General features: G+C 39.5%; 57 protein-coding genes (1 of these 57 running past the window's edge). 11 read left to right on the top strand and 46 right to left on the bottom strand.

Annotated features, from left to right (window positions below; translation table 11 throughout):
* Together JYB65_RS13725 and JYB65_RS13720 are read right to left on the bottom strand one after the other, a co-directional pair.
* On the bottom strand, positions 1-507 hold the start of the coding sequence (locus tag JYB65_RS13725; RefSeq protein ID WP_206583262.1) for a PIN/TRAM domain-containing protein. Its footprint begins 597 nt before the window's first position; 507 of the gene's 1,104 nt are visible here — the first part of the coding sequence; the start codon lies at positions 505-507; the stop codon falls past the left edge of the window.
* A 92-nt stretch (positions 508-599) separates the two neighbouring features.
* A complete protein-coding gene (locus tag JYB65_RS13720; protein ID WP_206583261.1) occupies positions 600-1,073 on the bottom strand; it encodes a CarD family transcriptional regulator in 474 nt (157 codons plus the stop codon).
* A 301-nt stretch (positions 1,074-1,374) separates the two neighbouring features.
* Here JYB65_RS13720 and JYB65_RS13715 point away from each other — a divergent pair, with 301 nt between their 5' ends.
* The 3 genes from JYB65_RS13715 to JYB65_RS13705 all read left to right on the top strand — a co-directional run bounded on the left by JYB65_RS13715 (position 1,375) and on the right by JYB65_RS13705 (position 4,210).
* A complete protein-coding gene (locus JYB65_RS13715; protein ID WP_206583260.1) occupies positions 1,375-2,046 on the top strand; it encodes a response regulator transcription factor in 672 nt (223 codons plus the stop codon).
* A 41-nt stretch (positions 2,047-2,087) separates the two neighbouring features.
* The gene (locus JYB65_RS13710) at positions 2,088-3,545 is read left to right on the top strand and encodes a sensor histidine kinase (protein WP_206583259.1); all 1,458 of its coding nucleotides are present in this window, start codon (positions 2,088-2,090) and stop codon (positions 3,543-3,545) included.
* 431 nt (positions 3,546-3,976) lie between these two features.
* Positions 3,977-4,210: a DUF6485 family protein gene (locus tag JYB65_RS13705; RefSeq protein WP_206583258.1), complete on the top strand. Its 234-nt coding sequence runs from the start codon at positions 3,977-3,979 to the stop codon at positions 4,208-4,210.
* 70 nt (positions 4,211-4,280) lie between these two features.
* On the opposite strand, the gene radA is transcribed toward JYB65_RS13705, so the two are convergent.
* From radA to JYB65_RS13640, 13 genes are all read right to left on the bottom strand, one after another.
* A complete protein-coding gene (gene radA, locus JYB65_RS13700; RefSeq protein WP_425331131.1) occupies positions 4,281-5,693 on the bottom strand; it encodes a DNA repair protein RadA in 1,413 nt (470 codons plus the stop codon).
* Positions 5,694-5,761: 68 nt separating this feature from the next.
* Positions 5,762-7,726, bottom strand: coding sequence for an elongation factor G (locus tag JYB65_RS13695; protein WP_206583257.1), 1,965 nt, complete (start codon positions 7,724-7,726; stop codon positions 5,762-5,764).
* A 196-nt stretch (positions 7,727-7,922) separates the two neighbouring features.
* Positions 7,923-8,405 (bottom strand): nucleoside recognition domain-containing protein, encoded by a 483-nt coding sequence (locus JYB65_RS13690; RefSeq protein ID WP_206583256.1) that lies wholly within the window; start codon positions 8,403-8,405, stop codon positions 7,923-7,925.
* On the bottom strand, positions 8,402-8,836 hold the full coding sequence (locus tag JYB65_RS13685) for a nucleoside recognition domain-containing protein (RefSeq protein ID WP_206583255.1): 435 nt from the start codon (positions 8,834-8,836) through the stop codon (positions 8,402-8,404). Before JYB65_RS13685 ends, JYB65_RS13690 begins: the two co-directional genes overlap by 4 nt.
* 66 nt (positions 8,837-8,902) lie before the next feature.
* A complete protein-coding gene (gene asnS / locus JYB65_RS13680; RefSeq protein ID WP_206583254.1) occupies positions 8,903-10,297 on the bottom strand; it encodes an asparagine--tRNA ligase in 1,395 nt (464 codons plus the stop codon).
* A gap of 420 nt (positions 10,298-10,717) precedes the next feature.
* Positions 10,718-11,002, bottom strand: a complete 285-nt coding sequence (locus tag JYB65_RS13675; RefSeq protein WP_206583253.1) for a hypothetical protein — start codon at positions 11,000-11,002, stop codon at positions 10,718-10,720.
* A gap of 189 nt (positions 11,003-11,191) precedes the next feature.
* Positions 11,192-11,527 (bottom strand): hypothetical protein, encoded by a 336-nt coding sequence (locus JYB65_RS13670; RefSeq protein WP_206583252.1) that lies wholly within the window; start codon positions 11,525-11,527, stop codon positions 11,192-11,194.
* A gap of 78 nt (positions 11,528-11,605) precedes the next feature.
* A complete protein-coding gene (locus tag JYB65_RS13665; protein ID WP_206583251.1) occupies positions 11,606-12,874 on the bottom strand; it encodes a site-specific integrase in 1,269 nt (422 codons plus the stop codon).
* 98 nt (positions 12,875-12,972) lie between these two features.
* On the bottom strand, positions 12,973-13,170 hold the full coding sequence (locus tag JYB65_RS13660; RefSeq protein ID WP_206583250.1) for an excisionase: 198 nt from the start codon (positions 13,168-13,170) through the stop codon (positions 12,973-12,975).
* Positions 13,171-13,203: 33 nt separating this feature from the next.
* A complete protein-coding gene (locus JYB65_RS13655) occupies positions 13,204-14,055 on the bottom strand; it encodes a hypothetical protein (protein ID WP_206583249.1) in 852 nt (283 codons plus the stop codon).
* A 107-nt stretch (positions 14,056-14,162) separates the two neighbouring features.
* A complete protein-coding gene (locus JYB65_RS13650; protein ID WP_206583248.1) occupies positions 14,163-14,774 on the bottom strand; it encodes a P-loop NTPase family protein in 612 nt (203 codons plus the stop codon).
* Positions 14,775-14,787: 13 nt separating this feature from the next.
* The gene (locus JYB65_RS13645; protein ID WP_206583247.1) at positions 14,788-15,360 is read right to left on the bottom strand and encodes a hypothetical protein; all 573 of its coding nucleotides are present in this window, start codon (positions 15,358-15,360) and stop codon (positions 14,788-14,790) included.
* A gap of 64 nt (positions 15,361-15,424) precedes the next feature.
* Positions 15,425-15,691 (bottom strand): hypothetical protein, encoded by a 267-nt coding sequence (locus JYB65_RS13640; protein ID WP_206583246.1) that lies wholly within the window; start codon positions 15,689-15,691, stop codon positions 15,425-15,427.
* A gap of 238 nt (positions 15,692-15,929) precedes the next feature.
* Here JYB65_RS13640 and JYB65_RS13635 point away from each other — a divergent pair, with 238 nt between their 5' ends.
* The 3 genes from JYB65_RS13635 to JYB65_RS13625 all read left to right on the top strand — a co-directional run bounded on the left by JYB65_RS13635 (position 15,930) and on the right by JYB65_RS13625 (position 18,103).
* Positions 15,930-16,520 carry a hypothetical protein gene (locus JYB65_RS13635; RefSeq protein WP_206583245.1) on the top strand — a complete coding sequence of 197 codons (591 nt, stop codon included), beginning with the start codon at positions 15,930-15,932 and terminating at the stop codon, positions 16,518-16,520.
* A 478-nt stretch (positions 16,521-16,998) separates the two neighbouring features.
* Positions 16,999-17,226: a helix-turn-helix domain-containing protein gene (locus JYB65_RS13630; RefSeq protein WP_206583244.1), complete on the top strand. Its 228-nt coding sequence runs from the start codon at positions 16,999-17,001 to the stop codon at positions 17,224-17,226.
* A complete protein-coding gene (locus JYB65_RS13625) occupies positions 17,216-18,103 on the top strand; it encodes a BglI family type II restriction endonuclease (protein ID WP_206583243.1) in 888 nt (295 codons plus the stop codon). Before JYB65_RS13630 ends, JYB65_RS13625 begins: the two co-directional genes overlap by 11 nt.
* Before the next feature lie 6 nt (positions 18,104-18,109).
* Here JYB65_RS13625 and JYB65_RS13620 read toward each other — a convergent pair whose 3' ends face one another.
* From JYB65_RS13620 to JYB65_RS13545, 16 genes are all read right to left on the bottom strand, one after another.
* Positions 18,110-19,084, bottom strand: a complete 975-nt coding sequence (locus JYB65_RS13620) for a DNA-methyltransferase (RefSeq protein ID WP_206583242.1) — start codon at positions 19,082-19,084, stop codon at positions 18,110-18,112.
* A 15-nt stretch (positions 19,085-19,099) separates the two neighbouring features.
* Positions 19,100-19,285: a plasmid mobilization protein gene (locus JYB65_RS13615; RefSeq protein WP_206583241.1), complete on the bottom strand. Its 186-nt coding sequence runs from the start codon at positions 19,283-19,285 to the stop codon at positions 19,100-19,102.
* A 190-nt stretch (positions 19,286-19,475) separates the two neighbouring features.
* Positions 19,476-21,017, bottom strand: a complete 1,542-nt coding sequence (gene lysS, locus JYB65_RS13610; protein ID WP_206583240.1) for a lysine--tRNA ligase — start codon at positions 21,015-21,017, stop codon at positions 19,476-19,478.
* A 24-nt stretch (positions 21,018-21,041) separates the two neighbouring features.
* The gene (gene greA, locus JYB65_RS13605) at positions 21,042-21,515 is read right to left on the bottom strand and encodes a transcription elongation factor GreA (protein WP_206583239.1); all 474 of its coding nucleotides are present in this window, start codon (positions 21,513-21,515) and stop codon (positions 21,042-21,044) included.
* A gap of 133 nt (positions 21,516-21,648) precedes the next feature.
* Complete coding sequence (dusB, locus tag JYB65_RS13600; protein ID WP_206583238.1) at positions 21,649-22,614, bottom strand: tRNA dihydrouridine synthase DusB; 966 nt, start codon at positions 22,612-22,614, stop codon at positions 21,649-21,651.
* Between the two features lie 35 nt (positions 22,615-22,649).
* Positions 22,650-23,447: a type III pantothenate kinase gene (locus JYB65_RS13595; RefSeq protein ID WP_206583237.1), complete on the bottom strand. Its 798-nt coding sequence runs from the start codon at positions 23,445-23,447 to the stop codon at positions 22,650-22,652.
* A gap of 223 nt (positions 23,448-23,670) precedes the next feature.
* Positions 23,671-24,168: a BTB/POZ domain-containing protein gene (locus tag JYB65_RS13590; protein WP_206583236.1), complete on the bottom strand. Its 498-nt coding sequence runs from the start codon at positions 24,166-24,168 to the stop codon at positions 23,671-23,673.
* Positions 24,155-25,747: a sodium/proline symporter gene (locus tag JYB65_RS13585; protein ID WP_206583235.1), complete on the bottom strand. Its 1,593-nt coding sequence runs from the start codon at positions 25,745-25,747 to the stop codon at positions 24,155-24,157. Before JYB65_RS13585 ends, JYB65_RS13590 begins: the two co-directional genes overlap by 14 nt.
* Complete coding sequence (locus JYB65_RS13580) at positions 25,744-25,917, bottom strand: hypothetical protein (protein WP_206583234.1); 174 nt, start codon at positions 25,915-25,917, stop codon at positions 25,744-25,746. The genes JYB65_RS13585 and JYB65_RS13580 overlap by 4 nt, the downstream gene beginning before the upstream one ends.
* Before the next feature lie 296 nt (positions 25,918-26,213).
* Complete coding sequence (locus JYB65_RS13575) at positions 26,214-26,636, bottom strand: biotin/lipoyl-containing protein (RefSeq protein ID WP_206583233.1); 423 nt, start codon at positions 26,634-26,636, stop codon at positions 26,214-26,216.
* 81 nt (positions 26,637-26,717) lie between these two features.
* Positions 26,718-27,140, bottom strand: a complete 423-nt coding sequence (locus JYB65_RS13570; protein WP_206583232.1) for an OadG family protein — start codon at positions 27,138-27,140, stop codon at positions 26,718-26,720.
* An 11-nt stretch (positions 27,141-27,151) separates the two neighbouring features.
* Positions 27,152-28,693 (bottom strand): acyl-CoA carboxylase subunit beta, encoded by a 1,542-nt coding sequence (locus JYB65_RS13565; RefSeq protein ID WP_206583231.1) that lies wholly within the window; start codon positions 28,691-28,693, stop codon positions 27,152-27,154.
* A gap of 405 nt (positions 28,694-29,098) precedes the next feature.
* Entirely contained in the window at positions 29,099-30,676 is a 1,578-nt protein-coding gene (locus JYB65_RS13560; protein WP_206583230.1) for a PucR family transcriptional regulator, read from the bottom strand.
* 85 nt (positions 30,677-30,761) lie between these two features.
* Positions 30,762-32,876 carry an ATP-dependent zinc metalloprotease FtsH gene (ftsH, locus tag JYB65_RS13555; RefSeq protein WP_280634505.1) on the bottom strand — a complete coding sequence of 705 codons (2,115 nt, stop codon included), beginning with the start codon at positions 32,874-32,876 and terminating at the stop codon, positions 30,762-30,764.
* Positions 32,877-33,037: 161 nt separating this feature from the next.
* Complete coding sequence (gene tilS / locus JYB65_RS13550) at positions 33,038-34,636, bottom strand: tRNA lysidine(34) synthetase TilS (RefSeq protein WP_206583229.1); 1,599 nt, start codon at positions 34,634-34,636, stop codon at positions 33,038-33,040.
* Between the two features lie 21 nt (positions 34,637-34,657).
* Entirely contained in the window at positions 34,658-36,490 is a 1,833-nt protein-coding gene (locus tag JYB65_RS13545) for an ABC-F family ATP-binding cassette domain-containing protein (protein WP_206583228.1), read from the bottom strand.
* Between the two features lie 283 nt (positions 36,491-36,773).
* On the opposite strand from JYB65_RS13545, the gene JYB65_RS13540 reads away from it, so the two are divergent.
* The gene (locus JYB65_RS13540; RefSeq protein WP_206583227.1) at positions 36,774-36,953 is read left to right on the top strand and encodes a hypothetical protein; all 180 of its coding nucleotides are present in this window, start codon (positions 36,774-36,776) and stop codon (positions 36,951-36,953) included.
* A complete protein-coding gene (locus tag JYB65_RS13535; protein ID WP_206583226.1) occupies positions 36,940-37,518 on the top strand; it encodes a 5-formyltetrahydrofolate cyclo-ligase in 579 nt (192 codons plus the stop codon). Before JYB65_RS13540 ends, JYB65_RS13535 begins: the two co-directional genes overlap by 14 nt.
* A 147-nt stretch (positions 37,519-37,665) precedes the next feature.
* Here the strand turns inward: JYB65_RS13535 and JYB65_RS13530 are convergent, their stop codons facing one another.
* The 3 genes from JYB65_RS13530 to JYB65_RS13520 form a co-directional block, all read right to left on the bottom strand.
* A complete protein-coding gene (locus tag JYB65_RS13530) occupies positions 37,666-39,486 on the bottom strand; it encodes a SpoIIE family protein phosphatase (RefSeq protein ID WP_206583225.1) in 1,821 nt (606 codons plus the stop codon).
* Positions 39,487-39,729: 243 nt separating this feature from the next.
* Positions 39,730-41,781, bottom strand: coding sequence for a YcdB/YcdC domain-containing protein (locus tag JYB65_RS13525; protein ID WP_206583224.1), 2,052 nt, complete (start codon positions 41,779-41,781; stop codon positions 39,730-39,732).
* A gap of 90 nt (positions 41,782-41,871) precedes the next feature.
* Positions 41,872-42,705, bottom strand: a complete 834-nt coding sequence (locus JYB65_RS13520) for a TatD family hydrolase (RefSeq protein WP_206583223.1) — start codon at positions 42,703-42,705, stop codon at positions 41,872-41,874.
* 251 nt (positions 42,706-42,956) lie between these two features.
* On the opposite strand from JYB65_RS13520, the gene JYB65_RS13515 reads away from it, so the two are divergent.
* Positions 42,957-43,436, top strand: coding sequence for a flavodoxin family protein (locus JYB65_RS13515; protein WP_206583222.1), 480 nt, complete (start codon positions 42,957-42,959; stop codon positions 43,434-43,436).
* A gap of 90 nt (positions 43,437-43,526) precedes the next feature.
* Here the strand turns inward: JYB65_RS13515 and JYB65_RS13510 are convergent, their stop codons facing one another.
* The gene (locus JYB65_RS13510; protein ID WP_206583221.1) at positions 43,527-43,760 is read right to left on the bottom strand and encodes an AbrB/MazE/SpoVT family DNA-binding domain-containing protein; all 234 of its coding nucleotides are present in this window, start codon (positions 43,758-43,760) and stop codon (positions 43,527-43,529) included.
* Positions 43,761-44,104: 344 nt separating this feature from the next.
* Between JYB65_RS13510 and JYB65_RS13505 the strand changes: the two genes are divergently transcribed.
* Both JYB65_RS13505 and JYB65_RS13500 read left to right on the top strand, forming a co-directional pair.
* Positions 44,105-44,881 carry a LytR/AlgR family response regulator transcription factor gene (locus JYB65_RS13505; protein WP_206583220.1) on the top strand — a complete coding sequence of 259 codons (777 nt, stop codon included), beginning with the start codon at positions 44,105-44,107 and terminating at the stop codon, positions 44,879-44,881.
* A 449-nt stretch (positions 44,882-45,330) separates the two neighbouring features.
* Positions 45,331-46,140, top strand: a complete 810-nt coding sequence (locus JYB65_RS13500; protein ID WP_206583219.1) for a sensor histidine kinase — start codon at positions 45,331-45,333, stop codon at positions 46,138-46,140.
* On the opposite strand, the gene JYB65_RS13495 is transcribed toward JYB65_RS13500, so the two are convergent.
* The 11 genes from JYB65_RS13495 to JYB65_RS13445 form a co-directional block, all read right to left on the bottom strand.
* Entirely contained in the window at positions 46,129-46,260 is a 132-nt protein-coding gene (locus tag JYB65_RS13495; protein ID WP_206583218.1) for an AgrD family cyclic lactone autoinducer peptide, read from the bottom strand. The two genes, JYB65_RS13500 and JYB65_RS13495, sit on opposite strands and share 12 nt — an antisense overlap.
* On the bottom strand, positions 46,247-46,816 hold the full coding sequence (locus tag JYB65_RS13490) for an accessory gene regulator B family protein (RefSeq protein ID WP_206583217.1): 570 nt from the start codon (positions 46,814-46,816) through the stop codon (positions 46,247-46,249). Before JYB65_RS13490 ends, JYB65_RS13495 begins: the two co-directional genes overlap by 14 nt.
* Positions 46,817-47,419: 603 nt before the next feature.
* Positions 47,420-49,405 carry a methionine--tRNA ligase gene (gene metG / locus JYB65_RS13485; protein ID WP_206583216.1) on the bottom strand — a complete coding sequence of 662 codons (1,986 nt, stop codon included), beginning with the start codon at positions 49,403-49,405 and terminating at the stop codon, positions 47,420-47,422.
* 105 nt (positions 49,406-49,510) lie between these two features.
* Complete coding sequence (locus tag JYB65_RS13480) at positions 49,511-50,125, bottom strand: cytidylate kinase-like family protein (protein WP_206583215.1); 615 nt, start codon at positions 50,123-50,125, stop codon at positions 49,511-49,513.
* Between the two features lie 171 nt (positions 50,126-50,296).
* Positions 50,297-51,259, bottom strand: coding sequence for a biotin--[acetyl-CoA-carboxylase] ligase (locus tag JYB65_RS13475; RefSeq protein WP_206583214.1), 963 nt, complete (start codon positions 51,257-51,259; stop codon positions 50,297-50,299).
* Positions 51,260-51,300: 41 nt separating this feature from the next.
* Positions 51,301-53,103 carry an ABC transporter ATP-binding protein gene (locus JYB65_RS13470; protein WP_245156689.1) on the bottom strand — a complete coding sequence of 601 codons (1,803 nt, stop codon included), beginning with the start codon at positions 53,101-53,103 and terminating at the stop codon, positions 51,301-51,303.
* 81 nt (positions 53,104-53,184) lie between these two features.
* Complete coding sequence (locus tag JYB65_RS13465) at positions 53,185-54,906, bottom strand: ABC transporter ATP-binding protein (RefSeq protein WP_206583212.1); 1,722 nt, start codon at positions 54,904-54,906, stop codon at positions 53,185-53,187.
* A 47-nt stretch (positions 54,907-54,953) separates the two neighbouring features.
* Positions 54,954-55,574 carry a histidine phosphatase family protein gene (locus JYB65_RS13460; RefSeq protein ID WP_206583211.1) on the bottom strand — a complete coding sequence of 207 codons (621 nt, stop codon included), beginning with the start codon at positions 55,572-55,574 and terminating at the stop codon, positions 54,954-54,956.
* Positions 55,575-55,584: 10 nt separating this feature from the next.
* Positions 55,585-55,971, bottom strand: a complete 387-nt coding sequence (locus tag JYB65_RS13455; protein WP_206583210.1) for a P-loop NTPase family protein — start codon at positions 55,969-55,971, stop codon at positions 55,585-55,587.
* 71 nt (positions 55,972-56,042) lie between these two features.
* The gene (locus JYB65_RS13450; protein WP_206583209.1) at positions 56,043-56,852 is read right to left on the bottom strand and encodes an adenosylcobinamide-GDP ribazoletransferase; all 810 of its coding nucleotides are present in this window, start codon (positions 56,850-56,852) and stop codon (positions 56,043-56,045) included.
* A 76-nt stretch (positions 56,853-56,928) separates the two neighbouring features.
* A complete protein-coding gene (locus JYB65_RS13445) occupies positions 56,929-57,498 on the bottom strand; it encodes a bifunctional adenosylcobinamide kinase/adenosylcobinamide-phosphate guanylyltransferase (protein WP_206583208.1) in 570 nt (189 codons plus the stop codon).
* Between the last annotated feature and the right edge of the window lie 173 nt (positions 57,499-57,671).

The raw sequence follows: 57,671 nt of genomic DNA, 5'->3' as shown, positions 1-57,671 counted from the left end.
CGCATCCAATTGCTTGTTTTTCGATTTGGATAAGGGCCCGCCCTTTTTGGCCGACAGTAAGGCCACCGACACATCCTTAAATCTCTTTGTTGCAATGATAACCCCTAAATAGCCTAAAATAACGTAAGTGACTACGGTCAAAATGGTTCCCACATAAAGAAATTGAATTGTTGCATAGATCTGACTCACCAAAAACGCGATGATAAGTCCTACAATCAATCCAAATGTACCTGATAATATATCATTTGTCGGAACACCCTGCAAGTCACTTTCGATTCCTTTTGCCACTTTCGCGCCATGTTTTCCTAGGAGTGGTGTCGCTCTGAAAAAAATAATTCCAAATATAATTGCAAAACACAAAGCTGTTACAAGCATTTGTGTTTCTGTAAGTTTCTCACTTAATGCAGTACCCGACAGCCCAAAAATAAACTCACAGAGTAAGAACACACCATAGCCTAAAATAGCACCTACCGCAGTAAATACAAGCTGTAATAGTTTTTTGATCATTTCGTTTCCCCCCTTTCCTCTTTAATCTCTATATCTTTGCACCCTTTTCAAGGTGCAAAGATTTGCTCAGCAACATTTTTGATAAGCGAAAATTAAATTGCTTGATCAACCATGTCGTTAGCCTCAATTTGTCCCATGCCTCTTACGAGAATAATTTCACTCAATAAAATTTGTTTGGCATTGGATAGCATCTTTTTTTCTCCTGTTGAGAGTTTCTTTTCCCTATCCATACGAACCAAATTTCGAACTACTTCCGCTACTTCTACAGCATTACCCGTCTTTAGTTTCTCCATATTCTCACGATACCTGCGATTCCAGTTCGCTGACATCTCGCTTGTAACATCCTCTAACGTCGACATTACATCGATCAATGCAGCTTCCGAAATAATCCTTCTTACGCCAATATCATCACTAGTATCTACCGGAATCATTATCTTCATATCGCCGCAAGGAACTTTTAAAATATAATATCTTCTTGTTTCACCAAGGATTTTCTTTTCCTCTATACCTTCGACAATCCCGGCTCCGTGCATTGGATACACGATTTTATCTCCTATGATAAACATATTATTCCCCTCCGCTTCATGTATCTAGTATATCTTACTATTTTGTCCCATGTCAAGGTAGTAAATTTTACAGTTTATCATAATGCATTTTTGATGTCAACCTAAATTTATCAATATCGCTTTCCCTGCCATAATTGTAGCATAACATTCCCGTTGAATTTATGATACAATATCATTGTGAGCGAATCATGGTGTAATATGAACCTATTTTTCCTCTAGCCATCACCTCACCTTCACAAACGGAAGTTATTATTATTTCAAGGGACTAACAGTATTTAATAAAATATAGGAGTAAAGAAATATGTATAAGATTTTAATCGTTGATGATGAGATAAAAATAAGAGAAGTAATTCGCGAATATGCCGAATTTAATGGATATTCAGTAGAAGAAGCGGCGGACGGAATGGAAGCCATCGGTCTGTGCAAGTTGAATGATTACGATTTAATCATCTTAGATGTGATGATGCCGAAGCTAGATGGATTTTCCACCTGCAAAGAGCTTCGTAAATTTAAGGATACCCCTGTCATTATGCTTTCCGCCAGAGGGGAAGAATACGATAAATTATTTGGCTTTGAACTGGGTATTGATGATTATGTCGTAAAACCTTTCAGTCCAAAAGAATTAATGGCAAGAATAAACGCCGTTCTTTCCAGAAAAACAATCATTCAACCCACCACGCAAGATGTAATGGTTTTTGAAGGTCTTACGATTAATATTCCTGCAAGAACGGTTACCGTCGACGGGGAAAAAATTGAACTGACTCCGAAAGAGTACGATCTTTTGTTCTACCTTGCTCAGAATTGCAATATTGCCCTTTCGCGTGATAAATTGTTATCGGACATTTGGGGGTATGATTTTTTTGGGGATGACCGGACCATTGACACACACATTAAAAATTTAAGAAATAACCTTGGCCCCTATCGAGACTTTATTGTTACGCTTAGAGGCGTCGGCTATAAATTTGAAATTTAAAAACCTATCCCATCCTTTTTTAATTGAGGTAACAAGGATACATGATGAAACAACAAGCATTCAAACTAAATATTGATAGGAAAAGTATCACCTTTAAACTATGGGCTTACTTTATCCTTTTTTCATTATTGCTTCTTGGCATACTTTGGGCGTTGCAAATATTTTTCTTAAACAACTATTATCAGCAGATGAAAATAGCGGAAACGACCAGAATTGCAAACGTAATCAGCTCACAGTACGGCAAAGAAGACTTCTTGGATACGATACGATCGTTATCCGTATCCAATGATATGTACATTCAAATTGAAACAGAGGACACCATCCTATTTTCACCTTCTAAGGATTCCAATCGAACGCCTTCCTACATGTATCTGCCGGAAATGGGCATGGTTCGAAAACAATTATTGGAAGGAAACCGTCCGAGTGCATCGATTATCATTTCCAGTGTAGAATCGAACATGGCACCAAGACATAGGGACGGAGACAAAAAAATTCTAGCTTATGCCGGTTATTTAGAAAACTCTAACGAAAATACGGTAATTCTTTATATTTTTTCACCATTATTTCCTGTGGATTCTACAGTCGGCATTTTACGAAGTCAGTTAATTTATGTGACCATCATTTCCCTATCCCTTGCCTTTTTCCTATCGTTTTATTTATCCAACAGGATATCCAAACCGATTCGAAGAATAAACAAAACTGCAGAAAAACTGGCAGCAGGCGAATATGGCATCCAGTTTGAGGGAGGACACTATTCAGAAATTATTCAGCTTGCGAACACGTTAACGTTGGCCTCTAACGAACTGAAAAAGACGGATTCTCTCCGTAAGGACCTGATTGCAAACGTTTCACATGACTTAAGGACACCCCTTACAATGGTTAAATCCTATGCTGAAATGATTCGTGATTTATCGGGTAACAACCCTGAAAAACGTGCGGCACATCTGGAAGTTATCATAGAAGAAGCCGATCGGTTAAACTTGTTAGTCAGCGACATGCTGGCTTTATCCAGGCTGCAAACAAGAGTTACACCTTTAGAAAAGACGACCTTTAATTTATGTGAAGCTGCACAGAGCATCGTGAACTCTTATGGTCTTTATACTGAAAAAGAAAATTACAGATTTATTTTGGAATGTCCAAAAGGTTCCGATGTACAGATCAGTGCAGATGAAAACAAAATTAAGCAAGTCATTTCCAATTTATTTTATAATGCGATCAAATACTGCGGTACAGATAAAGAAATTATTGTCCGTATTTTAAGCGATGAGACTCGCTGCCGCTGTGAAGTATCCGATCACGGCATGGGTATTCCTCAAAGCGAAATCGATCAAATATGGGAGCGATACTTTAAAGCCAGCACCAATCATGTCAGAGCGGTAAAAGGCACCGGGCTGGGGTTATCTATTGTAAAGGAAATTATTATTCTTCATGGCGGTAAATACGGAGTAAAAAGCGAAGAAGGAAAAGGAAGTACATTCTGGTTTGAGCTAAAGAAGTAAGATCAAATGAACTAATGAAGAGGGCTGTCTCAAAACTTCATATTGGTCAGATAAAGCCGATGGATATTTTGAGGAATGCACCTCTTTTCAAATTTCATGAGCAATGTATTCAGCGAGCATGAAATGCGAAGAAAAGCACTGTTTGAGCGTAGCGAGTTTGCTTTTCTATCTGAATGCAGCGAATGAAATTTATTAAAAGATTCATTCCGAGAACCAATCCTACAGGCTTTAACTGACCAATATGAACTTTATTGGGATACCCCTCTATTTTTATGTACTTTTTTCATGATTTTTCTTTTTCCAATCTGCAATGACTACCCCACCTTTTAGTTCGCCTTCCTGAATCTGTTCATAGCATTTTTGAATTCTATTTGCTATACTCATGTTACATACAAATCAATTTGCATTGATCAGTAAAGGAGGAACTTAAGATGAGCAATACTGATTTTTGTACATGTAAAAATTACAGTTGTACTTTTCATCCACGTAATCACGACAAAGGCTGCGATCTTTGTATTCGAATCTGTCTGCATGACGGTGCACTCCCCTCGTGCTTTTTTAGAGATGTATCAAAAGAGTTAAGAGATGTAACAGCAATTGATGATTCATCATACGAAGCATTCGCGAAACTGGTTTTGAAGAAAAAAGAAGATGAGTCGCACTAATAACGTCCACAAAAAAAGACTACATTGTAGTCTTTTTATATATCTAGGTCCGTATTGATGACCTTTTCATTTAGCTAAACCGGGCTAGTGCCTCTCTTATATTGGATACCCCTATTAACGTCACATTTTTAGGAATATCCTTGATAGCTGTTACATTTTTTTGAGGTAAAATAATTTGAGAAAAACCCATTCGTCCCGCTTCCTTGATTATCCTTTCGCAGTTCTGAACGGATCGCAGATCTCCAGTCAAACCGATTTCGCCAAGGGCCAGGGTTTTTCCGGAACTTGGTTTTCCCTTATACGAAGAGTAAATGGCAAGAGCAACCGCCAAATCGGTGGACGTCCCTTCCGGCTTCAGGCCTCCTACTACATTGACATAGACATCCTGATTGATTAGGGATACATTCGCTTTCCTCTCTAATACCGCCAAGATCATATTAAGTCTGGATAAATCGATTCCTAACGCCGTTCTTCTGGCAAACCCGATATTGGTAGGTGCGGTCAGTGCTTGAATCTCTAAAAGCAACGGCCTTGTTCCTTCATAGACCGCAGCAGCAACAGCTCCTTCCACCCCATCCTCCAAGCCTTCTAAAAAGCTCTTTGATAAGTTCTCAATTTCCATCAGTCCTTCTTCCCGCATTTCAAACGCACCGATTTCATTAGTGGTGCCGAATCTGTTTTTAAATGACCGTAAAATTCGCAGTTCCTGATTGCGCTCTCCGGTAAAGTTTAAGACACAATCCACCAAATGTTCAATAATTTTAGGCCCTGCCAGTTCGCCTGATTTAGTCACGTGTGCGACGATGAATACCGGGATATTTTTAACCTTGCCGAGCTTCATCAGCTCATTTCCGCAAGCGCGAACCTGTGAAACGCTGCCCGGTGCCGAATCCATTATTTCAGAATACATCGTCTGAATGGAATCAATGATGATGAACTCCGGATTTAGTTCCTCTGCAACAGCAACGATATTTTCCATGTTGGTTTCAGCTAGCAGAAATAAGTTCTCCGATGTGTTTCCGCATACCCGATCTGCTCTCATCTTTATCTGTTCTTCCGATTCTTCACCGGAAACATAAAGGACTTTCCCGTATTTTTGTGCAATATGAGAAGCGGCTTGTATGATAATAGTAGACTTCCCAATACCCGGCTCCCCTGATATCAAGGTCAAGGAGCCTTGCACGAGACCCCCTCCAAGCACGCGGTTGAGTTCACCGATTCCTGTATCCAATCTGGAAAAATTTCCGGATTTCACTTCGATCAATTTGGTTGCTTTCGCTCTTTTTTCGCTTCCGGCTGACACTCTGCTTCGGTTGTCGTTTTCATTGATCGGTATTACTTTTTCTTCTACCATTGAATTCCACGCGCCGCAAATACACTGTCCCAACCATTTTGCGCTTTCAAATCCGCACTCTTGGCATACGAATACAGTCCTTGGTTTTTTTGCCATCACTTCTTTCCCTTCTGCGTCTGTTTTTCTCATTTTATCACACTAAAAAAGGAATTCCAACCGCAAAACACCCCCGGAAGTTTTCCGAGGGTGTCATCTTATTAATTCGACGCTTCCGTCGCTTCTTTATGTTTAGCGATAATCTTTTCAGCCAAATGCATTGGAACTTCTTCATATCTCTCAAATCGAAGAGTAAAGCTTCCTCTCGCCTGTGTCATTGCTCTCAAGGATATCGCATAGTCGAATACTTCCGCTTGCGGAGCTTCTGCCATCAACCGCTGCCCGCCTTCCTGAAGCGGCTCCATTCCAAGAATCTTCCCTCTTCTCTTGTTCATATCGCCCATTACATCGCCCATATACTCTTCCGGAACAACGATATCCAGGTGCATCACCGGCTCAAGCAAGCAAGGTTTTGCTTCCACAATACCCTTCTTAAAAGCAAGGGAAGCGGCAATTTTAAAGGCCATTTCATTGGAGTCTACATCATGGTAAGAACCGTCGTATAGAACAGCCTTGATATTTACTACTTTGCAGCCTGCAAGAGGGCCTTTGTCCATGGATTCACGAAGCCCCTTTTCAACAGCCGGTACATAGTTCTTTGGAATAGATCCGCCGAACAGTGCTTCGGAGAACTCAAATTCTTCCTGTGAAGGGGAGAATCGGATATGAACGTCCCCGTATTGTCCTGCACCGCCGGATTGTTTCTTATGCTTGCCCTGAACATCCGATTGCCCTTTGATGGTTTCTCTGTAAGCAATCTTTTGAGGTACCGTCTTCACATTTACGCCGAATCGATCCTTTAATTTTGCTAGAATAATGCTAAGCTGTATTTCCCCTTGACCGCCAAGCAGTGTCTGCTTGGTTTCTGCGTTTCTGGAAACGATAAAGGATGGGTCTTCTTCTCTCAGCTTGTTGAGTCCCGTGCCCATTTTTTCTTCGTCTGCCTTATCCACTGCTTCTATTGCAATAAAATAAGATGGCTCAGGGAAATCAAGCGGCAAGTAACGAATTGGATCATGCTTGTCGCAGAGAGTATCCCCCGATAACGTATATTGGAGTTTTGCCACTGCTACAATATCGCCCGCTTCCGCATAATTCAATTCCAGCTGAGTTTTTCCCCGGAGGAAAAACAGCTTTCCCAACTTTTCTACTTTTCCGGTTCTCTCATTCAAGATTTCTGTACCGGAATTGATTTTTCCCGTAACCACCTTCATGATGGAAATTTTCCCTACAAATGGGTCCACAATTGTCTTAAAAACAAATGCAGACATTGGCGCGTCTACCACTGACAGCCTTTCTACCGGTTCATTTTGATCATTAAATCCGTAGTAAGAGCCATGTTCATAAGGGGTAGGCACATAGGTAATAAGTAAGTCCATAAGCCCTTCAATGCCATGTCCAAGAGAAAACGCCGAAGAGCACACAGGAACGATCACGCCATCTGAGATACCGTGCACCAGTCCTTTTTTAATTTCTTCGTCGGTAAAATCCTCTCCATTGAAATATTTATCCATTAAAGCATCATCCGTCATCGCAATCGCTTCCTTTAAGCCCTCATCGATTTCAGCTGTAATCGGCCAGCTGAAAGGAATCAGTCTTTCGCCGAATTTTGCCTTTAATTCATCAAATGTTTTATAAAAATCAAATTCGTCCTTGTCTCTTTTATTTATTACGATAAATCTTGGTTTCTTATATCTTTCGCAAGCTTTCCAAGCCTGTTCTGTGCCAACCTGAATACCTGCTCCTGCGTCTACTAAAATAACAGCTGCTTCTGCAACTCGCAACGCCGCATTTACTTCCCCGATAAAATCAAAATAACCCGGCGTATCAATAAAATTAATTTTACTGTCTTTCCATTCAATTGGAACGACAGACGTATTAATTGAATAGCCTTTTTCAATTTCCATTTTGTCGTAGTCAGATACTGTGTTTCCATCTTCCACTTTACCTAGTCTGTTAATTACGCCTGTTGCTAATAAAGCTGCTTCTAAGAATGTAGTTTTACCACATCCGCCGTGTCCAACAAGTGCAACGTTTCTGATAGTGTCGCTCGTATAGCCCTTCATAATAAGACCTCCCAAAATTATTTTTGATTCTGTAAAGCATGAAAAATTCTTGTTGAAATGTCAAAAACTTCACATATTTATTATAGCATTTAAGAACCCATATAGCAAACGAAAATCGTCAGAATGTTCGATTTGTCTGACAATCAAAAAACAAGGTTTTGAATTGTCCCTTTACGATCTTGCTTTCATCATTTCTCTATGCCTCATTTCCGGTCAAATCTTCTGTATCCATCTTCCTGAAATACGGTGTTTTTGATAAGATCACCGTTACAGCAAAGGCGATTAGGAGTCGTACGAACGTCACCACAATAATGCTGGCACCGGCTACACCAAACAGCAGCCCGGTTTCTATTATCCCATGGCAAAGATAGATAAAGACACCCATGAGCATCAAATCTTTCTTGGATATCGGCGTTTTCTTATTCATTTCAATTAATGTGCCTGCACCATAAGTGACCCCCATAATCACGCCTACCAACAAGGGAAAAATCGTTTCTTTCTTCATTCCCATCATCTTGCTTAGGGGCGCCAGCTTCACTGCGACCTTTTCCATGATCTGATAGACCATAAGCAACTCAATAATAATCATAAGCGGTATGAGCACCTTGAGTAAATTCACCATGGTCATCAGACCGCCCTTTAGTATTTCTAACACGATAATATCCCATCCGACACTCACAGAAAAACGCCTCCTAACCATCCTATCAACATACCAACCAGTACAGCCATGCTTAATCGATACGCTGCCACAAGCATGACAGGGAAGCCTATTTTTTTACCCACCGCTGATTCAACCGGTAAGGAGTGTGCCGTTAAGGCAATCATCGCAATGGTAGTAATAGACGCTTTGGAGAAGTCAAAGGAACTCATCGCTGCAACTACCCCGTACTCATCTGTAAAAAATCCGGAAATAATAGGCACGACAGCATCTCCAGGCAAATGAAACAGCTTCATCGCCGGCGCAAAAGTTCTTTCTAAAAGAGGCATAATCGGGGAATATTTTATGACAACAACCACCGCATAAATAGGAAGCATGACCTTCAAGAGCAAAAGGCCTGTTTTTATTCCTTTCAGGATACCCGCTTTAATCGCCATCAACAATTTACTCATCACGTCCGACCTCTTTCTTTTATGTCAAGATATTCTATTTATAGTCTAAACGAGCAAATAAAATGCTTAAAACTCTGCATTTTTCGGAGTCCTAGGGAAAGGCACAACGTCTCTGATATTGCTCATGCCTGTCAAATACATGATAATTCGTTCAAACCCCAGACCATACCCTGCATGTTTCACTCCTCCGTATTTTCGTAAATCCATATACCACCAATAATTTTTTTCTTCCAATCCAAGTTCTTTCATGCGTGCCGATAAAACGTCATACCGTTCTTCTCTCTGGCTTCCTCCGATGATTTCTCCTACGCCCGGAACCAATAAATCGCAGGCCGCTACCGTCTTGTCATCCTCATTTAGTCTCATATAGAAAGCCTTGATTTCTTTTGGATAATCGGTCACAAATATCGGCTTTTTATACACTTCCTCTGTCAGATAACGTTCGTGCTCCGTCTGTAAATCCACTCCCCATTGAACCGGGAACTGGAATTCTCTCCCGGACTTCATCAATAAATCCACCGCTTCTGTATACGTTACGCGTTCAAAATCGCTGCTTACAAGGTTATTCAAGCGTTCAAGCAGTCCCTTATCAATAAAATTGTTGAAAAACTCCATTTCTTCCGGCGCATTTTCAAGCACATAATGGATGATATATTTAATCATAGATTCTGCCAAATTCATGTTATCGTTTAAATCCGCGAAAGCCACTTCCGGTTCAATCATCCAGAACTCAGAAGCATGCCTGGCCGTGTTGGAGTTCTCTGCTCTAAAAGTAGGCCCAAAAGTATACACGTTTCGGAATGCCAATGCAAAGGTCTCGGCTTCCAGCTGACCGCTGACCGTTAAGCTCGTTTCCTTGCCAAAAAAATCTTGTGAATAATCGATGCATCCGTCTTGCATAGGCAACTCTTTAAGATCTAACGTGGTAATCCGAAACATTTCTCCTGCCCCTTCACAATCACTTCCGGTTATGATCGGTGTATGGACATATACAAAGTTATTTTCTTGAAAGAATTGATGAATGGCATAGGCGGCTAAAGACCGTACTCGGAAGACCGCAGCAAACGTATTGCTCCTCGGTCTGAGGTGCGCAATCTCACGAAGAAATTCTAAACTGTGACGCTTCTTTTGAAGCGGATAATCTGGATCAGCTCCTGCCTCTACCGAAACCTCCAGAGCTTTTATTTCGAAAGGCTGCTTTGCCTGTGGAGTGGCGACTAAGATGCCCCGAACCATTACCGCTGCTGAAATAGATGCTTTCGCTATCTGTTCAAAATTTCCGATCGTTTCTTGTTCATAAACTACTTGAACCGATTTAAAAAAGGTGCCGTCATTTATTTCGATAAAACCGAATTTATTGGAGCTCCGATTGGTTCTCACCCACCCTCGAATCGTTACTTCTTGATCCAAATAGCTCTCTATATTTCTAAAAAAATCTTTAATTTGCAATTCTTTTTTCATATTGATTTTCTCCTTACGTTATAAATTTCACACTTTTATTATCTATATTACCATTATTTTCATGCACTCCCATTGTAAATGAAATATTTTTGCTTTACAAGACATAACAGAAAAGAGACAGATTTCTCTGTCTCTTAACATCATTTCCAATTCTATATTCCTCATTCGAGATTGTTGGTATTTATTTCTCGATCGGCTTCATTGTCGGGAAATCCTACCTAACAATTTATAACCCTTTATAGCTGTTTATATCTCTAATTAATGATGTTCTTATTATGTCTTCATTTTATAATTCTGCAAAACTCTTTATAAGTAGTCGTAAAGCTGTCGTAAAATGGTCGTATGCTTCATTTAGCATAATTTGAGCCTCTTTTGTACATTAAAAATAGTAAATTCAAGTTCCTTTAAGAGGGGTAAGACCTAAACATCATTGGCTCTTGTGTTTTGACAATTTAGCATCTCATTTATTTTTTTCCAATCTAATCTTTGGAGCGCTAACCTATCTCCATCTACTACCTTTTTACGTCCATTTCTATTTAATGTTCCATATGTTCCCGGATGTGTAAGGGGAACAATAGAAACCTCACCTGTTTTAAATCGAACGGTAATCGCACCTTCCTCAATAACCATATTATATGTCTTTTTCTTATAGTCATATATCTGACCTGCAGATAAAAGCACCCCATCAAAAAACTGTTTTTCCAAGGCAAAGAATTACTTTAGGTCTAATTATATCTACTAATCTTTCGACTAGCAACGAACTTGGCTGAATCCAGCTATCTTTAAATCCACTGCTTGTATTTGCATTTCTTGCCCGATACCAAGGGACAAAATTAGTAAAAAACAGATTCTCATAAGTGTTATTATCACTCTCTAATTGATATCTTTGATCAATTAAAGTAAAAGCTCGCATATTGTTCTGTTTGTCGGGCTATTATTTCCATCCATGTAACAAAAAGTATTAGGATCATAGGTTCCCGAATCCATATTTTTCACAATGGTCTCACCTTTAAAATTAAGACTTCCCCAGTCTTGACCTACAAGTAAAATTGACGCATCTAAATGATTTCTTCCACCTTCCCAGCAACTCCAGAGATTCACTTCCTTACATGCAGGGTAATTTTCAAGCTGAATGCCTCCGTCTTTATTTATATGAGTCAAATCAAAGGTGTTGATATCGTCAACAAGATTATTATATGCATCTATTTTATTGTCAATAAAACTACCCAATTAAAATCAACCTCTTCTCATAATCATCTCTTATAAAAACCTTCTGCACTTTATGAAGTGAAATTTTCTAAAGATTTCTTAACACCTCTTGTTTCTTTTAACAGTTTGAGCACTTCTTTGATTATTGAAATAATCTTCAAAATTAATCAGTTCTGAACGTTTCAAATCTTTTGTTGCCTCTGCATAAATGTCCATTGTAGTCTCTGCATCGGCGTGTCCGAGAATATCTTGCATTGCTTTGATGTTAACACCTGCTTCACACATTCTAGTTGTAAAAGTATGTCTTAACGAGTGATTGCTGAATTTTGGAAGTAAGGTTACTTCTTTAACTCCCTGATTCTTATCCAACACCTCATAATTGCAATCTCTAATAATTCTTCTTAATGCCTTATTAAGTGTTCCTTGATGCTGAACTCCACCAAAACGATTTATAAAGACAAAGTCTGTATACCCGTCCACAACTACATTGCATTTAATTCCACATTCTTTCTGATATTCCTTCTCTAAAAGAAATGCTTCCTTAACCTTGGGCAACATAGGAACTGTTCTTTTTCCAGCTTCCGTTTTAGGTGTGTTAACAGCAAATGTGCAACCTTCAACTTCCCCTTTGCTGTAGTAAACAAGAGTATGATTTATATCGATTGTCTCATCTTCAAAATCAATATCACTCCAACGTAATCCAGTAATTTCACCTACCCTTAGGCCTGTCCATAAAAGAGTTATAAAAATAGGATACCATCTATGATATTGTCCTTGTTTACTTAGAAACTCTTCAAGAAGTTCCTGCTCAGGAATTGTCAATGCTCTTCGTTTTTCAGAATCATTATTGTGAGCTTTTTTTAGTTCTTTCAATGCATTATCAGAAGGATTAAATCTTAAATATTCATCTTCTACTCCAAGTTCTAATACTTGATGTAAAACTGTATGAACACTATCTATCGTTGATGTTTTAAGCTTCTGCTTATCAGAAAGATGATTATAAAAGGCTCTCACATCTGTTCTTTTTAAATCTGTAATCTTTATATTCCCGAAATCTGGCTCTACAAATTGTGTGTACATATACTTATAGTTCTGAAAGGTATTATCTTTCAATCCCCGTTTAATTCGCACCCACAAATTATATAGGTCATTGATTGTTAAATCTTTTTTATCTGACCTAATACCGTCTAATACATCTCTCAGGACATCAACTTCTTTTTCACGAAGTTCTTCAAGCGTCTTGGCGTAAATGGAATGACGTTTTCCTGTTTTGTCTCTCCATTTATATTCAAACGTTCCGTTTGTTCGCTGATATTCGCCTTCCTTTAATACCCTTTTTTTATTATCTTTGCGTCTCTCTACTGCCATAAGTAAATCTCCTTTCATAACGTAAAGAGAACACGCTCAAACCAATTATAGCTTAACGTTTTCCCATTGTCCATAATCAACATAACATCACTAAGTAATTATATTGAGTACATCTTTTCTATATAATCTTCAAATAACTTACGTTTAATCAATCTCTTGCTACCACACCAGATTACGAAACGGCAATTTTTGTCGTTAGTCAATTCTCTTAATTTGTTAATGCCAATACCAAAATATGCGGATGCTTCTTCTAACGTAAGGTTTGATTTTTCCCATATAGGAACTTCTTTTGCCATAAAATCACTCCTTCACTAACTTAGCACTAATCATTAAAAAGGAACATCTTTCAAATCATCCATTTCAACAAATCCAGCTTTATTTCCTAATGCACGTTGCTTCAAATTATCATAATCTATATATTCGCTTGCAGGTATTGAAAAAGTTTTATAATCAGCATCCTCTTTATAATGATAAACAATAATGTCCAATCTTCTTAATAACTGATCTATCTTATCCCGATTTCTTCTGTCATTTTCAACCATCGAAGAATACACTTCATCTGGGGGAAATATAGATGTAATAATGCAAGTTGTCCATAAATTATATGTATTGGCATATCTACAATGTGTTTGAGTTCTGCTGTATTTATCCAGAATAGTTAATAGCTGTCCATACCTCATATTCCCTTTAAATTCATCAAGAAATATAATTGGCGGTGCACCCTGCTCAATATAGAAATCAAATCCACCATTTTCAAAATCTGTTGTCATATAAACTTTTTCTGTCGAATATTCCTCACATAATTGATAATAATAATATGTCTTTCCACTCCCCGAATTTCCAACATGCCATTCGTTATGTACATCTTTTATCAATGGCGTTTCCTTTAATCGTCTATCGATATATGCAGATTTAATCATTTTCTCATATTTACGATACCGAAATGATGTATTAAATATTTCCTCTGGCGTCAATTTATCATTTAATAATGCTTCAATTTCATCCAGATCATTTCTTTTTCCCTGTTTATCCTGTATTACATCTAATCCCTTTGTACATAAAACTTGTTCTCCCTTTTCTTCATATTTGCCCTCTTTTAACAAATATGATCTCAAAGAATCTTTACCACCCAATTGCGGTTCTATATGCGTCTTAAACAAAATATCTGACACTTTTTTCAATGTCGTTGTATTTCCATAGCAAGCTATATGTGCATGATAGCAACCATCCAAAGAAACACATACAGCAATACCTGCTTTCCTTCCTTTTCCGCTATCTTCCCATAATTCTATAAATTTATCTGCAAGATATTCTGGATTTTCATATTCCTCTTTTTTAAGCCCTGAATACTTTTATCAATATCACAGTTAGGAAACAACATAGTTGCACTTTCTGTTGAAATAGTTGAACCCATAAACATCTTTATTCCAAATTGTTCTCGAATTGCAGTATCTAAAACCTTACTATTAAACTGTTGCGAAACAAAAAATAATCTATAACCAAAACTTCTTCCCATAAATGCAATATGGCTAATCTTTGCCATCAATTCCTTAAATTCTTTATTGTCCTTACTTAATGCATAGCTACTAAATTCATCAAAAATAAGATATTGCTCTGATTTGCTTTTTTGCTCAATCGTTTCTACAAAAGAGTTATAAAAAGTATCTAGTAATTTATCACAATTCTTGTATTCCGCATAGTTGGAACTAATACTATCCCAATCCCCACCTGCTTTGAAATCGCATATACTGATAGACTTATGTTCAGACAAAAGTTGATTTACAATCATTTGTGCTAATATAGTCTTTCCACCGCCAGTTATCCCAGATAACAGTATATGTGGCACCTTATCTGTATCCCAGAAAAATGGTGCTTTTACACCATTTTTCCAGGATTCCATACTGTATCCTAGCTTAAGCAACATGTCGTAACTCTGCTTCTAATTCATCATCACGTAAAATGCCACCAGATTTATCAGTTGTTTTTTGTCGCACTGTCTGACGATACGCATTTTCAAACGGCTGTTTGTCACATTCCCATTCTGCATAACATAGAAATACATGTACATAATCACTACCAACTGAATAGTGTGCAAATGTCTTCCAATTTAGCTCATGATATACCAAATATTCTCTGAATTTTATAATTAGCAACCGCACGAGCTCCTGCAATTCTGCTTCTTCTAATTCATGATCTGGAACAAATTGAATGCCAACAACGGGAACAGTTCTGAACAACTTATTTACTAATTGTATTTCAAATCCTGTTTTAGCATAAGGCTTTGTAACAATCTTCATATCATTAGATAGCGTAAAATCAAATGCATGTCTTTTCTGTGGTTCAACAAAAATCGCTTCAACAAACTTTTTGACATCCTGCTTTAATGCTATAGTAACACCTGCTATATCATAATCAAGATGTATCAGCTTCTCAATTGTCATACCTAGTTCTACTAAGCAGATCAAAAATATAATTAATTCAATCATCTCATTTACCTCATTTCTTTAAGGGGCATGCCAACAATATTTGTTAACATGCTCTAATTATCAGTTACTTAAGAATGTCGATTCTCTTAATAGGCTGGAATGTTCCCTTTGCTGTCGAGATTGCTTTATCGTAAAGAATATCGATATCCATGCCAATCTTTAATCCAGAACAATCAACGTCGCCCACATATATTGAATCGCATTTAACGCCAGCACATGCTCTTCCTGCTTCTGCGTTAGAATAATATGAGTTGTAATTATCTGTGACTTGCAATGTTGTATTCCTAAAACCATTTGCGTTAGTCGTATAATTTAATCCCACTAGATGCATAACATTATTTTCCTTTCTTTGATGGCGTCCCACCTCGTACTCGCTTGCTGTACTTACATTAAAACATACTATTTTTAACTGGTAGAGCATTATTATTCTAAAATAATGTCTTACACTTTTTTATAGATGCTTATTTGGTTATTTTATACGCTCTTTACTTTTTAGTCTATTTCTTGTATAATTCAACTAAAATTTAAAAAGCTTTTTCTTGTGTTATAAAAACGTAAAGGAGTTTTTTATGTACAAACTAAACTTTACACTCTCATTAAATACATTTACTAAGCTTAATCGCTATGCATCATCTTTAAATCTTCCCATTCAAACAATAATTAGATTTTTATTAACTGAACAATTACATTCATTTGAATTTGATAATCAATACTTCAAAGCCAATTATGAGAAATGTAAATTCAAAAAAACTTTTGGCACTTTAGATTCTTATGGTAAAGAAAAGATACCAAAAAGATATTCCATGGAAGTCGCTGAATACATCTATAACGGCATCCATGAAATAAAGAAGATATATGAAACCAAAACTAATATTGTTATAAACAATCTTCTTCATATTGCGATAACAGATAAGCTAGCTTCATTTGATATAGCATGTTCTTCCGAACATAAAAACATATTTCCTAATACGAAACAATACGCTATACCACTTTCCGAACAATTCACATACCGCTTGCAAGATATTTCAAAAATAACTGGCATAAAAACTAATCAACTTATATCATTAATTATTGGTAACTATCTAATTGAGCATTTTTCAGAGTACGATGATAACTTTTATATAAGTAATTCTGGAAAAACTTATACCGGTATTTGGTAATTTATACAATAAAAAAGGAACCGAAATTTTGATCGGTTCCCTTCTCTACCTTTGAAGAAAGGTGTTTTTGGTGTCTTTTTAAATAAAACTTACAGCGAAGCCTCGCCTCGTACATAATCACAAATTCGTAAACCTTTCCACAATCTAAGGGCAAGGTTCCATTTTTTTAGTTGTCTGCAAGGTCAAAGGTATAATATTCTTTTCCCCTTCGCTCATTGGTTCTTTTTTCGTTGCCATATAAATAGCCTCTTATGATAATTTGATTTTACCATAGGAGGCTATTTAACATTCTATTTAAGTAAGTATCTATACACTCTTCTCCCCTAGCTCTATATCTATTGTGTTTTCCAACATATCTCTTTGAAATACACGCTCAAGTTTGCGAATCTCTATCAGCAATCATGTGACGTATTGTCTGTAGATTTATTGTATTCACCGAGGGATAATTTATTTACAAATATCTATGTGAGGTGATTACATGAACTTATTACATATTTTTGCCACAAATGTAACTTTGTATAGGAAAAAAGGGAACTTATCACAGGAGAAACTTGCTGAGCTTGCTGGTTTACACCGTACCTATATCAGCAGCGTTGAAAGAGAAAAGCGCAATATTTCCATTGATAATATTCAAGCTATTGCCGAGGCTCTCGAAGTTGAGCCTTATAAACTATTTATAGAAAGGGATGAAGAAAATGTATTCTGAAATGCGTGAACTTTTATTTGAAAACTATAATAGAGCCCGTTCATACTTTATCGAAAACCCAGACCAATTAATATCAATCGAACAGTATTGCACAGGGCTCGTCAATAATATCATTATTGATAATTACGACGAAATCGAGAAAGACTACAATGAAGCATCTTACTTGAATGCATTCTGGGCAAATTATCCACCTGATGACAGGGGCAGGCAACCCGTAGGCGACCAGATTCCGTGGATAGAAGTTGGAGAGCACGCTGTTGGACATAAATTAGGTCGAATAATCGGCGCTCAATACTGTGTCTCAGAAATCGGATTACCGTCTGGTGCCGACAATAGGTTTGTTTTGTATTCTGATACCATTTCTCAGATAACCCAAGGATTTACTAATTGTGCTTTCTTTTTTTTAGATATTAAATCTGTTGGTCCAAGAGACAATTTTGACCACACTGTTATCTCTCCTTACCAAGTATCAGGTGATGGTATCTGGGCTGAACCAATGGAGAATATGATAAATTCAACTATGATTGCTCAGGGTAGGCGCGCTACACATTCATTTTACCCCGCCATATCTCCAATGTACCCCCTTACCAATGGTAATGTGGCACCAACTATTCATTTATTTGTAAAACCAGTATATAGCATGCCAACTCTGTCCGCTAGTAGTGCGACGGGCCAGCCGCTTGAAAGCATAAAAAATATCTGTGTTCCAAACGGCCTACTTCTTACCGAAAATCCAAACTATTTAGAGGACTATCCAGGATTATTCTTCCCTGGAAAAGATGATAAATCAAAAGACCCTCGAAAAATTCGTGTTCGAGTTTCATTCTCACTCTTAGATAAAATTGCGTCATGGAGAGTAGAAGAATTCAAGCGCTAGTAATTCCTAATCTTCTGATTCTGCAGTTCCATAATTGCATAATTCCTGTGTACCTTGCGAAATAAATTCCTCAATGTTTTTTTTCGCAAGTTGCACATATTTTTTTTCTTTATCAATACCTATATAATGGCGCTTTTCCATCATTGCTGCTATCGCAGAAGTCCCGCTACCCATAAAACAATCAAGCACTGTATCTCCCTTATCGGTCAATAACTTAATTACCCTTCTTGGAAGTTCTATTGGAAATTTTGCTTCATGATCGTCGTTTCGCTGTACAGACCGAATGTTCCATACTGCCCGACTTCCCCATTCACCCCACTCTTCCTTAGCCAGTCTTTTTCTATCTACCTTTGTAATTCCCGGTTTCCAAAAAATATATACATATTCAAACTCATCAACTGCACGATACGAATTTGTTGTCCAGTTACTATTTGCCCATGCAGCATCTTTAACCCAAATCCTTCTATCATATGGATATATTCCTACTTCAAGCGCCATTTTCTCTAGCATTCCACCCACTATTTTCACTCTAGTTTGTGCATTATATTTTCCACCTCGTATATTATTTCCATGGAGCCTTCTATCTACTGTCTGTTCACTACAACCGAGTAATTTTGCTAATTGATATCGATTGTAATCAGGATGCTCCGAAGCTGCTTTTTTTACATCTTCTTCAGTAATTTTACATTTACGCATACTAATATTATTCGCTTGAATACGCGGCATATCCTCATCTGAAAAACATAATATATCACCGATATTTATAGCCAAAAAACCACCCGGTTTTAAAATATTTACATGATTTCTAATTACACACTCTAGCATTTCTGTCCACTCTTCATATGTTTGACCGCTTTCATAGCTCTTTCCGACATGGTAAGGCGGTGACCAAACACTTAATGCTATAGATTCTGGTTCTATCTGAAGCATAAGTTTCTCTGCAGCTCCTAGGTATATTTCATCTATACTCAAGTAATTCATTATATACCCCTCTCATTATTTATTGTTTTCACAGAACTCTTCATTTTTCTCATTTTCTGCAATGACTTTTGATGCTTCTAATAACGCTGTTCTTCTAATAAATTCACTATATGAAGCGTATGCTTCCAGTCTAGCCGCCTGCTTCAATTTATCTAATTCTTCTTCACTAACTCTAATACTCATAGAAATTGTTTTATTCATAATTAAAGCCCTTCTACAAACAAATATACTTTTAATGTGCTACATTTACAATACATTTCTCCACGGAATTTGCCAAAAAAAGAATCTCCTGTTTCCAAGAGATTCTATTTGAACGTGTTCTCTTTATTTTAGTCGTAAATTGGTCGTAATTTTTGGTTTTCAATCTCCAAAACCTTTGAAAATACTAAGTTTATTTATCGATCGGTTTCATCGTCGGGAATAGAATAATATCTCGAATAGAAGGTGCATCTGTAATCAGCATGATGACTCTATCGATGCCTATTCCAAGCCCGCCCGTTGGAGGAAGACCGACTTCAAGCGCATTAACAAAATCTTCATCCATTGGATGCGCTTCTTCATCTTCTCCTGTATCAAGCTGTGATTGCTGTTCTTTAAATCGTTCATACTGATCGATTGGGTCATTTAACTCAGAGAATGCATTGGCGATTTCCCAGCCGTTTACATAAGCCTCAAATCTTCTAGTGATTCTTGGATCTTCAGGGTCTCTTTTAGCAAGTGGTGAAATCTCAACCGGATGTCCAACAATAAATACCGGACCATCAAGATATCCCGGAACATCCTCACAGTAATTTTCAAACATTTCGGCAAGAATCTTTCCTCTTGTCCACTTATTTGCTTCATCCTTATCCATACCATAAGCGATTGCAGCATTTCTTGCCTCTTCATCAGTAACGATGGTAGCAAAGTCAACGCCTGTAATTTCCTTTACCGCGTCAGCCATATTTAATCTTCTCCATGGTGGAGTTAAGTCAAAGGTCTTTCCTTGATAATTGATAACCATACTTCCGGTAGCCGCTAAAGCTGCTTTCGAAACAACCTGTTCCGTCACATCCATTGTGCTTTCCATGTTGCCATATGCCATGTAACATTCCATGGAAGTAAATTCAGGATTATGGTTTCTATCCATTCCTTCGTTTCGGAACATCTTGCCCATTTCATACACTCGATCCAATCCGCCAACGACTAACCTCTTTAAGAATAGCTCATTGGAAATACGCATCTTCATGTCTAGGTCAAGGGTGTTGTGGTGCGTATCAAACGGCCTGGCATTTGCTCCACCGGCAATAGTGGTTAAAATAGGGGTGTCCACTTCTAGGTATCCATAGTCCTCTTCCAATACTCTTTTGATTTCATGGATAATCTTGGAACGCATGATAAAGGTATTCTTTACCTCAGGATTTACGATGAGATCAACATATCTCTGTCGATATCGCTGATCCTGATCCTTTAACCCGTGGAACTTGTTCGGAAGAACCTGCAACGACTTTGAGAGCAGTACCAATTTTACAACCTTGATAGAAATCTCTCCATGTCTTGTTTTGAAAACTTCGCCTTCTATTCCAACGATGTCACCTATGTCATAGGTTAAGAATATCTCGTATTCTTCCGGTGTAATGCCATCCTGTCTGATGTAACACTGGATTCTTCCCTGCTTATCCTGAATATCAATAAAAGAAGCTTTTCCCATATGTCTGTTTGCCATGATTCTTCCGGCACAAGACACCTGTTTGCCTTCCATTTCCTCAAAATTTTCTTTGATGTCCATACTATAAGCATCGACGTCCCAAGTTTCTACTAGAAACGGATTTCTTCCCATTTCTTGTAACTTCTTAAGCTTTTCTCTTCGAATCATCCGCTGCTCATTTAGCTGCACTTCAGAAAGTTCTTCTTCCACCTCTGGATTTACGTTTATATTTTCTTCTATACTCATGTTGTACCTCTTTTTATCTTTTGTCTACTTGTATATATCTAAAATTTCGTAGTGAAGAATTCCGTCCGGAACCTGAATTTCAACAATTTCTCCAAGCTTCTTTCCAAGCAAAGCAGAACCTACTGCTGATTCGTTTGAAATCTTCCCTTCAAATGGATCCGCTTCAGTCGAACCTACAATAATGTATTCCGATTCGTTCCCAGTTTCTTGTACTTTTACTTTTACCTTCAGTCCCACGTTCACGTGGTCTCTAGGCATATCATTTTCATCTATTATCTTAGCCCTACGTATCATTGTTTCAAGCTTGTGGATTCTTTCTTCCAATTCTGCCTGCTCATTTTTAGCAGCATCGTACTCAGAGTTTTCTGAGATGTCTCCATAAGAAATGGCTTCCTTTAATCGTTCTGAAACTTCCTTTCTTTTTACAGAAACTAGGTCCTCATGCTCTGCTACAATTTTGTCATAGCCTTCTTTGGTAAGCAATATTTCTTCTGCCATATTTCCAATCTCCTTTCGACCTATATGTCGTATCGTAATATTATAAACTGCAACCAGCTAAAAGTCAAGAATTCCCATATCTTAGCCGTCTATTTGCAGTTGTTATCAAATGCGTTGTCAGCATCCATTGATGCTATCGTTCTAATGTTTCCAAAAGTGTTTTCATTTCTTCAAAACTTTTTTTCTGATTGATGTCCGCTCGAATATGAGCCGAACCTTTGATTCCTTTCAGATACCAGGCTATATGCTTTCGCATTTCACGTACCGCAATGTATTCTCCTTTTTCTTCTAACACATAATTGCAGTGTTTATAGATGATCTCCAGTCTTTCTTGGATGGTAGGCGGAAGCGGTTTTTCCCTGCCTTCCCAGAGGGCCACAGCTTCTCTGAATATCCATGGATTTCCTTGAGCTCCCCGCGCGATCATCACCATATCACAGCCGGTTTGTTCCATCATATTCAATGCATCTTCCCCACTGAAAATGTCTCCGTTTCCGATGACCGGAATTTGAACAGCTTCTTTAACTTTTCCAATCATGGACCAATCCGCTCTTCCTGTATAATACTGCTCCCGTGTTCTGCCGTGCACCGTTATAGCAGAAGCGCCTGCCGCTTCTGCTGTTTTGGCAACCTCCACCGCATTGATGGAACGCTCATCAAATCCGATTCTGATTTTAACCGTAACCGGTTTTTGGGTTTCCGCCACCGTACGTTCGATAATGTGATAAATCAAATCAGGATTTTTCAACAATGCAGATCCCTCGCCGTTCTTCACGATCTTAGGCACCGGACATCCCATATTGATATCTAAAATGACATTGGGGCGCTCCTCCAACGTTCTTGCAGTATAGGCCATGATATCCGGCTCACTGCCAAAAATCTGATACGCCACCGGCTGTTCATCTTCATACGTTTTCAAAAGACCGTCCGTATTCTTATCCTTATAATAAAGTCCTTTTCCGCTGACCATTTCCGTATAAACAAGAGCGGCACCCATTTCCTTGCAAATTCTTCTGAACGAGGAATCGGTCACACCAGCCAAAGGGGCCAGCAAGAAAGGATTATCAAGCTTTACATTTCCTATTGAACAGACTCTCACTTTTTAATTCTTCGCCTTTCTTTTGCACGAATGTGCTACTTACTCTTATGTCCTTTATTTTTTTCATATATTAATTCAAGTCCTTCCAAGGTCAACATCTTGTCCACATGATCGATACAATCAATACCCTGCTCAATCAGCGTAGCTAAACCGCCGGTCGCTACAACAGTAGCCGCTTTACCGGTTTTTGATGCTGCCTCCACTTCTTTTTTCATCTTTTTAGCAATGTATTCCACCATGCCCATATGCCCATACACTAACCCGGATTGCATGCTCTCAATTGTGTTTTTACAAATCACATGACCCGGTTCTTCCAGTTCTACCTTCGGAAGTTTTGCCGTCTTTTCAAAAAGTGCATCCGAAGCAATTTTAACGCCCGGTGCAATGGTTCCGCCCAAGTATTCTGCATTCTCTGAAATAGCACAAAATGTAGTGGCCGTTCCAAAGTCGATGATCACAAGCGGTCCGCCGTATTTAGCATATGCCGCCACGGCGTTTACTATTCGGTCTGCACCTACTTGTTTTGGATTATCATATTTAATAATCAATCCGGTTTTTATACCAGGCCCTATTACAATGGCCCTTTTATTAAAGTATTTCATCGAGAGATGCTGCAACGTATAGAGTACGGAAGGTACAACCGTCGATATAATAACATCCTTTACTTCCTTGGTATCTAGACCTACATAGGTAAATAGTTGGTTGATTACCATACCGTATTCGTCAGCACTCTTATTGTTATCCGTTTCCAATCGCCAACTTTCAATCAATTTTCCTTCTTTAAATACTCCTAAAACAATGTTGGTATTTCCTACGTCAAATGCAAGTAGCATGCTTTTTCTCCTTCGTTGTTAGTCCGGCTGCAACATTTAAAATTGCTCGCCATGGCTTTCATGATAATTTTCAACTAGAATAGTATACCCGTAAAACTGCTAACTTTCAAGGAAAATGAACAGTAATATCCATGAAAGTTCCTTATTTATCTTATAAATCGCCTCTTCTTTCATAAATCTCAAAGAGGCGATCTATTATAAACCTGCTCTTGTTTTCTAGTGATTACAGTAAAGCAAGGCTTCCATCCAATGCATCCAGTAAAATCTGATACTTATTTTCTGTCTCATCCGCACAATGAACAACATAAAACTTCTTGTAGAACGCTTCTTCCGATTTCTTTGTAATTTGAGGGGTGCGGAGTATTTTAGATTTGTTCAAATAATAATTAAATACAAAGTCATGACCGATTTTATTGAGGGCATCATCCGACAGATTGCATCGCAACATGTTTTCTTCCTCCGTATAGATGTTCTCAAAGAAAGGTGACCCTTGCGCCAGTGCCGGTCTTCCGTATACCATATCGATGCTGCAGTCTACATATCGATTTAATTTACTGAGCCGCCCGAAGCTTGAAGCCAGCTTTAGGTGATATCTCCTTAAGGTATACGGATAGTAGATTTCATCCACCGCTATAATCTTTATATTGGAATCGTATTTTTCGAGAATGTTCTTCGCCGTTTCTGAGGTCAATTCTCCTCTGATTGTTTTAATTTCTACCATAACATTGAAGTTCTTTCATTAAATTTGATTCTTTTAGTTGTAAGAACTGGGACACTGCTCTGCTTTCCGTCGCCAGCTGTTTGGAAGAAGCCATCTGAATCTTTGGAGACACATTTGCCATTTTCTTACCAGGAATCCGATCCATTAAATCTAAAATTTCTTTTGTAGGTTTCTTGCCGAAATGACTGCCGATGTACATGGCAAGAGACGACACGATTACTCCTGCAAAAAACGGATGCATAGCCGTTACTGTCTCCAAATTAGCCGCGGTCCATATAAAAGCAGTTCCTCCGCCCAAAATCATGGATGCACAAGACCCTGTCGCATTTGCTTTCTTCCACCATACTGCACATACATAACTTGGCAGGAAAGCACTTGCCATCACACCAAAAGCAAAAACAACTAGTGCAAATACGCCCGGAGGCTGGACAATAGCAATGGTAATCCCTACAATTCCAACTCCAATAATGGCCGCTCTTGATACGAAAATGACTTGATGATCTGTCGCGGTTGGCTTCAGCCACCTTTTATAAATATCAATAGATACTAAAGTACCCACTAATAACAATAGCGCGGCAACAGTGCTCATGATAGCAGACATGATGGCTGTAAGAACAATCGCAGAAATGATTCCCGGGAACATCATATTTGCCAGTTCAGGAATGACCATCTCCGGGTCAGCAAGCTTAGGCAGCAGAACAATTCCGCAGAGACCTAAGATATAAGGAGAGAAACAGAAAAGCTGCGTCCAAATCGTTGCATAAACGATAGTCCCCTTTGCGGTTTTCGGACTCTCCATCGCCATATGCTTATTGACGCAATGAGGCAATCCCATGTATCCGATCAAGTAAATCAATATGGCTCCCGCTATGACACCGTAGGCCCCTTCATACTGCAAATCTTTGCCCCAGATACTTAGATAGGTCGGATCAATGGCATGAAGCCTTGCATTTAATCCACCAAGGCCGCCTAGTTTTATCAGGGATAAAGCCAGAACGGAAATCATTGCGCCAACCATAATCAAGCCCTGTATTACATCGGTCCATGCAACGGCAAAATATCCGCCGATAAAGGTGTATATCAAGATGACCGTAACACCGATAATAACACCCGGCGCAAACGGAAAATCAAATAAACTAACTAAAGTTTTACCCGCAGAAAGGAATTGGGCAAGGACATAGCCGCTTAATCCGAAGATAGCAATAATGCAAGCGATTACTTTAACCGGGATAGATTGATACCTCTTTTCCAGGTATTCAATCGGAGAAATACAGTCGAGAAGCTGCGAAAGTCTTCTCATTCTTCTTCCCAATACCGTAATATTGACAAGACCTCCACCTGCATCGCCGACTGCATAAAATACGGCGAACCAACCCGCTGCATACGCCATGGCAGGTCCGCCCATAAACATAAAACCGCTCATGGCAGTTGTTTGAAGCGTCAATGCGGTAACAAACGGGCCCATTGCTCTTCCACCAAGCATATAGTCTTCGGATTTCTTTGATCGTTTATTCCAAAAAATGCCCATGCCGATCATGCCGACGAAATAACCTATTAATACAACAACTTCAATCCTCATGAATGTCCCTCCCCCTTTCTGCTTTTTATGCCCTTTTCAAATTCACTATCATCAATCAAAGCGTCCTGCTTTGACATAACGATATATATAACAATCGCACTCGTTATAAAGATAACCGGCCAACTGAGGAATGCCAAAAAAGTCCACATTGGCATACCAAATAACATCATAAAATCACCTTCCTCCACATGAATAGTTTCTCGGCCAATTGATTGATTTTTCAGAAAACTCATCGAACTACGCTTTCATTATATGTCTGTTTTCTTGCTGTTATTTGTGATTTTATGAATTTAGAAACAACTTTGCTCGGCTTTAATAATCCTTTCCCCATTAAAACCTTCATGTATTGCTACATGCTTCACCTTTTTTGTTTGTTAATGCAAAATACAAAAAAAATAAGAGCAGGTTAAACCTGCTCTTCATCATACACAACAGTATTATTGCATGATTGGCTTGCATCATTGAATCATTTAATGGTTACGAGAATATCCCCCGAGTTTACGGAATCGCCTTTAGCAATCTGCACCGTATCAATCGTTCCAGCACTAGGAGCCGGTATTTCATTCTCCATCTTCATTGCTTCTAAGATTAATAAAATGTCTCCGGCCTTTACGACTTGCCCTGCGGTAACTTTAACATCTAAAATGGTTCCGGGCATTGGCGAAGTAACGGTTTGCGCACCCGCCGAAGGGGCCGCTGCCGATGATGATACAGGTTCTGCTGCCTTGGCTGCCGGTGTAGGTACCGGTGCCGCCACTGGTGCCGGAGAAGGTACAGCAGTTTGTATAGAAGCCGGGGCCGGTGCAACTGCCGTTGCCGCTGCGTCTGCGACCTCCTCCACTTCTACCGCATAAATCGTTCCGTTCACATTAATATTATATTTTTTCATACCTTTGTCTCCTCTTTTTAATAGGTTCAGTCAAGCATCAAGGAATCCATCCCATGAGCGACTTCATCACTATAAAATTAATTAAAATTTTCTAGTTTTGATACAGTCTACCGTGCCTGCATTTGCCCATGCAGAGGCCTGACTCTTTACTCTGGTAATTTTGCGTACCACCAGTTTTCCCGTTCCTCTGTCTGCTCCTTCATACGCAGCAATAGCCGCCGTAATCACCGCAACCAGCTGTTCGTCCGCTTGAACGGAATCTGCAGCCTGACCTGTAAGAAATGCTGCCGTTGCATTGACACCATCAGTCGGTGCACCAGTCGTTTCGGTTGCAGTAGCTGCAACCACTTTGTTCATCCATCCAATAGTACCCCAAAGCAACGTCAATACAACAAAAGTAATACCCATGCCCATGAATGTAGTAATCAGGGCGCCTGTTGCTTTTTCACCTGACGTAAGGGTATCAATCAATGCCGGGTCCGCAAATTTTTCCATCAATGACATCTTACCACCTCCTATAATGGAATATTTCCATGTTTCTTAGCCGGTAATGATTGTCGCTTTGAACTCAACATATCAAATCCACTGATAATTCTTTGTCTAGCCGTTGCAGGCTCAATAATATCATCTACATAACCCATTTCAGCTGCTTTATATGGATTATTGAATTTTTCTTCATATTCCGCTATCTTTTCTTCCCGCTTTGCAATAGGATCGGAAGCTTCCTTAATCTCGTTTTTAAATACGATATTTGCGGCTCCCGCTGCACCCATAACGGCAATTTGAGCGCTAGGCCATGCCATGACCAAATCGGAACCCAATTCCTTGTTGCACATGCCGATATAGGCTCCGCCATACGCTTTTCTTAAAATCATGGTGATTTTAGGAACCGTTGCTTCACAATAGGCATAAAGCATCTTGGCTCCATGCCGGATAATTCCGCCTAGCTCCTGGTCTTTCCCAGGTAAGAAACCCGGAACATCTTCTACTGTAAGCAATGGAATATTAAACGCATCACATCTTCGAATAAACCTCGCTGCCTTATCCGATGCATTGATATCCAGACATCCTGCTCCAACCTTCGGCTGGTTGGCAATCACCCCTACGGTATTTCCGTCCAGTCTGATAAAGCAAGTGATGATGTTCTGCGCATAATGAGGCATCACATCATAAATCTTGCCCTCGTCTGCAATTTTCGTAATAATCTCGTACATATCATAGGCTTTATTTGGATTCTCCGGAATGATCTCATTGAACTCCGGAATCAGTCGATTCGGATTGTCTTTTGTTTCATAAGTCGGCGCCTTCTCCAGATTATTGGAAGGCATATAGGAGATCAGTTCCCTCACCTGTAATAGGGTATCTTCATCGTCTTTTCCGATAAAATGTGCTACACCGCTGATGGTGTTATGCGTCATCGCCCCTCCGAGAGCTTCTGCTGAAATATCTTCTCCGGTTACGGTTTTAATAACCTGCGGACCAGTAATAAACATTTGACTTGTTTTGTCAACCATGAAAATAAAATCTGTAATAGCCGGTGAATAAACAGCACCTCCAGCACAAGGCCCCAAAATCACTGAGATCTGAGGAATCACTCCGGAAGAAATCGTATTATTATAGAAAATCTTACCGAATCCCGAAAGGGCATTTACGCCTTCTTGAATTCTGGCCCCACCTGAATCATTCAGGCCAACGATAGGGGCGCCCATCTTAAGTGCCATGCCCTGCACTTTGACAATTTTTTCGGCATGATATTCACCAAGAGACCCTCCTAAAACGGTAAAGTCCTGTGCATAAGCAAAAACAAGCCTACCGTCGACAGTACCGTAACCAGTTACAACACCATCTCCAAGTGCTTTCTTGTCAGCCATGTCAAAGTTGGTGCATCTGTGGGATACAAACACATCCATTTCTACAAAGCTGCCTTTGTCAAACAATATGTCTAATCTTTCTCTCGCAGTAAGCTTTCCGCTCGCATGCTGAGCGTCAATCCTTTTCTGCCCACCCCCTAAAGCAATTTCTGCTTTAAGCTGGCGCAACTGGTCAAGCTTATTCATATATATTCCCTCCTTAAGTAGTTAGAGCCTTTGTTAAATTTTTATCAGTACGGTATTCACCAGAATCAATATATCCCAAAATCTGCATTTTTGCAAGAATTTTTGAAGAGGGTATATTATTCTTTATAGTATATGTAACCAGTACCTTTCTTTATTTCTCTAAGTTTTTAAGACTCTGTTAAAACGTAATCATTCTTCTTGCAGCATGACTGCAATTATCCATGATTTTTTCTCTTCTCTATGATTATTATAATGAAAAATTTCTTCTATCATTCTACCTATCATCTCTTTTGGACACAAAAATGGGGATATTCGTTAAATCAGGATCGCGCCCTGATTTTGTACGTAATTCCCCATACAAGTCTATTTGTATAATGGTCTATTGAGAAATCTATGGCGGTCATCCTAGCGCACAACCCGTTCCAGCCTTTTCAGCGCCAAAGCGATAGTCAACCCCGGTATGACACGGTTGCCTGTAATTTCAACATCCAGAACTTCATTTATTTTCTTTAACCTATACTGTACAGTGTTTGTATGTATTCCCATAAACTCTGATGTCTTCGCACTGTTCATGCCGGCGTCCAATACAAAGGTCTCCAAGGTTTCAAGCAATTGTCTTCCTTTGTTTTCCTTTGCTTCCTTAAACGGTTCAAGAAGTTCCATATAATTCTTTTTCACATATCCGCCCTGAAGCTGAATATTGATGCAATTGCTGACAAGTGCCAGCTCATACTTCGTAAATACACGTTTATACGGAAATACATTCTGCACAAAGGACCATGATTCACTAATTAAGCGATACGCATCTGCCGCCCCTTCAATCCCATCCAAGCCTGTTACATGGAAAATCCGAACGGTTTTTTCTTCTTTCAATTTATTAAAAAGACTGATGCAGCTCGCACGCTTTACTGACAGAAGTTCTTCTCCCTGAGGTCTTGTATTCATAATCATACCGTAGGTTTCTTCCCCTTCAGTAATTTTCATAATCCCCAGGTCATGTTCTTTTTCAAATTTGGATAAAATCTTAAAACCGTCTCCTTGCTCGATACCTCGCGCAAAGAATACGCTTAAAAGTGATTCTCCGTTAATCCCGGCTTCTTCTTTTAAGGTATAGGCCAAGCTTTTATTTCCGCGTCGCAGAGCCTTAATAAATTCTGCTCTTGCATCACGTTCCGGTGTATACTTCCACATGCCCATAGCCAGTTCAATAATCTCTGCCAATTTCGTGATTTCTCCTGCTGAGTACGAATCTTCGTTATCGACAATAAACATAAAATGCTTTTCCCCGTTGATCATAACAGGTCCCCAGTAGGTCAGCACGCCATTGACATCAATCATGGTATAGACGGCCGATTTTTCTACATCCCGTTCTCTTCCAAGACTGATAGCATCTTGAATAGTCGCTTTATGCCGGGTTTCTATGGAAAGAATCGGGTTAAAATCTTCGCTTAAAATGATAAGCTGGAAATCATTATTAATCGCAGCTTCTCTTACAGCTGCCTGGAAATTACTATGTTTTTCAAAGTTCAAAAGATGAAAGATGGTATTGCTTATCAGACGATTTCCGAAGTTGTCCCCATATAGCATATTCTCCATAAACTGCTTAATGACGTCTGCGTATTTTATATCTTTGTTATTCGGCATGACAAGAATAGGCAATCCAACTCGATCTGCAGTCATCAAAAGCTCTTTACTTAAGGCAGGAACCACAGTACCCACATAAAACAATACCAGTGCTGCCGTGCCGCCTTCCGCTAATGTTCTCACAATATCAATTTGTCTGTTTTCATCATCTTTCACATTGAAAAATGCAGAAAGTATCAATTCCCCCTCATGGGTCAGATAACTTCTTATTTCATTTAAGTCTGCTGACTCAAGCACAGAAACAGACTTTACCCTGCCTGAAAGGTTTTTAGTCCCTGCTACTACTTTTGCATCCTTAAAGACTTCTAAGCTTAGGCAATCTTTTACCGTCACTTTCATATATTCATCCCCTTTGCTTGCATTATTTCCACTGCATACCGCAGTGGAAATACGGCCTCGCAATATCCTTTTATCTTATAGTATGTTACTTCATATCCTTGTCATCCTCTGCGGAATTACGGTCAGCTTCCTCGTGACGATTTTGCAACTTATCATCTCCTGCATGTTCATCATTGCTTTCCGCCTCTGCCTTAGAAACAGTTAATTTCTTTTCGGAGGAATTGTTTTGCCCTTCATTCAGATAGTCTGTATTAAAAGCCACCAGTAAAGCTCTTTCTCTTTCCTCTGCCTCTTTTATCGCTTTCGCTGTTTCCGCAGCTTCCATTGCATTTTCAGTCTTGAGGACTTCTTCTTTTTGATGAACGGACTCTACCAGTTCATCAGCACTCATCTGACCTGTATAAAGTGCCTCAAATTGTTCTCCGTCAATCGTTTCGATTTCAAGAAGAGCTTTCGCAACAATATGAAGTTTATCAATATTTTCAGTTAAGATCTTCTCTGCCTTTATAAAAGATTCTTCGATAATGTTTCTGATCTCTGCATCGATTTCAAAAGCAATCTCCTCGGAATAATTTCTGGTAGTTGAAATGCCATTGCCTAAAAAGACTTCATCATGGGAACCATAGTTTACAGGTCCTAATTTTTCACTGAATCCATATTTCGTAACCATTTCTCTGGCCGTTTCAGTTGCACGCATGATATCATTGCTTGCGCCGGTACTAATGTCATCCAGCGTAATTTTTTCCGCAACGCGTCCGCCTAAAAGCCGAACAATATCATCGGTCATGGTTGTCTTGGTTCCATAATTCCGGTCTTCTTTTGGCAAGCTCATGGTAAATCCACCGGCTCTGCCTCTTGGAATAATCGTAATCTGATGAACCGGGTCTGCCTTCGGCAAACTTCTGGCAACGATGGCATGGCCGGCTTCATGATAAGCCGTCAGCTTTCGTTCATCCTCACTGATGACTCTGCTCTTCTTTTCCGGACCGGCGATTACTTTTGTAATAGCCTCTTCGACTTCTTTCATTCTGATTTTTCTGCCATTTCTTCTTGCCGCTAAAATAGCTGCTTCGTTTAGCAGATTTTCAATATCTGCCGGCGTGAATCCCGGCGTTCTTCTTGCCAGCACTTTTGGATTGACTTCCTCTGCCAGCGGTTTATTTTTGGAATGAACGGCAAAAATGGCTTCTCTTCCCTTTACATCAGGAATGCCTATCACAACTTGCCGGTCAAAACGTCCCGGTCTTAATAGCGCTGGATCTAATATATCCGGTCTATTTGTCGCCGCTAAAATGATGATTCCGGTATTTTCGCCGAATCCATCCATCTCAACAAGGAGCTGATTTAAGGTCTGCTCTCTTTCGTCATGTCCTCCGCCGATACCTGCACCTCTTTTTCTGCCGACTGCATCAATTTCGTCGATAAAAATAATACAAGGTGAGTTCTTTTTCGCTTGTTCAAATAAGTCTCTGACTCTGGAAGCACCGACACCGACAAACATTTCTACAAAGTCCGAACCACTGATGCTGAAAAACGGTACACCCGCTTCTCCTGCAGTCGCCTTCGACAAGTAGGTTTTTCCGGTTCCCGGAGGGCCTACAAGCAAAATTCCTTTTGGAATTCTCGCTCCTAAATCCCGATACTTCTTCGGATTTCGTAAGAAGTCTACCACTTCGGACAGTTCTTCCTTCTCTTCATCCAATCCCGCTACATCCTTGTAAGCAACCTTCTTTAGTTCATCCTCTTTATGCATTCTTGCCCGGCTCTTTCCGAACGACATTACTTTGCCGCCTCCGCCGCTTTGATTCATCATAATGAACCAGAAGAAAACCAACGCAAGAATCATGATAAGCGTAGGAAGCATGGTAATATACCACGGCGTTTCCTTTGGCTTCTCACCGCCATAAATTACACCTTTTTCTATCTGTGGAAAAATGTAATCTTGTTCAAGACTTGCGATAGTAATAGGTGATGGTGCATAGGCAACAATCAACTTTCCATTATCTAATTTTCCGTTTAGCGTTGTTCCCTTGAGATCTATTTCCTTGATTTCTTCTTTTTGAAGATAGGTAACAAACGTCGAAAATTTTACTTCAGTTACCTTTTCCTGTTGAGGAATACCCCTATACGCCCATGCCATTGCTAAAACAATCGCAAAAATGGCAATGTATATCCCCATGTTTTTTGCAAATTTATTCAACTGTCTTTTTTCCCCCTTAGTTGCAAATTATCTTTTATTTTTCCGTTATCTATTTTAGACACGTACATTCCGGTTTTATGTTCTTCGCCTGCTAAATCTTCTCGTATTTGTGTTGCAGCTACAGTTTTAAGCTGTTTTTTTAACAAGGCTCTATAATTCTATCACAATTTATCTAAATATTCAAGAAGAACTATCTGTTCTGTATCCATTGTAAGCTTGTAATTTTCGCTAATTCTGCCGTTTTTCATACCGGTACTATAGCCGCTTACATCGTCACCTATAATCCAGATTACTTCATCGCCGATGCATACCAAAGGAACCTGATTCCGGCATTCTTTATAAACCTTTTCGTCCACAAACATGTCCTGAAGCTTTTTGCGTCCATTCATCCCCAGAGGTGTCATCCAGTCGCCTTGCCTCCTATTTCGAATCTGCAATACGTTTAATATTTCAGCTAACATGGAATCCTGCTGCACACATTCGACGGTATCCTGATCTTTCAGTTTTTGCTCTGCCTGGAAAACTGCCTCAATAAGCTGGGCTTCACCTGAAGTCAACCGGTCCAACAGCTTGTACAAATCCAGTGCCGCAAAACGTTTGCTTCCATTCTTGGAAATATCCTTTAATTTACCTTCGTTCTTTACTATTCTTATCTTTAACTTTGATTTTAATTCATCTTCCGAAACGTAACCTAAAGTAAATGGATCATTTTTATAAAAGCGCACTTCTCCATACGACGAGGAAACCGCATATCCTTTCGGGAAATCCGTACGGGAAGAAGCCTTATCCCCTATAATCACTTTGTCTGCCGCTTCTATATGTGCTGCGGAAATTCCCTGATCCAAACCGATCGTTTCAAAAGCTCGCTTAATCACTCGATGACGGATGGCCGGGTGCATCTCCTTCAATTGATGCTCACCGAAGGAAACTCCTCCGACTAATGAAACAATGCCCTCATGAGGACAGGGCCGCTCATTAATGATAATGGCTGCTTGTTCCATCGCTTCACTCACTTGCGTATCAAAATAGTCTTTGTCTTCTTTGGCTATTTTACTGAGCCGGTTTAACGCTTCTGTGATATTTTCATTAAATTCTTTTTGAATAAGAGGAATTAAGTTTAATCGAATTTTGTTTCTCGTATAAATCGGTTCTAAATTGGTGTGGTCTATTCTGGGGTTCAGTGCCTTCTCCGTGCAGTAGCTCTCAATTTCATTTCTGCTTACATCCAGAAGCGGCCTTATCAATGTCGTTCCGAACTTACCTTCTCTGGCGTACTCGATTCCTACAAGGCCATCGGTGCCGGTTCCCCGTATGATTCTCATCAGCATGGTCTCTGCCTGATCGTTTAAATTTTGTGCTACGGCAATTTTAATTTGATGCGGCTCAAATTTTCCGGCTTGAATTAAATCTGCCGCTACTTTATAAAAAGACTCATATCGAGCCATCCTGCCGGCCTCTTCACTGGTAAGCCCTTTTTCTTTTGCGATCGCATTGCAATCCATTTCAAAGCTCTGGCATTCTATCCCTTTGACTCTGCATAACTCTTCCACATATGCTTGATCCTCCTCTGCTGCTCCAGGTCTGAATTTATGGTTTACATGTACCGCAGAAATGGAATAGGATAATTCATCCGATAAGTTGATGAGAACATTAAAAAGGCACACCGAATCAGGCCCTCCGGAGAGCCCTATAATGATGTGCTCGTTTTTCTTAATTAAGTTTTTATCTATAATTGTACTTTTTACTTTACTCTCTACCATAACTCAACTATACCACAATTGTTATTGGTTCGCAATTTGTTCAGCTAAATCGTTTAGATAAACCCACCGTTCCATTTTTTCAGCAAGCGCTTCTTCCAATTTTTCTTTCTCCTTCAGCTGTTCCTGCAGTTTGCTGTAATCACTGGTTTCTTTGGCAATTTGCGCTTCTAATTCACCCATCTTCGATTCCAACACCGCTATATCATCATCAATCGTATCAAATTCCCGCTGCTCATTATAGGAAAACTTCAGTTTTTTATTGCTGTTTTCCGGCTTGGGTTTAGACCCGGAACGATCGTTTGCAGCCGAATTAGCCTGTTCCTTGTCTGCATTAGACGCTTCCTTCTTCTGTTTTCGCTCCGTCTCTTCTTGTTTTTTAATTTCCATATAGTCGGAGTAGCCCCCCGGATAATGGGCGATTTGACCGTCTACTCCTTCATAAACAAACGTCCGAATGGCTATGCGATCTACAAAATATCGGTCATGAGAAACGACAATCACAGCTCCGGCAAAGGTATCCAAATAGTCTTCTAAGATGGTCAAGGTGTCAATATCCAGATCGTTAGTCGGCTCATCTAAAAGCAATACATTGGGTGCCATCATAAGGATGCCAAGCAGGTAGAGACGTCTCTTTTCTCCGCCGGATAATTTGTTTATTTTTACTGAATGGATGTGCCGCGGAAATAAAAATCGTTCAAGCATCTGCGAAGCAGTCACAATCCCTTCCGTTGTTGTCACTTGATATGCAATGTTTTGGATGTAATCAATCATCCGAAGAGATTCATCTAATCGCTCGTTTTCTTGTGAAAAGTATCCGATTTTTACCGTCTCACCGATTTCAACCGTTCCGCGGTCCGGTGATTCAAGTCCCATGATGATCTTCAACAGAGTAGATTTGCCGCTGCCATTATTCCCGATGATCCCAATCCGGTCATTCCGCAGTACCGTATACGTAAAATCTCGAATGAGTGGTTTCCCTTCATAGCTTTTTGAAATATGGTCCAGCTCAATGACCTTTTTCCCAAGTCTGCTGGATACGGAACTCATTTGAAGTTTAGACTCGTCCATGGTTAATTTATTTTTCTCCAACTCCTCAAAACGTTCAATCCTTGACTTCGCTTTGGTTGTTCTCGCCTGGGCACCCCGCCGAATCCATTCCAGTTCTCTTTTATATAAAGTATAACGCTTTCGCTCAGTGGCCAACTCCATTTCCTCACGAGCCTGTTTCCCTTCCAAATACGCAGAATAATTCCCTTCATGGCGGTACAATTTCCCCTGATTCAGCTCTAAAATACGGTTGCATACTCGGTCCAAAAAATATCGGTCATGGGTAACCATAAAGATGGCGCCTTTAAAGGTCTTAAGATACTTCTCCAACCATTCGATGGTATCGCTGTCTAAATGGTTGGTCGGCTCATCTAAAATCAGTAATTCGATAGGCGCCACGAAAACCGAAGCCATAGCAATCCTCTTTTTTTCTCCCCCCGATAAGTTCTTCACCGGTGTATCAAACTGATCCATACCAAGCTCCATCAGCATTGCTTTACATTCATACTCAGAAGCTTCTTGATGGTCGTCTTTCAGATTGTGCAATACTTGTTCCAATATGGTATTCTCCGAATCAAATGTGGGCATTTGAGGTAAAAAACCAATTCGTACACCTTTTGTTATGGTGACTATTCCTTCGTCCATTTCCTCCATACCCGCAGCAATCCGAAGCAGGGTGGTCTTTCCCGTACCGTTTACGCCGATAAATCCGATTTTATCTCCTTCATGAATGCTAAATGACAGGTTTTCAAGCAGCGGCTTTTCGGTGTAAGATTTTGAAATATTTGTAGCATTTAATAATATCATCTTTATTCCTTTATGCTCTACAGCGCATTAAATCATATTTTTATCTTACTATTTATACAGCAAGCAATAAAATTTTATAGAATTAACTATACAATGTCAAGGAATACCCCTTCTTAAAAGTTACTCAAAATTTAAAGAGAATCTTTTATTGGTTTCTTTTTACAGATTCCTTGCTAAAGGATATTCTTGAATGCTTTCTTAATTTATGATAAAATGAAGATATATTTTAAGCAGTGACAGTCACTGCGCATTTTAGGTAGTATATTGATATAGGAGAAAAACGATGACGATGACCTTTGGTTTGATATTACAAAAAGTTCTTGGCGTACTCTGTCTTGCATTCGCTGCTCGCATCTATTACCGTAAATTCAAAAGGTATAAAGCTGCAAAGGCAGAAAAAGCGGCAGCAGCAGAAATGGAAACCTTAATACCGGTGCAAAGTGAAGGCAATGCAGACGCTTAATATTTCAGCACTAAAAAAAAATCTTCGAACCGAAATTATGGAGCGAAGAAAAAAACTGACAGAAGACTATTGTCAGGCAGCTGATGAAAAAATAGCTCACCATATTATTGCATTGGAGGAATATCAATCTTCTAAGACCCTCTTCTGTTTTGTAAGTACAGAGGACGAAGTCAATACATATCCCATTATTCGGCATGCATTGTCCGTCGGGAAACGAGTTTGTGTCCCAAAATGCATATCAAAAGGGTTCATGCAAGCCTTCGAAATCTCTGGTACGGATTGCTTGGAAAAAGGGTCTTACGGCATCATGGAGCCAAACGAAAATTGCCCCATGATAATTTCCGCTGACATTGATTTCTGTATCGTCCCATGTATGTCCTGTAACACGAAAGGTCAACGGCTTGGTTACGGAGGCGGCTATTATGATCGTTTTCTTAGTAATACCGTTTTTCCCTCAGCTGTTGTTTGCAGAGAAAAATTGACTTGTGAGGATATCCCCACGTTGGATCAAGATGTTCGGATCAGCATCGTGATTACAGAAGCAGGAATTTGGAGAATTAAATAAAATGATATATATAAAACGCTATCGGTAAAATCAATAGCGTTTTATTGATGCCTTAATTCTCACTCTTAAGCTGTTGAATCATAAAAACACCTCCATGCGGATAACCATGGAGGTGTTTTTGCAGAGCATTATTGAAAAAAGGAGTACCTATTGAATCACAGCAGTAATTACCGTCATGTCATCTTTTTCACGGATCCCATAAGATTCTACTGCTTTATTCACAATTAAATCGGATATGGTCTGTGGGTCTTTCGATTTAATGACCCGAATAGCCTCTTGAATCCATGTCATTTCCAGATCTTCTCGATTGGCATCACAGATTCCGTCGGAAACCATAATAATTTGATCACCCGGGCGCAGCCTCACATTGATGAAATCAATGTGAAGGCCGTCCACGATCCCGAGCGGCAACGCCGCCATCTTGACGGCCGCCACCTTATCGCCACGTTTAATAAAGGTGGCGGCTGCGCCTATTTTAAATAATCGGAGTTTACCTCCAATTTTGTCAATCATCGCTAAGTCTACCGTCGAAAAAATTTCGCTTTCATCCTGTAGAAGCAGTATATTATTTACCGTTTTTAAGGCTAATTTCACATCAAATCCGGCACTGATCAAATCCATTAAAGTGGTTACCGCTAGACCGCTTTCTCCCGCCGCCGCTGACCCTTTTCCCATTCCGTCACTTAATAAAATAGCATATTCGCTTTCAGAAATTTCTTTGTATTGAAAGCTGTCTCCCGAAACTCCTCCGCTTCGTCCGTACGCAGAATGTGCGACTCTTACATCAAACTTCGGTTTTGCTTCTGCCCAAACTGCCGGATGCTTGATTTCTTTAATCTCCTGTTTGAGCTTTTCGGTTACTTGTGCCATTCCATTAAACTGATAGGCAATTATATTTCTATTATTTCGGGCATTTCCATAAAGATTTGAAAGTCTTTCAAAAGTTCGAAGTTGTTCATCCAAAACATTTAATACTTGTGCCTTGGTCTCCATTTCATAATACGCATGGTCTCTTTTCACCTTCGAGAAGACCTTGCGTAAGGCCAACACAAAACGTTTTGGGATTAATACCATTACTGCAGAAGCCAATAACGGTTCATAAGGAGGGACAAACAGCTCCGGGTAGAGGGTAATCATTCCTAAAGCTAAACAGGAACCGCTAAAGCACACTGCGGCAACTATTCGGTGATCATCCGTAAATATGCCTGCCGCAAACCCCCCGGCTAAGAAGACCAGTGTGACTGCAGGAGGATAAGAAGTACACAAGATCACACACATCGATGTAGCTGCTCCGGCTATGAGACCACCGCTAATCCCTAAACAATACCCAAATATCAGCGTTATGAGTAATCCCCCGATAATAGGCAGTGAAAAAGCCCCTGTATTAACACTCCACAGGCCTGTCCCACAAATCATCAACACGAAGATAGTCGAAATAGATGCAATTGCTTTTTCTGCTCCCATCTCGCTTCTTATTTTTCGTTTATAGTCCCCATAGGATGCTGCCTTCATAAAATCAAGAAAATTGTTTATTATGTATATCAGAATAAGAATAAGCAGACTTTCTATAATCATCGTCACAATATCCAAACGATAAAACATTTTTGCCGCTATATAGTAGATCGCGTTGCAAGCATTTACAATCAGAAGAGCCATACATGACCGGACTGATAACTCGGTTTTTTTACTGTTCATCATCGAAAAAACGATTCCGGTTATGATGAATGCCGCCATATCCCCATAAAATAGATAATTGCTGTTCAAATAAGTGATTAAACCAAGAAACATAGGAAGCAGTAAATATATATTTAATTTGCTTCTATACATCAGTACCGTTATTAAAGCCACTCCACACGGAAAAACGGTATTTAAGACGACAACTCTGCAAATCAGAAATGATAGAGCAACCATTCCGGCAATTTGCGCCAAGCTTACAGAATCTTTTTCTCTTTGCGATATAGCCTCCATTTTATCCCCCCTATATTTCAATTTTTGTAATTTTAATCGAACAATTTATTTGTTCTATTTCATTATATAGGGTCAGTTCCGTATAATTTGTCCAAATGTGTAGGGGTTGTCCACATTTTATCTAATAATTACCTTAATTTACGACACAAAATACATAAATACTGAATTGTAAGAGTCTATTTGACAGAAAAAAACTGGTTTAATCGAGTATTTGATCAAACCAGTTTGCTTTTTTATAAATTTTTATCTTGCGTTTAACGTATTATATATAACTACTGCTGCTTCTGCATGGGTTAACGTATTGCCACCGTTAAAATATCCCTTTGCGTCCCCCTTCATAATGCCGAGTCCATAGACGGAAGAAGCATAGCCCAGATAATTGCTATCGATTTTATCTTTATACATGTTCTTAAAGATATCAGATTTGCTGGCCAACTTATCATATCCAAGATATCGTATGATAAACTTTGCTGCATCTTGCCTTGTAATCGCTGCTGCCGCATTGATTTCTTCTTTCTTGATTATCTTTTGTGAAACAAGCATCTTATAGAAGTCCTCATCACTATTGTAATAAGCTTGTTCCGGAGAATATAAATATCGGAAAAAATCAATTTGTGTTGTTTTCGCTTTTGGGGCAAACTGACTACCCTCTAGGTAATAACCATTATTTTTTAATTCCAGTATAATATGCTCTGCCCAAGTACCTGCTATATCCGTATAATCCAAATTCTTCTGTTCATATACAGTTCCGTCCCAAGACAGCTGTTTTCCGGTAAACGCATCAATCTTATAGGTATCACTTTTCAAGAACTTATATACCAGCGCTACTTTATCCACCGCAGTTTTTCTGTAAGACAATCCAAAATCTCCATATTTATCGGTTGCATCAAAAGCGGCTTCTTTTGTAAGAACGCCGTTCAAATCCGGGAATGTCGCTGATTCATACCAGGTTCTTGAGTAACTTAAGATCTTGCCATTCTGTTTATTAACAGATACATAGATGGCGTTGCTATCAAAAGGAATGTCATTGATCTGCCTTGTATAAATAAAGGTATAATTATAGTCGGTAACTCCCATCGAGTTCTCATTTGACCAAGTAACTTGATCCAGCTTATCGCTGCATACCTTCTTTAAATAATCGTCTGCAATACTTTTTGCTGATTTTAATCCAATATCCTTAGTTGGCGTGCTGTAATCGGAATAATTATAAAAGTTCAGCAACACCCCAGACTTAGCATCTAAGGTAACATATCCGTCTTTATAGCTTAAATTCCAAATATAGCTCTGATCCGGCCCATTATTTTTTGCTAGAGAAGAGCTGGATATAGTCTCACCTCTTAATGAAGGAATCCATTCTTTTGCACGGTTATCTGCTTCTGTCTTACTCAACAACCCTGCTGTTTTCTGAATTTCATTCAATTCCTGCTCGGTGTATTCAATGGCATTTTCACTGGCTGATTTATAATCAAACGAACCCATTGTGGCAGCATCTCTCGTGTTGTATAACTGATACTCCGCATATAAATCAATTACCTTTCCGGTCTGTGCATCGATGGCTCGATTGGAATCGTTTGTCTCATAGGCAGGATATACTTTTAACGTTTTCTTTGAATAGTCATAATTTGAGAAATATTTTAGTTCCGGTCCAAGCTCCTTTAAATAGGCTGCTTTCGCGGCATCTTCTGCAAAAATTTTATCCGTTGATGGATAGCCCGTGATCGCAAAGTCAGAAGCGTTGCAATTATACCTAAAATGAGATAATTGCCCTACATATTTGTTGACTCCTATACTTACTGTTATAAAATCACAAGGGATATCATTGATATACATTTTATAAAGGAACGAATAATCGCTGTCATAGGCACTCCTAGCAGCAGTATTCTCTTCAAGCTTCATACTGTGTGCATACTTTGGCAGCATTTTCTTTAATGTATCATCCGCTACTTTTTGCGCCTGTGTTTCTGTCACCTTAGCAAGACCATCTCCGTTAAAATTTTTCAAGTAGCAGTAATAGGATGTAATGGTATCGGTTCCTTCCACACTCGCTGAAATGTATCCATCCCCTTCCGGCGCAGACCAATTTAAATTCCAGCCTCCTCTATTTTCCACATTGTCATCCTTATAATACGAAAACTCACTTAATTCTGTTGGTATGCTGACTACGGTTTTTACCGTTGCAATTGCTTTCTGTAGATCTTCACTTTCCGAAGTACCTGCAAAAGAAACGGATGTTGATGCCGCTGCTGTCATTACTAGCAGCGCAATTGCTGTAATCCCACTTACTAATCGTTTCATAGTTCCCTCCTTTTATTCTCGATATGACCAATCACATATCTTTAAGACTCACACTTTTCCCAAATTGTTCCGTTTATTTTTGTTTTTTATTTACCTTTCAATTGAAAAAAACCGCTTTGCATTTTCACAGGTAATCCGTGCCACCTCTTCATAGGATATCCCCTTAATTTCGGCTACCTTTCTTGCCGTATATTCTACGTATGGAGTCCTATTCGCCTTGCCCCTAAACGGTTCCGGCGTAAGATAGGGGGCATCTGTTTCAATCAGAAGAAACTCCATCGGAATGTGCTCGACCACCTGGATTCCTTTTTTCGCATTTTTATAAGTAATGGGCCCTGCAATGGATAGCGTTCCACCCAGTTTAACGTATTGCTCTCCAATCTCCTTACTGCCCGAAAAGCAATGAAGGAGAACTCTGGAATCAGGCAGCATTTCCCCATCCGGTCCCGGTCGTTTGGCAAACCACACTTGTCTTTCTTTAGAAAAAGCGCCTTCTTCCTTTAAAATTGTCATCACCAATTCGTCCGCTTCTCTTGAATGGATGATAATGGGCAAACGCAGCTCATTGGCCATCTGAATCTGTTTTCGAAACCATTCTTCCTGAACATCCCTGTCAGAAAAATTATAGTGAAAATCCAGTCCGATTTCGCCTATGGCTTTCACCTTGGGTTTTTTCGTTAATCCCCTGATCATCTTCAGCTTAAATTCATCCATCTCTTTTGTGTCATGAGGATGACAGCCTACTGCCGCATAACACCAAGAAAATTGCTGTGCATGCTTCACAGCCATCGCAGAACTTTCTAGGTCAAAGCCCACATCCATTACATAGGAAACGGGAGATTCTTCAATCTCTTTTGTCAGTTCCAATCGATCTGCATCGCTGTAATTCTCATTATTTATATGTGTATGTGAATCAAATAACATTTTCTAAACCCTCACAATCTATTTTCCTTATTTACAAGACTCTTTAAGGCAGCTTGTATTGTTAATTATACCATAATGGGAAACAGTTTCAAAATAGAACCAATAATTCCAGAGATAACATGGATAGTATGGTATAAAAATAGGATTTATGATATGATTTCAATAATATAAAAGGGGAAATGGATTTGCAGGTATTCAAGATGTGTTGCTTGCAATACCCATATAAAGGATACGGATAAGGAGATGGAAGTATGAAAAGTATTATTGTGTATTATTCTTTAGAAGGAAACTGCAAGCTGATTGCAGAAGCGGTGGCTCAGGAAATCGGTGCGGAAACTTTAGAATTGAAGCCGAAGAAAGATATCCCTACTAGCGGGCCTTTAAAATATTTGCTAGGAGGACGAAGTGCTATTCGGAAAGAACAGCCGGAATTAACGAATACAGATTTAGGAATCGTAAACAACTATGATCTGATTATCGTCGGTACCCCTGTTTGGGCTGCAACCTTTGCTCCGGCCATTCGAAGTTTTTCAGATGCTGTTCATCTACAAGATAAGAAAATGGCTTTTTTTGCGTGCAGCGGCGGTGGACCTACTACGAAATGTATCGAGCACATGAAGACTGTTTTTAACGGCAACAGCTTTTTATCGGATATCAGCTTTACTAATCCGTTGAAAAACCCTATGGATTGTACGAATAAAGCCAAGGCATGGGCTAAATCACTCCTTTGATTTTTCAAGCAAACTAATTGATCCTATGGTAAACGGCTACCCTATGATGGATAGCCGTTTACTTGCTGAGTTATGTAGTATATTTAGGACTTAGAAACTTTTAATGCACTTCTTGCAGATATTCTTCCCCATATAACTAGTCAATTCCTCCATACTTCCGCAAAGGATGCAGGAAGGATCATATTTCTTAAGCATAATTGAATCTTTATCTGCATATATTTCAATAGGCCCTCTCATATCAATATCTAAATTCTTTCTTAATTCAATCGGTAATGCAATTCTACCCAGCTCATCTACTTTTCTCACTATACCTGTTGATCTCATTTTTTCATTTCTCCCTTCCATTTAATTAAATACTTTGGCAAAGTTCACTCAACCCAATCTCCAATTGTATGGAAACATAACGTTTTCTCCTAATTTGAAAATAAACAAATTGCCAATTAAATGCAATATTTCTTGCACGAAATGACATATACAGGCGTAAAATGACATTTGTCATTACAGTAAATTCCATCAATCCCATCATTAGCAAATTACCTGTCATTTTGTGGATAATAATAGAATAAATCGTCAAACTTTGGAAGTGCTTATGTATACATTTAAGTCACGACATGATATTATATAGTTGCGTTTTATATTATTTTATGACATAAAGGAGGCCATACATTTTGCTCAACATATTAGTAATAGAAGATGATTTTAACGCCATGGAATTTTGTTGTGAATCTATTCGTACTATTTTGCCTGATTGTTCAATACATCAAGCAGGAAATGCAGAGAAAGCATTAACAATTATGAATCAATATATGATTGATGTATTTTTTATCGATGTCGAATTGCCTTGCATGAACGGTTTCCAATTGGCTCAAAAAATACGAGAGAATTTCAACTATACGCTGACCAGTATTGTTTTTGTGACAGGAAAACAAGTGAATCAGCTGGCGATCCATAAACGGTATCATCATTATGAGTATGTCATGAAACCATTTACATTTTTATCGTTTCAAAAATCAATCGGCCCTTTACTGTCTGAATTAAACAATTTAAAGATGAAAAATCAGACAACCACTCTATCTGAAAGAGAAAAATATGTTTTTATTAAAACTAAAAATTTTAATGAATACCTTAAATACACCGATATCCTCTTTGCTGAAACTGAAAACAGAGGCATTAAGTTAGTGACAAAAGCGGTGACTTATTCAGAGATTAAAATGAAGCTGGAGGATTTTATCTTAACAGTGAACAGCCCCAGCTTTTGTAGATGCCATAAATCGTATGCCGTTAATTTGACAAATGTCAACGGTTTAAGAAGTGCCGGCCGACGCCTTTGGAGTGTAGAATTTTCAACGCCTGCTAATGGCATCTGCTTTGTGAGCAGCACTTTTTACGATAGTGTGATGCTTGTATTAGGAAATGAGAAATCTGGAAAGGAAATAGTGTTATGAGCAATCCTGCATTAATTACTTTTGTAATAAGTTCAATTGAGATTATATCAATATATGGATTATTTCTGATAATGGACCAAGCTAATCAACTAACCAAATTAAAGCTTACCTGCTATATATTAATTTGTTCTTTAGTCTCATGTCTATTGAATTACTATAGCCTTTCTTACCATCTTGTTTATATGCTTATCACGTATGTATTACTATTAAAATTAATGCTGCAAAATAAATTAAAGAATATTGTCATTGATATTATTATAGCAAATAGTTGTTATATCGCTCTACAATTTATTATCACTATTTTTGTTGGTGCAATTGATGGAAATATCTTTAACAATTATTATATAGTCCTTTTATTTGTCATAGTACTTGCACTTTTCATACTTCTTTTATATACAAGGCAAGCATTCATCGAATTAGTGAGGCATTATTACATTGACAGCCGAGATATGATTTTTCTAATTGCGATCAACTTATTTTTTACAGTAACCATTTTACTTAATATTTGGAATAGCTTCGGCGATTTATTTTGGAGTGAAAAGTGGAACATCCTTGGACTGGTTGCCGCTAATTACATTATGAATGTCGTACTGGTCATCGCTTTCTTGCGCCAAAAGAAGATAAAAGATGAGTCGGAAGCCTATAAGATGTACGGTAAATACTTAGAAGATGTGGGGTTGCAGCTTCGAAGCCGCCAGCATGAATATATGAACCAAATGCATACCATGATTGGCTTAGCTCAGACCCTCCCTGCAGAAGAATGTGCAAAGGCAATTACAGAGTACGGTCAGATCATCATACAGGATAACGAGATTAAAAAGAAACAGTTTGATATTTGCAGCGATGCCATTATAACGGCCGTTGTATACGGAAAAGAAAAGCAAGCAGAAGAGCAAAAGGTGCAGTTTCAACATGTTATTCAAGAGCCTTTAGAAGATATGAGAATTCCTGCTCACGATTTAGCAGAAATCTTAAATAATTTATTGAATAATGCCTTTGAAGCCGTTTCAGAACTTCCTTATGAAGAACGTGAGGTATTATTGGAAATCAGCCCGAATAAAATAGAAGTGCTGAATCGTCTTCCATCCGATTTTAATGAAGGTTTACCTTCTCAAATCGAGCGGGTCGGATACAGCACCAAAGGACAAAATCGGGGATATGGCGTTTCCAATGTAATCAATATTGTTAAGAGATATAACGGTTCTTTTAATATTTTCAAACAAAACGATATGTTTATATTTGAGATTCTACTTCAATAATTCCTCTGGGCACTCCGGTTCATGCCACATAGCCGCACTTGAATTAACTGTTGCAGCATCAGCCACTGCCATTAACATCATCATTAGCATAAATAAAGCACCATGTTTAAATTTTTTCATACCTAAAACCTTCCTTTCTTTTGAAGACAAAGGCAATTGCGAGCTGCAATGCCTGAAGAAAAAGAACCCATATCCCACATTGTTGATAAACCTGATGGTCGTTAAGTAAAAGCAAAAGAACGCTTGCTAACATACTGGTGCCAATGGCGATACTCTTACATCTGATGTATTTTTCTCTGGTCACAATCGGTTTTCGTGACGTTGCAACCGGAGAACAAATACATATGATGATGAGGCTGCTTGCTAATATCAAATAATCTACCCCGATTGGAGTTGAAATTCGCGGCAACACCAGTATAGAAAGTAGGAAAAAACTAAAGCTGAATAAAAAGCAATTTAAGCTGCTCTTCATATGTAGCCCACCGGAGAAAGTTCGGACAGGCAACAATAGAACAAGGCAGAAAAGAAAAAGGAAAGACATATGTAGCAAGGAATAAAAGCAAAAAAGCAGAATCATCTTTATAACTTCACTTTTTAGTATTTCCATCGCATATTTCATTTTCACCACTTGTAATCTCTCAAGAGGGATTTCGTCTTGCACATTTCGTATAATCATTTCTGATAAGTTCTTCATACATTTCCCTACCTTTATTGCTCAAACTTTTCTTAATCATAGCAGAAAAAGGGGAAAAATGTCATTTCTATGCATGAAACTGCCATATGACGAACAAAATTTCATTTTTGCCCACTTTATGTCTTATTTTTACCACTTCATGCTACCTGTTTACCATCTGGCCTCATTTTATCTTCTTCGCTTTGCAATTACCCTATAGTCTCTGATCAATAAACACAATATATTTTGCATAAAATGGCAAATATGTGCTTAAAATGACATTTATTCAAAAAATTTCACCTTGGACAGTATCAATGTCGATCATTTCAATTTGGCTTAACTTTTACAGACATGAAAAAATGCACCATATGTGGAAAGCATCGCTATCTACCCTTAGGTGCATTATTTCTCATTTTAAGTAATTATGATGAAGGATTATATTTTATTAAAGACCCCTTTTTATTACCATAACCAATTATGGTAATAAATTCAAGTTTATTGCACAAAATGGCAAATATATGCATGAGTTGCCACAATAGAAAAAACAGCTCAACCATAGCTGAGCTGTTCTATAATTTCAAACTGTTACGTTTAATCGAATGCTTTTTATCTTACAGCATTTCCATCTTCTGCTTCTGTGGTTACAAATTCGAACTTTTCACCATTATCTGCAAAAAGCAGCATTCCTTTTGATTCTAAGCCTCGAAGTGCTCTTGGTTTTAAGTTTGCCACCACGATAACCTTTCTGCCTACACATTCTTCCGGTTTAAAACGTTCCGCAACTCCGGAAATCACCTGTCTGGTTTCTGTCCCCATCTTGATCTTGAATACCAGCAACTTATCCGCTTTCGGATGTTTTTCTGCCGATAAGATCATTCCTACTCTGAAATCAATTTTATCAAAATCTGCATATTCAATTTCAGGCTTTAATTCCAGCGGGATATTTTGAGGCTCACCGTTTCCCTGCATTGCTTCCAATTCGGCAAGTTCTTTCTCAATGTCGAGTCTTGGGAAAATGGCATCACCCTTTTTCACCTGTTCTCCGCCCATCATTTCAAATTCAAGGGCATCTTCCCAAATCGGATCAGCAAACCATAAGCCCATTTGCTTTCGGATTTCCTTTGATGTAGTATGCATGAATGGATATATCAATACGGAAACAATTCGAATTGCCTCAGCTAAATTGTGCAGAACTGCATTTAAACGTTCTTTATTAACCTCGTCTTTTGCAAGAACCCAAGGAGCATTTTCATCAATATATTTATTCGCTCTTCGGATGAGGATCCATATTTCTTCCAGCGCCAGATTGAACTGGAACTTGTCCATGTAATCTTCCACCTTTTGAGCTGCTCCGACAGCGATCTTTTTCAAGTCTGTATCGGTAGCTACTGCAGCTTTTCTAGCCGCTAATTTTTCTTGGTCGTCGAAGAGCTCTACTTGCAGTTTTTTCGTGCTCTCATCTGCATTCGGAACAATTCCGTCATTGTACTTTTCAATCATGGAAACGGTTCTGGAAACCAAATTACCGAGGTCGTTCGCTAAATCATAGTTCATTCTCTTTAACATGACCTCATTGGTAAACACGCCGTCTTGTCCGAAGGTATATTCACGAAGCAGGAAGTACTTCAGCGCATCCACACCGTATCGTTCAATCAGCTTTACCGGGTCTACTACATTTCCTTTGGACTTGGACATCTTGCCGCCTTCCAATAGCAGCCATCCGTGTCCAAGAACTTTCTTCGGAAGAGGTACTTCCATAGACATCAACATAGCCGGCCAAATCACCGTATGGAATCGAACGATTTCCTTTCCGACAAGATGAACGTCTGCCGGCCAATACTTGTCATACAGTTCATGTTCTTCACCCGGATAACCTAATGCCGTAATATAGTTTGAAAGTGCATCCAGCCATACATAGATAACGTGCTTGTCATCAAGCGGTACCGGTACACCCCAATCAAACGTGGAACGTGAAATACAAAGATCTTCCAATCCTTGTTTTACGAACGCAAGCATTTCATTTCTTCTGGTATCCGGTTGTAGAAATTCCGGATTATTTTCAAACAAATCAATCAATCGGTCTTGGTACTTGGAAAGTTTGAAGAAATAGGCTTCTTCCTTTGCAGGCTGAACCGGTCTCCCGCAATCGGGACACTTGCCGTCAGCCAGTTGGCTTTCCGTCCAGAAAGACTCGCAAGGCGTGCAATACAATCCTTCGTATTCTCCCTTATATATATCCCCTTTTTCATAAATTTTCATGAAAATCTTCTGAACGCGCTCCACATGGCGAGGCTCTGTGGTTCGAATAAAATCATCATAGGAAATTTCCATCGTCTTCCATAGTTCTTTTATTCCATCCACTACATTGTCCACATAAGCTTGAGGGGTCACTCCCTGCTTATCCGCAATGGTTTGGATTTTCTGTCCGTGTTCGTCCGTTCCTGTCAGGAATCTCACATCATATCCCACCATACGTTTAAAACGTGCCATCGCATCCGTCATAACCGTACAATACGTATGTCCGATGTGTAAATTCGAGCTTGGGTAATAAATAGGTGTTGTAATGTAATACGTGCCTTTACTTTGTGTCATCTCCATCATTCCTTTCAAGCGCCTCAAATGAGAAGCGGTAATTTTATAAGCGTACCATATTTTTCATAGATTTTCTAGATTTTTTATCACGTTGTTAAAAGAAAGCTAATACGTTCTGCGTTCCAAATACTCTTCCAGCAACGATGCAATATCTTCCAGTGCAATGTTCCCACTGTTTACCGTCATATGATAATTAGTGACATCTCCCCACTTTTGTCCAGTGTGATATGTATAATAATTGGCTCTTGCTTTATCGATTTTTTGAATCTCGTGTTCTGAATTTTTTTCGCTTAGCCCATATTCTTGAACGGATCGTTTGATTCGTTCTGTCATATCGGCACAAATAAAGAAATTTGTTACCTGCGGCTGATCTTTTAGAATGTAATCGGCACACCGGCCGACTATTACACAAGGCCCTTCCACTGCTATTTTCCGAACCACCTCTACTTGTGCTAAAAAGAAACGGTCATTCAAAGATAATCCTTCGATTCCTGTTTCTCCACTTCCTCCGAGACTCGTCGCTAAGGTATAGATAAAACTATTTTTTGCTTTCATCTCAGCATTTTCAATGAGTTCCTTCGAGAAGCCGCTTTCTTCGGCGATCCGATCCAGTAATGCCTTATCATAAAATGGCACGCCCATGTCTTCTGCCAATCGCTGCCCGACAAGCCTTCCTCCGCTGCCATATTGGCGGCTTATAGTGACGATTCTTTTATTCATTTAAAGCACCTCCTCTGTTGCAGCAAAAACTCCTTTCCTCTAGAGTTTTCCCTACTACTATAGATTAGTATACCAGATTTTTCCCGCAAAAACAAGAAATAGGCCATTCCAACGCATTATATTCGCCATTACATTACCATAATATTTATTTCGTAAACAATTCTCACTTTTCTAGAACCGTATACTGATTTCCCCTGTATTTAAAACTTCTTTCGTTCCATCAGGAAATTCCACAAGAAGGCCTCCATCCTCATCGATATCCCTTGCAAACGCTTCCAGGCTGACCCCTTTCCGTATCACTTGAATGTTCTTCCCCAATACCATGGACTTTTGCTTATATTCCTGAATAAAGTTTCTGCTTTCTAGTTCTGCATAGATTTCCAGCACTTGATTGATGATCTCTGCTGCAAGCATATTTCTCGAAAAAGGCACTGGAATAACACCGGCTTTTTCCTTGATTTCTTCTGGGAATCCGTTCGCAGGCAATTGGCAGTTTACGCCGATTCCAAGAACCAAATACTCAATCTCGCCGTTTTCAAAATTGCTTACCGCCTCAGTGAGAATCCCGCAAATCTTTTTTTCTCCGATATAGACATCATTTACCCATTTGATGACCGCATCACACTGACATACTTTCTTTATTGCCCGAACAACCGCTACAGATGCCGCTGTAGTCACTAAAACAGATTTGGAACTATCAAAATTAGGTTTCAAGATGATGCTTAGATAAATTCCTGTAGATGCCGGAGAATAAAAATCTCGTCCCAGTCGTCCCCGACCTTTTGTCTGCTCATTAGCCAGCACAACCGTACCGTGTTCAGCCCCTTGCAGGGCTAACAACTTCGCTCCCTGATTGGTGGAATCAATAATGCTGTGAACATATAGAGGCATGGAAGAATTGTTCGGGCGTAAATGCATCCGAACTCCTTGCTCAGACAACAGGTCGCTTTCTTCCAACAGCATGTAGCCCTTATTGGTAATCGCTTCAATCGGATAGCCTTCTTTTCGCAGGGCCGTAATAGCCTTCCAGACAGCCGCTCTGGATACGCCAAGGGTTAAGGCTAGACTCTCGCCCGAAAAACTTTGTCCCTTATTTTGTTCCAATGCCTTTAATACTTCTCCTTTGACAGACATACAGTCTCCTTTCTATCTTCTTTGACCTTTAGCTTCTTCGTTTAAAACTGACTGTTATAAAGGGTTGAATAAAATCCGCCCTTTGCAAGTAATTCCTCGTGATTACCGTATTCAACAATATCCCCGTGATCAACCACCAGAATGATATCTGCGTCTTTAATCGTTGATAATCGATGGGCAATGACAAAACTTGTTCTATTCTTCATTAGGTTGGACATCGCACGCTGAATCTGCAATTCTGTTCTGGTATCTACAGAACTGGTCGCTTCATCCAAAATTAAGATAGGCGCATCTGCAAGAAAAGCCCGTGCAATCGTTAGCAGCTGTTTCTCACCTTGTGAAATATTATTGGCTTCTTCCGTAATCTCCATCTGATAGCCTTTTGGCTGAGTTTTTATAAAATGATCCACTTGAGCTGCCTTCGCTGCCGCATAAACCTCTTCATCCGTTGCACCATATTTACCGTAGCGAATATTTTCCATAATGGTTCCGTTGAACAGCCACGTATCTTGAAGCACCATTCCGAACAGATTGCGAAGTTCTGCCCTGGTATAGTCGGTGCTGTTTTTACCGTCAATTAAAATTCGTCCTCCATTCAATTCGTAAAACCGCAAAAGCAGTTTGACAAGCGTCGTCTTACCTGCACCGGTAGGCCCTACTATGGCAATTCTTTGTCCCGGCTTTACCTCAAAGGAGAAATCGTGAATCAACATGTCGCCGGGATCATATCCGAACCGGACCTGCTCAAAAGATACGGCTCCCCGCCCTTGTTTTTTTCCGGTAAGCCCATCTTTATTCTGTGCCTGATTTTCCCCAGGTCTTGCTTCGGGGACAATGGAATCAAGCTCTTCTTTTTCATCTAAAAGTTCAAAAACTCTCTCTGCGGCGGCGGCGGTTGCCTGAAAAACGTTCGCAATATTAGAAATCTGTTGTATCGGTTGATTAAACGAACGCACATATTGCATAAAAGCTTGAATATTACCGATGGTTACTTGTCCCTTTAATGCCAAATATCCGCCCACCACACACACGAATACATAGGCAAGATTTCCTACAAATCCGATCAGCGGCATCATCATACCAGATAAGAATTGTGATTTCCATACCGAATTGTACAGCTTATTATTTAATTCATTGAATGTCTTAATGGAGTCGTCCTCTTTATTAAAGGCCTTAACAATGAGATGCCCCGTATACATTTCTTCCACGTGTCCATTCATCTCCCCCAGATATTTCTGCTGATTTTTAAAATGAGGCTGAGAAAAATGCACAACCAATTTAATCAACAGCATCGAAAGAGGCAGCGCAATCAACGCAGCAACTGTCATGCGGACACTGATGGTCAGCATCATTACTAAAACGCCGACTACAGAAGCTATACTGGTTATCGTTTGAGTCAAACTCTGGGCTAAAGACTGATTGACGGTTTCCACGTCATTGGTCACGCGGCTTAGTATCTCGCCATGGGTTTTTTCATCAAAATATTTTAACGGCAGACGATCCAATTTTTCTGAAATTTCTTTGCGAAGCCTATAGGTAATACGCTGTGCCACTCCTGCCATGATATAGCTCTGCAACATGGAAAAGATGAAGCTGATTAAATATAAAACAATTAATAGCGTTAAGATGTTCCTCATCTTATCAAAATCAATCCCGCCCTGTAAAAACCCGCTTACAATCACATCCGTAGCATCCCCTAATATGGTGGGGGAAACGATACTGAAAACCGTACTGGCCACCGCGAATAGGATAACCACTCCCATCTGAAATTGAAAAGGTTTAAAGTATTTTAGTAAGTTTTTCATGGTAGACTTGAAATTTTTTGCTTTTTCGCCCGGCATCATATTCGCCGGTCCTCCTCCCGGTTCCGGGCCGCGGCGCTGCCTTGGAGCAGAGGGAGCCGTTTGTTCTTTTTTAGGTGCCATCTACAACTCCTCCTTATCCAGCTGAGACTCAGCGATTTCTCTATATACTTGGCAAGACTCAAGCAATTGCTTATGTGTTCCTATTCCGGCAATCTCTCCTTCATTCAGCACAATAATCTGTTCCGCATCTTTAATCGTATTAATTCGCTGCGCAACAACCAATATCGTACTTTGGCTCATATTTTTATGAAGAGCTTTTCTCAATGCGGCGTCTGTCTTAAAATCCAATGCAGAAAAACTATCGTCAAAAATATAAATCGGTGCCTTTTTCGTCAGTGCTCTGGCTATGGAAAGACGCTGTTTCTGCCCTCCCGAGACATTGATTCCGCCTTGCGCTATAGGCTCCTCAAATCCGGTAGGCTTTTCATTGATAAAATGCAAGGCCTGTGCAATGGAAGCCGCATGTTCCAGATCGTGCTGACTCGCTTCCCCGGCGCCAAACCTTAGGTTACTCTCTATCGTACCTGAAAATAAGATTCCCTTTTGCGGTACGTAGCCAATTGATTGCCTTAAATGCTTTTGGGAAATCGATCTCACATCCATTCCGTCGATCAGAATTCGCCCTTCCGTTACATCATAAAAACGAGGGATCAAATTCACTAAGGTAGATTTCCCGCTTCCGGTACTTCCTATAAAGGCAGTCATCTGTCCGGGCTTGGCAATAAAGCTGATATTTTTCAGCACATCATCTTCCGCATCGGGATATTTAAACGAAACATTTTTAAATTCGATCTCTCCGGTCACCGATAAAAATACAGGATTTTCCGCATCTGTTATTTGCGGGTCAACCGCCAATACTTCCCCTACACGGTTCGCGGAAACGATCGCTCTCGGTATCATGATAAATAGGATGGATATGAACAAGAAAGACATAATAACCTGCATGGAATACTGGATAAAGGCGATTACATCTCCGATTTGCAGGTTCGCCGTATCCACCAGGCCCGCACCTGCCCATACCACCAGAATGGCCGTGAAATTCATTATTAGAAACATGAGAGGCATCATGACAGACATAGCTCGATTCACAAATAAATTCAATTCCGTTAAATCCCTGTTCGCCTGGTCAAACCGCCGTTCTTCACGGTGCTCCGCATTAAAGGCCCGAATTACGAGAGTTCCTGTCAATCGCTCATTCATGATGAGATTCAGCTTATCAATCATTTTTTGCATCACAGCAAATTTAGGCAAGGTGACCTTAAAAGCAAACAACATCAGCAGAAACATGGCTGTGATGGCCAGCGCAATCGTCCAAGAGAGTTCTACACTGGTAGAAATCGCCTTAATCAAGGCTCCTACGCCCATGATCGGTACGAAGAAGGCAATACGTAATATGATGATTGTAGCCGTTTGAACTTGCTGCATGTCATTGGTCGATCTGGTTATAAGGGAGGCTGTAGAAAACTTGTCCAACTCCACTTTTGAAAAAGAAGTAATCTTCGAAAATAGTTCACTTCTTATCACTCTTGAAGTTTTAGCAGCAGTCCTGGCTGCCAGAAAGCTTACGCCAATCGAACACAAGGTTAAAAACAATGTAATCCCCATCATTTTTACTCCGGTGGAATAAATATGGGATAAGTCCTGCCGGAGGATTCCATGGTCAATCAAATCAGACATGAATCCCGGCAAAGCAAGCTCCGACATAGCCTGACAGAACAAAAGAATCAATATCAAAAAAATAGTTGGTATATGCGGTTTATAATAAGATAATATTTGTTTCAACGTTTAATCTCCCCTTTTGTCCTGTATCCTGTTGTAAAACTAATTCATTAAAAAGCGATATAGCCGGTCGGCGTACCTTCTTTTAATTCTAAGGTATATCCATGCCCCAGCTCCGGCAGCCATGCAAAAAAATGATTTTTTTCATTTGGAAAATAGGTTGACATAATAGCTGAAATTACTCCGCCGTGGCACACGACAATAGAGTGAATGTCTTTACCCGAATGACGAACAGACAGTTCTTTAAGTCGATGAAAATCAATCACCTTTTGAAAGCCTTTCACCACCCGTTCGGCAAACATCACTCTGCTTTCACCATTGGGTGGTATGTTCTCCCCGCTTTTATCTTCAATCCACTCCAGATAGAACTTATTTTCTTTCAATTCCTCATAACTATGCATTTCAAAATCCCCAAAATGCATCTCCTGTAATTCTTCTATCACCGTATGTTCGGTCTCTCCAAATATAATATGAAAAGTTTCCTCTGTACGCTTTAGTCCGGAAGTATAAAAGTCAGCGTCTTCTGCAACGGGATAAATTCCGGATTCAAGTAAGGAGGAAATTAATTGTCTGCCTTCTTCTAGCAGCGGAATATCTGAATTCCCGTAATACAATCTCTTGATGTTTCCTTCTGTTGTACCATGTCTGATTAAATGTATATATGAGCCCATCTTTCACCTCTTATTTTATTTTGTGAGGCAGCCCGCAAAAAATTCTCACCACGTTTTCCGCTTCTTCGCTCAGGTATATTAATGCCCTGCCATTCATTTCACGCCATGCCCGCATTTCACGATCCATAGGAACAATTCCTTGGGAGATATCCATGCATACGATTATTTTATTCTCTAAAAACCCTCTATTGTCCATAAGATACTCTCTGGCCCCTATCCCTTGCTTCACACAAGCGAGGATAAAGTTCTCCAATTGATAAATGACCTTTTTAGATAAGTCTAACTGCGGATTTGCCGCATCTTCTTCACAATAAAATACTTCTTCATCCTTTATTTGATACGTTTTTTTAACATATTCAAGTTTCCCTTGATATGCTCCTCCTACAATCAATTCCATTTCTCGTTTTTTCTTCTCCCTATCCAATCAACTCTGTTCTTTATTCCTTAAAACTATTCTTGTGTTTCCTATTAAAATAGTGCTATTATAAATACTCCCGCCAGCTCTGCCCATGTCAAGGCATATCCGGCAATATCTCCGCTCATTCCGCCTAATTGCTTCCTTCCATACAAAGATGCGGAAAGACTGACGGTGATTACAGCGGCAATGGAAAGAAGCACAATCCAATAATTAGCGTTTACGGACGCCGTTTTCATATACGCTCCCATTTGGCATAGAATAGGAATCAGCAAAGCTGCCAATACCATAAAGAGTAATAAAATAATATATTTTCTATTTTCATTTTTATTATAACTTTGAACGTACTGACTGTGTCCTATCGGCTGATTCGCCAGAACTGCATGAGCAGAACAAGCCCTCGATACAAATGGTATCAGAATCAGCGTACTTACATCCTGTACACTGCCTCCCATCAGCCCTTTTCCGAAAGCAGACCACATGGACGAATAAAACATCACAAATAAAATGACGACTGAAATGACTGCAAATGCACCCACGTGTGAATCTTTCAGTATTCGTTGCCGCTCTTCCAAGCTCCTTCGGGAAAGAATCGCATCATTGCAATCCATAAATCCGTCCAAATGAATAAATCCACTAATAATAAACGGATATACCGTTAATATGCCGGCTTGAATCGGTAACGGCAGTCCCAGTCGCTGCATCGTCCAATACAATCCATACCAAATCAATCCCATTATCAATCCTATAACAGGGAAAAAAATCAGTTGAAGGCGCCTCCACTCGTCGTTCCAAAGTTTATAAGGGCATGGGACAGCAAAAAAATTCCCCCATGCCATAAAAAATGCTGTTCTATATTTCATACGTTCTGTTTCCTCCGTCTTGATACCCCTAAAAGATGATAAAACTCCATTATCTGCAAAGGTTATAAAATCAAACTCATTTCGTATAGTAGATTAACTGACCGAAACTGACTTCAATCACTTGCCCGCAAACCTCTGCCAAGGTACGATCAATGAACGCTAACCCTTTCCGATACGCTTCCGTTAAGTCATCGTATTTCATTGCATCTGAATAAATATAGTCCGATATAAAAATCGTATTGCCGGTTAGTGCTGCAAACTGTTTCAATTGCCCCGCAACTCGAGAAGGAGCAGCCATATCCACTGAGCCGTCTTCCCGAAACATCTCATTGGAGAGCAGGGCGGTTACACTGTCCAACAAAAATACCCCGCCTGTGTCCACTTGTTGTAACATTGTCATTGAATCCATACAGACCTTTTTTTTCAAACAGCCACAGATATCCATACTCTGTTCAACCGTAATAAAGCCTAACCCCTCTCGTTCTTCTAAATGCCTTTCAATTCTAGCTAAGTCTTCATCATCTACAGGCTTCATGGTTGCAAGATAGTATAAGCTGCAATCCTTCTCTCTGGCCGCTTCACATGCAAGGTTTTGTGCATACATAGATTTTCCGTTTTTGCATCCGCCGCTAATAAAAACATTCATTCTCGAATTCTCCTTCATGTTTTATTATATCATACAAGCAGTGTCGCCGTATGATTCAATGAATGCTTCCTTGCGGCAACGCCATCGGCTCCGACTCGCTTCGCTCCCTGCTGTCCGTTTTGCCTTGCCAAGCAAGCTTGGGGCAAAAAGGCAACGCCATCGGCTCCGACTCG

Origin of the sequence: Clostridium aminobutyricum, assembly GCF_017255415.1 — a bacterium.
Classification (GTDB): Bacteria; Bacillota; Clostridia; order Peptostreptococcales; family Anaerovoracaceae; genus Aminipila; species Aminipila aminobutyrica.
This window is presented reverse-complemented; position numbering and strand designations above follow the sequence as displayed.

Coding starts and splice junctions, on each gene's coding strand:
- tilS (WP_206583229.1), bottom strand. CDS start 34,636: ATGGTAGAGAGTAAAGTAAAAAGTACAATTATAGATAAAAACTTAATT.
- greA (WP_206583239.1), bottom strand. CDS start 21,515: ATGGCAGAAGAAATATTGCTTACCAAAGAAGGCTATGACAAAATTGTA.
- lysS (WP_206583240.1), bottom strand. CDS start 21,017: ATGAGTATAGAAGAAAATATAAACGTAAATCCAGAGGTGGAAGAAGAA.
- JYB65_RS13450 (WP_206583209.1), bottom strand. CDS start 56,852: ATGAAATATAGAACAGCATTTTTTATGGCATGGGGGAATTTTTTTGCT.
- JYB65_RS13660 (WP_206583250.1), bottom strand. CDS start 13,170: ATGGCAAAAGAAGTTCCTATATGGGAAAAATCAAACCTTACGTTAGAA.
- JYB65_RS13630 (WP_206583244.1), top strand. CDS start 16,999: ATGAACTTATTACATATTTTTGCCACAAATGTAACTTTGTATAGGAAA.
- JYB65_RS13455 (WP_206583210.1), bottom strand. CDS start 55,971: ATGGAATTGATTGTAGGAGGAGCATATCAAGGGAAACTTGAATATGTT.
- asnS (WP_206583254.1), bottom strand. CDS start 10,297: ATGAAAAAAGAATTGCAAATTAAAGATTTTTTTAGAAATATAGAGAGC.
- JYB65_RS13480 (WP_206583215.1), bottom strand. CDS start 50,125: ATGAATAAAAGAATCGTCACTATAAGCCGCCAATATGGCAGCGGAGGA.
- JYB65_RS13520 (WP_206583223.1), bottom strand. CDS start 42,705: ATGTTATTTGATTCACATACACATATAAATAATGAGAATTACAGCGAT.
- JYB65_RS13470 (WP_245156689.1), bottom strand. CDS start 53,103: ATGATGCCGGGCGAAAAAGCAAAAAATTTCAAGTCTACCATGAAAAAC.
- JYB65_RS13685 (WP_206583255.1), bottom strand. CDS start 8,836: ATGAGTAAATTGTTGATGGCGATTAAAGCGGGTATCCTGAAAGGAATA.
- JYB65_RS13625 (WP_206583243.1), top strand. CDS start 17,216: ATGTATTCTGAAATGCGTGAACTTTTATTTGAAAACTATAATAGAGCC.
- JYB65_RS13590 (WP_206583236.1), bottom strand. CDS start 24,168: ATGGTAGAAATTAAAACAATCAGAGGAGAATTGACCTCAGAAACGGCG.
- JYB65_RS13570 (WP_206583232.1), bottom strand. CDS start 27,140: ATGTCATTGATGGAAAAATTTGCGGACCCGGCATTGATTGATACCCTT.
- JYB65_RS13445 (WP_206583208.1), bottom strand. CDS start 57,498: ATGAATGTTTTTATTAGCGGCGGATGCAAAAACGGAAAATCTATGTAT.
- JYB65_RS13540 (WP_206583227.1), top strand. CDS start 36,774: ATGACGATGACCTTTGGTTTGATATTACAAAAAGTTCTTGGCGTACTC.
- JYB65_RS13710 (WP_206583259.1), top strand. CDS start 2,088: ATGATGAAACAACAAGCATTCAAACTAAATATTGATAGGAAAAGTATC.
- JYB65_RS13565 (WP_206583231.1), bottom strand. CDS start 28,693: ATGAATAAGCTTGACCAGTTGCGCCAGCTTAAAGCAGAAATTGCTTTA.
- JYB65_RS13585 (WP_206583235.1), bottom strand. CDS start 25,747: ATGAGGATTGAAGTTGTTGTATTAATAGGTTATTTCGTCGGCATGATC.
- JYB65_RS13665 (WP_206583251.1), bottom strand. CDS start 12,874: ATGGCAGTAGAGAGACGCAAAGATAATAAAAAAAGGGTATTAAAGGAA.
- JYB65_RS13460 (WP_206583211.1), bottom strand. CDS start 55,574: ATGGGCTCATATATACATTTAATCAGACATGGTACAACAGAAGGAAAC.
- JYB65_RS13645 (WP_206583247.1), bottom strand. CDS start 15,360: ATGATTGAATTAATTATATTTTTGATCTGCTTAGTAGAACTAGGTATG.
- JYB65_RS13620 (WP_206583242.1), bottom strand. CDS start 19,084: ATGAATTACTTGAGTATAGATGAAATATACCTAGGAGCTGCAGAGAAA.
- JYB65_RS13640 (WP_206583246.1), bottom strand. CDS start 15,691: ATGCATCTAGTGGGATTAAATTATACGACTAACGCAAATGGTTTTAGG.
- JYB65_RS13635 (WP_206583245.1), top strand. CDS start 15,930: ATGTACAAACTAAACTTTACACTCTCATTAAATACATTTACTAAGCTT.
- JYB65_RS13490 (WP_206583217.1), bottom strand. CDS start 46,816: ATGATTATACGAAATGTGCAAGACGAAATCCCTCTTGAGAGATTACAA.
- JYB65_RS13575 (WP_206583233.1), bottom strand. CDS start 26,636: ATGAAAAAATATAATATTAATGTGAACGGAACGATTTATGCGGTAGAA.
- JYB65_RS13545 (WP_206583228.1), bottom strand. CDS start 36,490: ATGATATTATTAAATGCTACAAATATTTCAAAATCTTACACCGAAAAG.
- JYB65_RS13495 (WP_206583218.1), bottom strand. CDS start 46,260: ATGAAAAAATTTAAACATGGTGCTTTATTTATGCTAATGATGATGTTA.
- radA (WP_425331131.1), bottom strand. CDS start 5,693: ATGAGAAAAACAGACGCAGAAGGGAAAGAAGTGATGGCAAAAAAACCA.
- JYB65_RS13715 (WP_206583260.1), top strand. CDS start 1,375: ATGTATAAGATTTTAATCGTTGATGATGAGATAAAAATAAGAGAAGTA.
- JYB65_RS13705 (WP_206583258.1), top strand. CDS start 3,977: ATGAGCAATACTGATTTTTGTACATGTAAAAATTACAGTTGTACTTTT.
- JYB65_RS13560 (WP_206583230.1), bottom strand. CDS start 30,676: ATGAAAGTGACGGTAAAAGATTGCCTAAGCTTAGAAGTCTTTAAGGAT.
- JYB65_RS13535 (WP_206583226.1), top strand. CDS start 36,940: ATGCAGACGCTTAATATTTCAGCACTAAAAAAAAATCTTCGAACCGAA.
- JYB65_RS13695 (WP_206583257.1), bottom strand. CDS start 7,726: ATGAAGGGCTATACGAGCGACACTATCAGAAACGTTGCACTTGTTGGA.
- JYB65_RS13515 (WP_206583222.1), top strand. CDS start 42,957: ATGAAAAGTATTATTGTGTATTATTCTTTAGAAGGAAACTGCAAGCTG.
- JYB65_RS13530 (WP_206583225.1), bottom strand. CDS start 39,486: ATGGAGGCTATATCGCAAAGAGAAAAAGATTCTGTAAGCTTGGCGCAA.
- JYB65_RS13720 (WP_206583261.1), bottom strand. CDS start 1,073: ATGTTTATCATAGGAGATAAAATCGTGTATCCAATGCACGGAGCCGGG.
- JYB65_RS13475 (WP_206583214.1), bottom strand. CDS start 51,259: ATGTCTGTCAAAGGAGAAGTATTAAAGGCATTGGAACAAAATAAGGGA.
- JYB65_RS13500 (WP_206583219.1), top strand. CDS start 45,331: ATGATTTTTCTAATTGCGATCAACTTATTTTTTACAGTAACCATTTTA.
- JYB65_RS13650 (WP_206583248.1), bottom strand. CDS start 14,774: ATGGAATCCTGGAAAAATGGTGTAAAAGCACCATTTTTCTGGGATACA.
- JYB65_RS13580 (WP_206583234.1), bottom strand. CDS start 25,917: ATGATGTTATTTGGTATGCCAATGTGGACTTTTTTGGCATTCCTCAGT.
- JYB65_RS13525 (WP_206583224.1), bottom strand. CDS start 41,781: ATGAAACGATTAGTAAGTGGGATTACAGCAATTGCGCTGCTAGTAATG.
- JYB65_RS13510 (WP_206583221.1), bottom strand. CDS start 43,760: ATGAGATCAACAGGTATAGTGAGAAAAGTAGATGAGCTGGGTAGAATT.
- JYB65_RS13595 (WP_206583237.1), bottom strand. CDS start 23,447: ATGCTACTTGCATTTGACGTAGGAAATACCAACATTGTTTTAGGAGTA.
- JYB65_RS13615 (WP_206583241.1), bottom strand. CDS start 19,285: ATGAATAAAACAATTTCTATGAGTATTAGAGTTAGTGAAGAAGAATTA.
- metG (WP_206583216.1), bottom strand. CDS start 49,405: ATGACACAAAGTAAAGGCACGTATTACATTACAACACCTATTTATTAC.